Genomic DNA, 55,560 nt, shown 5'->3' with positions numbered 1-55,560 from the left:
GACTTCGCCCTCTTTGATGGTATCGAAACGTTCACTGCCGTCAGCAATCACCAGACGTGGCGCGCCTCTGTAAGCCGCAATATTCTCACCACCGACCGGCAGGGCGTAACGGATGCTGATGGCATTGTAGAGATCGACAACCGGATCAATAGCAGGCAGTGTGCCATCCCGCAGCACCCGTTTACGCAATGCTTCAGCAGAACAGGGCGTTCGCTTCGCTTTGGCACCAAACGCCCTGAATACCTCGGCCCAGGCCGCAAGGTGCGCATCTGCCCAGACAACATCATCCTGTATGACCTGCTGGCATGCGCTTTTCAGTGCGTCGCTGGCGACTTCTGGTCGCGTAATGTATGTGGCTTCCACCGCAATGCTCATGGCACGAAAGCCGGGGGCTAGTGTGAAAATGGCCGGATCGATTGACGGATGAACGGATAACATCGGATACTCTCTCAGTGACTAATTTATTTCATAGTAATGACCGATGACCAAAAAAGTCAATATATCGACCGATGCAGGTGCTGATGTCGCCACTGTCAGTCAGGCAGTTTCAGACCGCATAAAAAGCTGGCGCAAAAGCCAGAAACTCTCGCTGGATGAGTTATCCCGCCGGGCAGGCGTCAGTAAAGGGATGCTGGTTGAAATCGAAAAGGGCGCTGCCAATCCCAGCATCGCCATTCTCTGCAAGATAGCTGCCGCACTGCGCGTCTCGGTAGCGGATATCGTTAGCATCTCCCATTCACCTGACGCCTGGCTGATTGAAAACAGCGAAATGCCCGTACTGTGGCAGGGTGAGCAGGGTGGGAGTGCGCAGCTGCTGGCCGGCACCCGTGGGCCGGATATGATCGAGCTATGGCGCTGGCAGATGTTTGCAGGCGAGGCGTTCAGTTCCACCGGCCACTCGTCGGGTACGCTGGAACTGCTGCACGTCGAGCAGGGCACACTGGCATTAACCGTGGGTGAGCAGACTCTGGTGATTCAGCAGGGCTGTGCAGCGGTGGCCCGTACCGATATGCCCCATGCCTATGCCAGTGCCGATGACCAGCCCGTTATCTTCACCATGACGGTGGCGGAACTGCAGCGCTGACGGCGTTTTTATTCGGCTGTTGCCTCGCCGGGAAAGGCAAGTAGCAGCGTTTTCAGTAACCCTTCCAGTTCGGCGCGCTCTGATGCGGCCAGCGGTGCCAGCACCGCCTCCTGAATGGCGGTATGTGCACGAAGTGCCTGCTCAATCTGCTGCTGACCGTGCGGCGTCAGCCCAACCAGCATGCTGCGCTTATCATCTGGCGCAGCAACACGTTCAATCAGGTGCTGCTGCTCCAGCCGGTTCAGGCGATTTGTCATTGCGCCGGAGGTCACCAGCAGCGACTGGTAGAGCTGCGTGGGTGACAGCCGATAAGGAGATCCCGCCCGTCGCAGAGTCGCCAGCACATCAAATTCACCCTCCTGAAAACCAAACGGCGCCAGTGCCTCACTGCGTGCTTTTGCAAGATGTTTCATCAGCCGCAGCATCCTGCCGAAGATACGCATGGAAGCGGTGTCCAGGTCGGGCATCGCGTTGTCCCACTGGCTGACAACGAAATCAATATGGTCATGCATAAATCACCTGCAAATGTCGGGGTTATGTTGTCGGGTTGTGCTCAGCCTCTTAACAGTGGACGAAATTTATCTTAACGTTAAGATAAATAGTGACAGCACGGTGCTGTCATCGTCAATTTCTGGCTGAGCCTGCATGATGAAAATTTTCCCCACTCTGTTTGCCGCGATCGTTTTTCTGGTCGGACTCAATCTGCGGCCAATGCTGGCTATTATCGGCCCGCTGTTTCCGGTGTTGCAACAGCAAACCGGGTTGTCGGCGACGGTGTTCAGTCTGCTGACCGCACTGCCGGTGGCGATGATGGGGCTGGCGGCACTCTTCGGGCCGTGGCTGATCGCCCGCTTCGGGCCGGTAACCGGCATTGCCATCGGGTTGCTCTGTCTGACGGTGGCCTGCCTGTGGCGCGGCCTTAACCTGACCTCCGCTCAGCTGATGCTTACCGCGCTGGCCGGTGGCGCAGGCATTGGCGTAATCCAGGCAATGATGCCCGCGCTGATCCGGCAACGTTTTGCTGACGCAGCGGCGACGCTGATGGCGCTGTTCAGCACCGGGATTATGGCGGGCGCAGCGCTGACGGCAGCCAGTGCCGAACCGCTGTTTTCAATGCTGGGTCTGCAACCCGCGCTGGCGCTCTCCGGCGGGTTAACGCTGATAGCGCTGTTAATCTGGCTGAGTGCAGTCAGGCGATCGCCGCAGGTGAGCCTGGCGTCTGAGGCAATGACGCTGCCAGCGCCGCGAACATTGCTGCTGACGCTCTTTTTCGGCATTGGCACCGGGGCTTACACGCTGGTTCTGGCGTGGCTGCCGCCATTTTATATTCAGCTGGGCTGGAGTGCGCGCCACAGTGGCTATCTTCTCGCCGCGTTGACGTTAACCGAAGTGGTGGCAGGCTTCATCGTCACAGCAACCTTACATCGCTTTCCCGATCGCCGTCCGCTGCTGCTCGGCGTGCTGGTCCTGTTACTGGCAGGGCTGCTAAGCCTTGTGTTTTACCCGAATACGATGCCGCTGCTCTCTGCGCTGTTGCTGGGTACGGGCATCGGCGCACTGTTTCCGCTGTCGTTGATTGTTACGCTGGATCATGCGCGCAGCGCCCGGGAAGCGGCGGTTCTGCTGTCCAGGGTGCAGGGTGGCGGATACCTGATTGCGGCGCTGATGCCGCTGGTCGCGGGCTGGGTGCGTGACAGCAGTGCGACTCTTAATCAGGCCTGGCTGATCATGAGCGCTGGCGTCGTGTTGCTGATGGCGATGGCCTGCCGCTTCAGAGCGCAAAACAGGGCAGCCTGAACAAAGCCGTTGCCGTTCAATGGCGATCTGGCATGCTGGAATAAACCCCCTCGAACCGGAGTGCAGTGTGAAAGTTATTAGTCTGTTAGGCGGCATGTCTTGGGAATCTACCGCGCTCTATTACCGCATTCTCAATCAGCAGGTTAAACAGCAACTGGGTGGCCTGCACTCAGCGGAGCTGGTGCTCTGGAGCGTCGACTTCCAGCGCATAGAGCAGCTTCAGGCTGTGGGCGAATGGCAGCAGGCGGGCGAGATCCTGGCTGATGCGGCACGCAATCTGGAACGGGCTGGCGCGCAGTTCATCGTGCTCTGTACCAACACCATGCATAAAGTGGCGGCGCAAATCAGCGCTGCAACAGGCATACCGCTGCTGCATATTGCCGATGCCACCGGACGGCGCATTCAGCAGGCCGGGATACGTAAGGTCGGATTACTGGCGACGCGCTTCACTATGGAGCAGGATTTTTATCGCGGGCGTCTTCAGCAGCAGTTCGGTCTTGAAGTGATGACGCCCGATGAAGCGGATCGTCTGTTTGTGCATGAGGTGATCTACCACGAGCTTTGTCTGGGCGAAATCAATCCCGCGTCGCGTCGTCGCTACAGGGAGATTATGCAGTCACTGGTGGCGCAGGGGGCTGAGGCCATTATTCTGGGCTGCACCGAAATTACCCTGCTGGTTGATGCCTCCGATGCCAGCGTGCCGCTGTTTGATACCACGCTGATCCACGCGCAAGAGGCCGTTATCCAGGCGCTGACTTAACATTCATCCTCAACAGGGGAATCGCATGAAAATAGATAATCTGCCGTTTGGCCTGACGCAGTGGGATCAGGTTGCAGAGACGATTCATCCCGGCGAACAAGGGCAGGCGACCTGGCGAACCATGAAATTTAACGACATCCGGGTTCGCATGGTCGACTACTCGCCAGGCTATGTCGCCGACCACTGGTGCACCAAGGGTCATATTCTGCTCTGCATGGCGGGCGAGTTGCACACTGAACTGGCAGATGGCCGCCGTTTCGTGCTGACTCCGGGCGTGAGCTATCAGGTTGCGGATGAGGCTGAACCGCATCGTTCTTTTACAACGACAGGTGCGCAACTCTTTATCGTCGACTGAATTTGTTATCTGCTTTAGCAGGGCTCGCCCGGTGGTGGATCATCGCGTCGTTGACACTTTTAAAAGTAAACTGAATCTGCTTTATAAAAATCAGCAAAATTAATGGCTTATTTCATCAGAGTTATCTGGTTCTGACAGGAATAATTCCCATCAGGTTGTATGCTTGAAGCCTTATAAGAACGTTTTGCATTCACCTGATGTGGGGAAGCCTGTGCTGATAAAAAAGAAGAAAGTTCGTTCACATACCGAAGACCGACTGCTGGCGCTGGTGCTGGCGACCACCGCTGGCATCCTTAATGCCATGGCGCTGGGCGCGTTCGGATTTTTCCCGTCGCATATGACCGGTAACACCTCGCAGATATCTCAGGAAGTCACCACCAGCGATCTTCACACTATGCTGTTTTTGATGGCGCTGATTGTTGCCTTTGTACTGGGCTGTACCGTAGCCCGGCTGGCGGTAGTGGTGGGGATCAGGCATAAGTTACGCACTATTTTCTGTCTGATTATTCTGGCAGAAGGCGCGGCGCTAACGGCGGCATCGATCTTTGAGATCGTGTTCTACCGGCCAAGCTTTAACGGGGAAGTTCTGATAATGCTGGGCTTTTTGATGGGTATTCACAATGCGACCTCGACACAGCTCTCCAATGGCCGCGTCAGATCGACCCACATTACCGGCACGCTGACCGATGCGGGCATAGCGCTGGGGTCGTGGATTTTTGCGCATACGTCTCATGCTGTGCATCTGGAAACCGACGATCGTCGCTTCTTCCAGAAGGTTCTGCATACCCATCTGACCACGGTATTCTCCTTCCTGAGCGGCTGTATCGCCGGGCTGCTGCTGTTTAAAACCTATGGGTTTAACGCGATGGTTGGCCTGGGCGTGTTTCTGATGCTGGTAGCACTGACGGCCATTGCCGTTACCGTGCAGCGAACCCGCAGAAGCCTTTACTGATATTCCGGCCCGCTGCACATCGCGCAGCGGGCCGGTTGCTTACTGCTGTGTGCGGGTTGGCCGCACGACAATCTCGTTTACATCCACCTCTTCAGGCTGCTCAATCGCATAGCGCACGGCGCGGCCAATGGCATCCGGTTGCAGCGCGATAGCGCGATAATGCTGCATCGCCTCGGCAGCTGTCGGGTCGGTAATGGTTGAGGCCAGCTCGCTCTCGACCACACCGGGATGGACGCAGGTCACACGCAGCTGACTGTTCTCCTGCCGTAAACCGTCAGAAATCGCCCGCACCGCAAACTTGGTGGCACAGTAAACTGCCGCCGTGGGCGACACGGCCAGCGCACCGATTGATGCGATATTGATGATGTGTCCGCGCTGGTGGGCTAGCATGGTCGGCAGAACCCCCGCAATGCCATACAGCACGCCTTTGATGTTTACATCGATCATCTGATCCCACTCTTCGACCCTGAGTGAGGCCATGGGTGACAGGGGCATAATCCCGGCATTGTTGATCATCACATCAACCCGTCCCCACTTCTCCAGCGCAAATGCCACAAACTGCGCCACATCTTCGCGGTGCGTAACGTCCAGCGCTTTGATCGCCACCTCAGCGCCATTAAACCGCAGCTCCTCAGCCAGCGCGGCCAGACGGCTTTCGCGCCGTGCGCCCAGTAATAGAATGGCATCGGTTTTTGCCAGTTCACGTGCGATGCCTGCACCGATACCGCTTGAGGCACCGGTAATTAAAATCACTTTCTGCGTCATTTTGTCTCTCCAGTCAGGTTGTCACTGGCGATCATACGGCGGCTGGATTATAAAGATAATCCACCTGATACTTTACGGACTGGTAACCAAATCTGACCAATGAATGCGGACAAGAATGCTCTCGAAGTTTTTGTGATTGTGGCGCAGACCCGAAATTTCCGTCTGGCAGCGGAACAGCTTGGCGTCACCCGACCGGCGATCAGCCAGAGCCTGCGGCGTCTGGAAGACCGGCTTAACATCTCACTGATGCAGCGCACCACACGCTCAGTTCAGCTGACAGAAGCCGGACAGCGGCTCTATGCGGAGGTGGCTCCGGCGATCAACCAGCTTAACCGCGCCGTCACCGATATTGCCGAGCTGGCGGCCGAGCCGCGTGGTCAGTTGCGGCTGGCGATCTCCTCGATTGCTGAGCGGATGCTGGGAGGCGAACTGCTGGCGAGCTTTATTACCGCCTACCCGCAGGTTGAGCTGGATATCACCGTGACCGATGACGAGTTTGATATTGTCGGGCAGGGCTATGACGCAGGCGTGCGGCTGGGCGAGGTGATCGCGCAGGATATGATTGCGGTGCCGGTCTCTACTGCGCAGCGTCAGGTGGCGGTAGCATCACCCTCTTATCTGGCGCGTGCAGGCACGCCACAGCATCCTGAAGAGCTGGTCACTCATCGCTGCATCGGCTGGCGGAAAGGGCCAGGCCTGGCGCCTTATCGCTGGGAGTTTGCTGAGCAGGGACGGGAGTTTGATGTTGCTGTCAATCCGCAGCTGACAACCAACGACATGGGGGTGATGATCCGCACCGCCTGCGCCGGGGGCGGCATCAGCTTTGGCATGGAAGAGACCTTTCAGCCTTACATCACGCGCGGCGAACTGGTGACGGTGCTGGATGAGTGGTTACCCACCTTTGCCGGGTTTTATCTCTATTTTCCCAGCCGTAAAAATCTGGCCCCTAAACTCAGGGCGTTGATCGATCACGTCAGGCTGTGAGAAAGGCCTCCGGTTAGTTAGCGCGGATAGGGGTGATCGCTGACCAACCTGAGCCGTTCAACCGGAGAGCCATTCAAAGACTCCGCAATCGCAATGTACGTCATGGTGTCATGCGGGGTTACGGGGTGTCAGTGCTTCAGGCTGTCATGTTGTATCGGGTGATGATATTGATTTTAGAGTAGGGCGCAGGCGGTTCGGAGGCGGGCATAAAGCCATGAAACTCCAGCAGTGTTCTGAAAGCGTGTAATGCGTCGAGTTGTAAATTGTGCTCGATCAGCGCATCAATCTTACCCGCCTGCAGCAGGGAACAATTCTCCTGATCGAGATCGTGACCAATACAGGCGTTCACATGCCGCTTTTGTTCGGCAAACGCGCGCAGGATGCCGGGATTACCGCCGCCGACCGTATAGACCGCATCCGTGTCCGGATGGCTCTGCAAAAACTGCGTCACCGACTGATGCATCCGCGCGTCAATACCATAACCACCCGCCACCACACTCACCTGATGCTGAGGCGCAAACTGCTGCATCGCACGCTGAAAACCCTGGATTCTCTCCTGTTCACCCATGAAATCGCGACTGCCGGTCACCGCCACAATATGCGAACGGCTGACCCGCAGCCATTTTGACATCAGAAAAGCCGCCACCTTACCGGCATCAGAGTTATCCATGCCGATATAGCGCAGGCGCGCACTGCCGGGTAAATCGCTCATCATGGTGACCACCGGAACGCGTTGTTTCAGGAGCGATTCAATAGTGGGATTCAGCTCATCGGAACAGGCCGCTTTCAGAATGACACCGTGACTGTGAAGCGCTTTTTTGTTCAGCAGCGCATTAATGGCCTCCGCTGTGAGATTCGCGCCAAAGTGGAAACGCAGCTGAAGTCTGAAAGCAGTAAAGCTGGCGATCTGACTGCTGAGCGCTTCACGTATCAGTGGCTGAAAGCGGTCAGGGGTATGCATGATGACGTCAAAGTAAATCGTTCTGCCTTTGGCGAGCCCGGCTTTTTGCATCAGTTCCAGGTCCGCTATCGCCTGCTGAATCCGATGCTGAGTGCGCGCGTGAACGTTGCCGCGCTGATGCAGGGCACGATCGATAGTGGCAAGGCTAAGCCCCGATTGGGCAGCGATCTGTTTGAGGGTGAATTTAGCCATGCAGGACTCGCGACAGCAGAGGATAACCAGAGTTTTATCATAATACTGGCTAACAGCTTCGCTTCAACTGAAACACGTTGTTCAAAGCATCGCTGGCTGTCAGCGTGAAAATGCGGCACCGGGGACACGAATAACGGATTTTATAAACCCCAAACTCAGGACTCCGTTAAACGATATAAATGATCGGCTCACTTCGGGTATTAGCAAGGTCAGATTCTGGCAGTGATAACACTCTTTTGACTATTTACTGGCAGGCACACGGTGCTGACTTAAATAACGTCAGTTCAAATCCTGGTCTGGGTATTTTATAGCCTGTTTGCCGCTTCGCTTATATTTCCGTTAAGACGGCTTTTTTGTTTTTTGACACCCGATAATGTTAGACTGTATATGCATACACCATCGGGAGGTCGTGTGAAGTACGACAACGATAACGAGATCCGTGCACTGGTTGGCGCGGTCGTCAGTGATTTGATCAAGGCGGGAGAGCCGGTTCACTTTCACGACATTACGGACGCTCTGTTTCGCCTGAGCGAAGAGACGCGTGACAGCAAACTGAAAGCATTGTGTCAGGAAGCAATCAGCTTTTTTACCCGCAAAATGCATTAAGGTTGATGGCGCCGATAGCGGGCGCCATCCAGAACCTTCCCCCTCCAGCCATCACTCCGCAGTGCCGCCTTAACTGAGAATAAGACGCAGTAAACAGAGCTTAAAAATATTCCAGCTGAAGAGTTCTAATTTCAGATCGGTTATATTTCTGTTTTTTAAATTTAGTCAGAATTAGCTTTTTTAGCCTGAAATGACAACGCAGTAATTAACTGCATCGGCCAGAATCTTTATTCAGAATAAATACTTCGTGAGATTTTAATCTAAGGTATTAATGGAAATATCTGCAATATCAGCGCGCTGAGGCAGCGTTTTCTTCTGCTTCAGTTGTTACTTATACAGTTCTGACTATGTTTGATTTGAGTAATGATTATGACCGGAAGAATGTCCTGCGTTGCCGGGCAGACGACGCTCCAGTGCCAGCACAGAATTTACCATCGCTACTGCCAGCTTAATCACTCCATCTCACACGGTTAACACAACGAGATCAGCTGGCTGCGACATTCCGGTGGATGCGGCAGCCAGTTGAGCACCCGTTAATGTCCGCTAAGGCGGCGCACAGACTCTGCACCTGAATCTGATCCTTTATCCTGTGCGGAACGCCAGAAATGATGGCCGTTAGTGTCACGGGCCATCATCGTTCAGGGCTTTACGCTCTGTTTCAGCAACGGCTCAGCATCGGTTGAACGCGTGAGATTCTCCCAGCGATCAATTTCCTGACGCATTGACGCAAGTTTTTGCCGAACCAGACTCAGGGCATCACTGCCTAACAACAGATGCGCGGGTGGGTTCGGGCTTTCCAGCAATGCCAGCATAGCCTGAGCAGCCTTTACGGGATTGCCGGGTTGTTTCCCGCTTTTTTCCTCCCGGGCCTGACGAATGGGCCCGAACAGAGTGTCATAGTCCGGAATAGTGCGGGCGCTGCGTATCATCGAACGTCCCGCCCAGTCGGTGCGGAATGAGCCGGGTGCCACGGCGGTGACGTGTATGCCGAACGGAGCCAGTTCTTTGCCCAGCGTTTCTGAAATTCCCTCTAGCGCAAACTTGCTGCCGCAGTAGTAGCTGATGCCGGGCAAAGTAATGAATCCGCCCATCGAGGTAATATTGATGATATGCCCGCGACGGCGTTCACGCATACCCGGCAGGACCGCTTTGGTCATTGCCACTGCGCCAAAAACATTCACGTCAAACTGGTGGCGCATTTCTGCCAGGGAGGATTCTTCCATAATGCCCTCATGGCCGTAACCTGCGTTATTCACCAGTACATCTATCTGACCGACTGTGGACTCAACCTCCCTGACAACTTCATCAATACGCGCAAAGTCCGTGACATCCAGCAGGCGGCCCACGGCACGCTGTGCATCAAGCGCCTCAAAAGTTTGCAGTGCTTCGCGGTTACGCACGGTACCAATGACCCGATGCCCGGCATGGAGGGCTTCGCGCGCCAGTGCCAGACCAAAGCCACTGCTGACACCAGTAATTAAGATTGTTTTTAAAGATGACATAAAAGAACTCCCATGAACCGTTGAGATTGCATGGTATTCTCACTGCTGATGCATTTTCAGGCCGTATCTTCTCGTTTTCTTGCCTGATCTTATGAGGTGCTGTGATGTCCGGAATGATTGCCCTGATTAAAGCCCTTGCGCCGCATGAAGGGTATAACCTGACGGCCTTGCCTGGTGTGCGAATTCTGCGCGCCGACCGTCCTCTTGCCAGAACACCCGTACTATATGATCCGGGCATTGTGATTGTCTGCCAGGGCAGCAAGCGGGGTTACTTTGGCCAGCAGACCTATTTATATGATGAGCAGCACTACCTGGCGGTCTCGGTTCCTGTGCCGTTTACCATGGAAACCGACGCGTCAGCAGAGCATCCTCTGCTGGCTATTTACCTGCATCTGGATTTTCAGCTCGCGGCTGAACTTATCCTGCAGATCGACCAGCATGATGCTTCACATCCTCCCGCCGCGCCGCAAAGTATGATGTCGAGTCAGATGGACGACACGGTTAAGGGCGCCGTATTGGGTCTGCTTGAAGCCCTGAACAGTCCGCTAGAAACCGCGATACTCGGACATGCACGACTGCGTGAACTCTACTTCCGTGTACTCACGGGCGAACAGGGCAACGCCATGCGTGCCGCGCTGGCTATGCAGGGGCAGTTCAGCAAAATAGGGAAAGTGGTAAAGCATATCCACGCCACCTATGCAGAGCCGTTGACCCTGACGCAACTGGCAGGGGAAGCGGGCATGAGCATCCCGACCTTTCATCTTCACTTTAAAGCCATTATCAGGATGCCGCCGATGCAGTATGTGAAATCGGTACGCCTGCACCAGGCGCGCATGCTGATGGTACGCCAGCAGATGACCGCTTCCGCGGCAGGTTACGCTGTGGGTTATGAAAGCGCGTCGCAGTTTAATCGTGAATTTAAACGTTTGTTTGGTTTGCCCCCGGCAGAGGAGATAAAACGCATGCAGCGTCACTTTTCTGTTCCGCCCGTGCAGCAAACGCCGGTATTTGTATCATCGCATTAGTAAGGAGAGAGTGTGATCTGTTACCAGTAAATAAATAACATTCGCGCGGATTATTACCCAATACAGTAATACGAGCGTCCTGGGGAGGCTGAGAGGGTGATTTTGCTCGGGAAAGCATGGCTACGCCAGGGCTGTTTATGGCCATTGCGGCCGTCAATATGACTTGCAACTACGGTTGGGCGTTGAGTACTCAGCAGGTGGGTTATAGCTCTTCGTCAAAAATTGCCTGAAAGCAGAGTATTCATCTTACTGATCCTGCGTTATCACCGATAACGCAGGAGAGATAATCAGATGTCACTATCGTCAGGAGTACGGCCAACCACAATTTCCAGCGTTCTGCGCAACACATCCAGTCTTATCACGTCGGAAGTGCATTCCAGTTCGGCGATCAGATAAAGAATTATCGCTTTGTTAGTCACACGTCCCTGATCAGCCACGATGTCACGAATTACTGCGCCCAGCAGTTCGGTTTCCGGTGCCAGCAAATCGCCTTCACTACGAAAATAATCAATGATGGATAAATCTGATGAAGAGTGTTGCATGATTTTTCTTTCTCTGAGGAAAATTCGTTATACGCAATGGGTGAAGTCAAAAACGAGTGTAGACGCTGTTTTCGTTTTGCCCAGCCAGCCAAAAAAATTTCGCTTAAAGGCTGCCGCTTCGCTTATTGCCAGCCGTGTCTGACAGGCACGCAATACCCTTTATCAGTGCTTCTTAGACCCATCAGGTGGGCCATCGCTGTTCATACGGTGCGCCGTCTTATCACGTTCAGCACTCTCGCCCTGCGCACGTTTACGCGCGGCGACCATGCCATTTCGAACTTCAGTGATGGCTTTGCGAATCACAGACACTTTTGAGTCGTCATCGGCATTAGCAGCCATGAGTTCAAGCTGTGCGATTAAGGCGTTACTCGACACTGGTTTGTCTGACTTGAGCAATGTCAGTACGGCTTCACCGATCATGACATCTGTCAGTTTCTCATCTTCACTTCTGTACATACTGGCTTCTCTGATTACGAATCAATGGCCATGCTGCGGGTCCGTATACGTCAGCGGGTGCAACTTGTTGCACCAGATACGGCTAAGCAGTACTGGGCTTCGTTCCTGTGGGTAAATCTTCCTGAATGTTGGCTAAGAGCAGGCGACGATAGAAATATCTGAAGCCGTAAGCGGGTATTAATCTTCGCGACGAAAGAGCATCGCGATTAATTCATGCAAATGGCTCTCTTCTTCTGGCGTCGCAGCCAGTTCAAGGCGGCTCAATAATTTGCTGCAAATTGCTTTACGACTGAGGCTATGACCTGCGCGCAGAATTTCGACTACTACCGAGCCCAGTGTTTCCTGTTGCGAAGGTGAGCTGGCCTGATTGAAGTAACGGGCAATATCGCTGATCGTTTCCGGGCCTTGTCCGTTCTGACGCATGGTGATTTCCTCAGATGGTGAAAATGTATAGCATTCCTGATGCGCAAGTTATACATCTTTTTAAAACTTGTACAGGATTTTGGATTTTTGGAATGATTTTTTTTATGCAAAAAGTGCTAAAGCTTTTAAAACAGGGCGTTACGAGAAGGTGGTGACGAGGTGAAAATTGTACCATATTCCTGTACAACAACAAGCCCTCCGGAGTTCCGACCTGATTATTCAGGCCGGCAGAAGGTAAGCAGTTTTGTTAATGCTTGAAGAAAATATCATCAGCAGAGGCGCTGATAGCCGGTTCGATACCCGCATTTCTTGATAGCCAGTTTGCCGGACCGGTAGTGCGTGAACCAATTGTTTTGAATCCCGTCAGCCATTGACGTGCAGTTTGCATCTGCTCAAGGCGATACTCATTCACTTCAGAGGCAGCCATAACCTGTAGCTCTTTAATCAGCAGTTCAACGTTCACTTCCTGACCAGCATTAAACAGGTTCATTGCGGCTTCGCCAATGATGACATTCGCTTTTTCGTCGCTGGAAAAATACAAAATATCCTCCTGGGTGATTGCGGTAAGTAACATTAACTGTAGCAAAAAATTCATCAGGCTTAATTAATTCGTCCTATCAATAAGATTGTTTTAATTGTGAAAATGCTGCATCTGTTGCGTGAGTGTCGTCCGGTAACGCAACCTCATTTTGTGGATGGCAAAGCGTAGTTGAATGCTATTTTTATGCCATTACTACTTTTCTCATTTTGTGAGACTGATTCAGGCAGTAGAAAAACCCGCCTTTCGCGAAGCCATAAGCGGGTTGAATGACACAACTCATCAAAATTATTCTTATTTATATCAGAGAGTAACTGAGCTGATTTACAAAAGCTGACACCTGAACCTGAATGCTGAAGAAACTTCACATCTTCTTGCTGTTCGTAAGGTATAGCCTGTGCTATAAAAAATAGCCTATGCTAATTGTGTACTGTTTTTAATCATCTCTGGAGCTCGCCCAATGGTCCCGATAAAAAAGTTCACCACGCTGTTACTGAGCGCACTGCTCATGAACCTGATGGCGAGCAGCAGCTATGCAGCAGAAAAATTTAAGATAGTGACAACGTTTACGGTGATAGCTGACATGGCTGAGAACGTGGCTGGCGATGCCGCAGAGGTCACCTCTATTACTAAGCCCGGTGCTGAAATACACGAATATCAGCCCACGCCCGGTGACATCCGGCGGGCGCAGGGTGCGCAGTTAATTATGGCGAACGGGCTTAATCTGGAACGCTGGTTTCAGCGCTTTTATCAGCATCTGGACGGCGTCCCGGAAGTGGTGGTCTCTGCTGGTGTAACGCCGATGGGCATTGGCGAAGGGCCCTATAATGGTAAACCGAATCCGCACGCCTGGATGTCACCGGACAATGCGCTGATCTATGTCGATAACATCCGCGATGCGCTGGTGAAATATGACCCGATGAACGCAGAGACCTACCGTCAGAACGCTGCTGCCTATAAGCAAAAAATTACCGCGGCACTGGATCCGCTGCGCCAGCAGATTGCCGCTCTTCCTGAGCTGAAACGCTGGATGGTGACCAGTGAAGGCGCGTTCTCCTATCTGGCGCGTGACCTGGGCATGAAAGAGCTTTACCTGTGGCCGATCAATGCTGACCAGCAGGGTACGCCGCAGCAGGTGAGACGCGTGATTGACCGGGTGAAAAAAAATGCCATTCCGGCGGTGTTCAGTGAAAGCACCGTGTCAGATAAGCCCGCCCGCCAGGTCGCGCGGGAAACTGGTGCCCATTACGGTGGTGTGCTTTACGTCGACTCCCTGAGTAACGCTGAGGGACCGGTGCCAACCTATCTTGATCTGCTCAAAGTCACCACTGAGACACTGGTACAGGGCATTAAAGCGGGAGAGAAAGCGCAATGACAGACACCATTGTGGTTTCAGACGTCACGGTAACCTGGCGCAATGGACATACTGCGCTGCATGATGCCAGCTTCAGCGTGCCGGGCGGATCGATCGCCGCGCTGGTGGGCGTTAATGGCTCCGGCAAGTCAACCCTGTTCAAAGCGCTGATGGGATTTGTGCGGCTCGCCAGCGGCAGTATCTCGGTGCTGGGAATGCCGACCCGCCAGGCGCTGCGCCAGAGTCTGGTCGCCTACGTGCCGCAGTCGGAAGAGGTGGATTGGTCGTTTCCGGTGCTGGTGGAAGATGTGGTGATGATGGGGCGCTACGGGCACATGGGTCTGCTGCGCCGGCCAAAGTCGCATGACCAGCAGATTGTCAGTGAGGCGCTGGCGCGGGTCGATATGCTGGATTATCGCCATCGTCAGATCGGCGAACTCTCTGGCGGGCAGAAGAAAAGGGTGTTTCTGGCGCGTGCGATTGCGCAGCAGGGCAGCGTGATCCTGCTGGACGAGCCGTTTACCGGCGTGGATGTTCAGACAGAGGCCAGCATCATCAGCCTGCTGGGGGAGTTGCGTGATGAAGGCAAGACTATGCTGGTCTCCACCCATAATCTGGGATCGGTCACAGAGTTCTGCGATTACACCGTAATGGTAAAAGGCACCGTTCTGGCCAGCGGCCCGACCCGGACTACGTTTACCGCCGCTAATCTTGAGCGCGCGTTCAGCGGGGTATTGCGTCATGTGATGGTGAAGGGCCTGGACGATCAGATCATCACCGATGATGAACGTCCCTTTATTGCACCTCATGCCGCACGGGAAGAGGGGAGCTAAGCATGGCGCTGTTACTGGAACCTTTTGGTTATCACTACATGCTTAACGCGATGTGGGTCTCCGCGATGGTGGGCGGACTCTGCGCGTTTCTCTCCTGCTATCTGATGCTGAAGGGCTGGTCACTGATAGGTGATGCGCTTTCACACTCTATTGTACCAGGCGTCGCAGGCGCTTACATGCTCGGACTGCCGTTTGCGCTGGGGGCATTTCTTTCCGGCGGGCTGGCAGCAGGCAGCATGCTGTTACTCAATCAGCGCACCCGCTTAAAAGAAGATGCGATCATTGGCCTGATCTTTTCCTCTTTCTTTGGTCTGGGCCTGTTTATGGTGTCGCTCAATCCGACTGCCGTGAACATACAGACCATTGTGCTGGGCAACATACTGGCGATTGCGCCAGCCGATATACTCCAGCTGGCGCTGATTGGCGGGCTGTCGATCATCATTCTGCTGCTTAAGTGGAAAGATCTGATGGTCACCTTCTTTGATGAGAATCATGCGCGCGCCATCGGACTCCGGCCTGAACGGCTGAAAATTCTCTTCTTTACGCTGCTGGCGGTCTCTACCGTGGCGGCGCTGCAAACCGTCGGCGCGTTTCTGGTAATTTGTCTGGTAGTGACGCCCGGCGCAACCGCCTGGCTGCTCACCGATCGCTTTCCGCGTCTGCTAATGATTGCTGTCGCGATCGGCAGCATCACCAGTTTTCTGGGTGCCTGGGCGAGTTACTACCTGGATGGCGCTACGGGCGGCATTATCGTGGTCGCGCAGACGTTGCTGTTCCTGCTGGCGTTTGTTTTTGCACCGAAACATGGCCTGCTGGCTAACCGGCGTCGTGGCCGCCATCACCCTGAAAAGGAGCCTGGCTGATGTGGATCCTTGACCCTTTCCGGTTTGCATTTATGAATGGTGCATTGCTTATCGCGCTGGTCGTGGCAATCCCTTGTGCGCTGCTGTCGGTGTTTCTGGTGCTAAAAGGCTGGGCGCTGATGGGCGATGCCATGAGCCATGCGGTATTCCCTGGCATCGTGCTCGCGTGGATGGCAGGACTGCCGCTGGCGGTGGGCGCGTTTGTCGCGGGTCTGTTCTGTGCCGTCGCCAGTGGTTTCCTGCAGGACAACAGCCGCATTAAGCAGGATACCGTGTTGGGCATTGTCTTCTCCGGCATGTTCGCGGTGGGGCTAATCCTCTATATCGCCGTGAAACCTGAAGTGCACCTGGATCATATCCTGTTTGGGGACATGCTTGGCATCACCGGCGCAGATATCGTTCAGACAGCGATTATCGCGTTGATCATCGTTATGGTGATTGTGGTGAAGTGGCGTGATTTTATGCTGTTCAGCTTCGACCCTCAGCAGGCACAGGTCTCTGGCTTATCCGCCCGTCTGCTGCATTACGGGCTGCTCTGCATGGTCTCGCTGACCATTGTAGCGACGCTGAAAGCGGTGGGGATCATCCTGTCGATCTCCCTGCTAATCGCACCTGGCGCTATTGCGGTGCTGCTCACCCGTCGTTTTTCACATGCGCTGCTGGTGGCGGTTATGGTGTCGGTACTGGTATCGCTGAGCGGTGTTTATCTTTCATTCTTTATCGACAGCGCACCTGCGCCGACAATAGTGGTGTTGTTTGCTGTGGTGTTTGTCGTAGCGATGGTCATTGCGGGACGTAAAACCCGGCAGCGGGAACGGCTGAAACATCGGTATACCGAAAAGAGCGCCTGCGGTGATAAACCCTCCTGATGCAATAATAGGGCGTGGTGAAATTCAGATTTCAGAGTGGAGAGCGTCTAAACCGACATATTCTCATGCCTGAAAGGTGAGGCTTTAAACAGCGAGTGACGCATCATGTCGGTTCTGGTAGTGATATCCGCTCCTGTGAACGGAGCGGATAATTTAATCTCTCAGTAATGATCCGTGGTGCTCTCAGCACAGCTTCAGGATTGTTATGTGAAACAAAAAAATAGCGCACTCCCTTAGAAATTTATGATTCCGGCAATGCATGCAGGCGGATTGAAAAATACGCTTAGAAATAATTTGTAGCGTGAAATGTTTTTTAACACTAATTAGTCTGCTGATAGCTATTGTTTTAATTGCTAATTATCAATGACTTGTGTTTTTACAGGCGTGTTCCTCTCTTTTTGATTCCTTAGTTTCCTCTCCCATCGTCTATATATATTTTCTGTCGCGCCGTTATTAATGGCGCTACCAGAAAAAGTTTTGCATGATTTTTTATTCAACCTCATTTTTTAACACCAGAGCAACATAGCAATCTCAAAAATATAACGGAAAATAATATGAAAATAGCCACGCGTCTTGTCGCAGGGTATAGCCTGCTGATCATCCTTTTTCTTCTCTGCACCGGGACGGCACTTCATGCACTCTGGCAGGCCAGGGATGATATGGAAAACGCTGTAAATAATAAAATCTACCGCTATGAACTGATTCAGAACATGCGAAATGCGGCCAGAGACATGGCGATCGCAGTCAGGAATATTGCATTACTGAATGAACAGAATGACAGACAGCCTGAATGGGACAGAATAGTCGCTCAGAAAGCCATCTACATCCAGAACAGGGACAAGCTGACGGCCAGTATGTCGCAAAACGTCTCAGCGGAAGGCAAAAGTGCGCTGGAAAATCTGACCTCCACGGATGAATCCGCACTGAGTCTGCTCATGACGGCGGGCAGGAAAGCGATGGAGGCACCTCAGTCTGAAACCGTTGATTACCTGCTAAAAACCGTAAGGCCAGGACAGCGAACAATGCTGAATGCCCTCGATCGGCTTTCGACTATTCAGATGGAGGTAAGCAGGAAAACCGTTCTGGATGCAAGGGCAGCAGCTTCGCAAACGGCTACGCTGATGTCGGTGATGGTATTGATTTCTTTCCTCATCGCTATCGCAGCCTGTTATTCCATCATCCGGACGCTCATGCGTCAGCTGGGCGGAGAGCCCGCACAGGCACAGGCGCTGGCCGCGGCGATTGCGTCGGGTAACCTGACATCGCCTGTCCTGTTACGGCATAACGATACTTCCAGCCTGCTTGCTTCGCTGGATGTTATGCAGGCCAACCTGCGCAGCATGGTGGCAAATATCAGAGATACCTCTGCATCCGTTGCACTGGCCGCAGATGAAATCTCGCAGGGTAATACAGAACTCTCCTCCCGAACCGAACAGCAGGCCGCTGCCCTGCAGGAAACGGCGGCAAGCATGGAACAGCTCACCGCTACCGTAAAAAGCAATGCAAGCGGGGCACAGGAGACCGCCAACTCGGCCCGTGAAACTGCGCGCCTTACCCACGCCGGGGAAACGGATGTCAAGCGTATGGCAGAGACGATGCAAGCCATATCAATGAGCGCGACTAAAGTCCGGGACATTACCTCTGTGATTGAAAGTATTGCGTTTCAGACTAACATTCTGGCGCTGAACGCAGCGGTTGAGGCGGCACGAGCAGGAGAAGAAGGACGCGGCTTTGCTGTTGTCGCGGGTGAGGTCAGGACACTGGCGCAGCGCAGTGCCTCTGCGGCCCGCGATATAAAACTGCTTATTGAAGAAGCGGTAACCCAGGTGGAAAGCGGCGTCACGGTCGCCTCGTCAACTGGCGACAGCATTATGAAAATTGTTGGCATGGTGAATGAACTGGCTGTGTCGATGGATACCATTTCCCTTGCCTCATCAGAGCAGATGCAGGGCATATCTCAGGTCAGTGTCGCCGTGACGCAAATGGACAGCGTGACGCAGAATAACGCCGCGCTGGTGGAAGAGTCGTCTTCTGCTTCTCAGTCGCTCTCTGAACAGGCGCACGCGCTGCGGGGCATGGTGGCCGCGTTTCAGGTGTGATGACCTCTGGTGGCGGTGTTCACTTGCTCGAGGTGCCGCCAGTATTCACACCTCCGAAGGTCTGCTTTTCCGGCAGATGAGGATGGGTGACAGGCACCTGTTTGTCACCCAGCGCTCAGACATCATTCGTTTCCACTTTCTGACGACAGAAAAATGAGCATGAATGGGAGCAGGGAGAGAGTAAAGATACCCCTGTTGACTCCTGGTCCCACGTATAGTCAGCCGTGCAAACTTAACGTTCATTAGTCTGAACTGTGCAACCTGGTCTGCAATGACATCTGCTGATTGAGGTACTGACTTGCGTCCGGTCAGATTATGACAGCAGGCTTTGCTCCCTTGCGAGTGTAGCGGCTGCAATTTGTGGAAAAATTAGTGAGGCGGCTGCATCAATCCTGTAAGCGATACTGGCTGGAAAGATCCAGAAATATATCCACTAAAATCAATAATATGTAATCGTTATATTATATAATATATAGCGCTTTACATTCCTTTTTTCCTCAGATAACGCTGACTTTTTCCCGACATGCCCGCCAGATTGCTAAAAAGCTGCTAAACCTTAAGACAGAGATACGCGCGTAAAGATTAGGGTTATCACGATTTTCCCCGATTTCACTCCCGTCAGAACTAAACCTATAAAAATTTCATCTTTTAGCCCCCAACAATGGGAAGCAGACAATGTCGGAAAAAATATCGCTAACAATGCAGGTCAATGGTCAGTCGCAGCAGATGCAGGTCGATCCGCGAGTCACTCTGCTGGATGCGCTGCGTGAGCATCTTAATCTGACCGGCACCAAAAAAGGGTGCGATCAGGGACAATGCGGTGCCTGCACCGTGCTGATAAATGGTCAGCGGGTGCTGAGCTGCCTGACGCTGGCGGCCCAGGCGGATGGCGCTGACGTCACCAGCATTGAAGGGCTGGCCTCCACCGAGGGTGAACTGCATCCGGTACAGCGCTGCTTTATGGAGAATGATGCCTTCCAGTGTGGCTACTGCACGCCGGGACAGATTATGTCCGCCGTCGCCTGCATTAAAGAGGGGCATGCCGGTTCCGACGATGAGATCCGTGAATACATGAGCGGCAATCTCTGCCGTTGCGGGGCTTATCCGCACATCGTCGATGCGATTAAACAGGCCGCTGCTGAGATGGCGAAGGAGTCCGCATGAATGAATTCAGCTGGAAATTTGCACAGTCACCTGAAGAGGCTGCCACTCTGAAACAGCAGTCGGGCAGTCAGTTGCTGGCGGGCGGCACGACGCAGCTCGATCTGATGAAGTGTGGTGTCTTCACGCCACCACAATTAATTGGCATCAGCGGCTTAACGGCGCTGAAAAACCTGCAGTTTGATGACGATAAGATCACCGCTGGTGCACTGGTCACCATGAGCCAGCTGGCCGATCATCCCGCCTGCCAGCAGAGCGCGCCAGCCATCTATGGCAGCCTGTGGCAGGCTGCCTCGCCTCAGATTCGTAATATGGCGTCGCTGGGCGGGAATTTACGTCAGCGCACCCGTTGTAACTACTACCGTGACCCGGCAACGTTCCCGGCCTGCAACAAACGCAATCCTGGTTCCGGCTGTGCCGCCCTGGATGGCGTCAACAGCAATCACGCGATTCTGGGTGCCAGCGACAGCTGCATTGCCGTCTATCCCGGCGATCTGGCGGTTGCGCTGGTGGCGTTTGACGCCATCGTCGTTCTGAAAAATCAGCAGGGTGAAACCCGTCGCATCGCAATTGATGACTTCTTCCTGCTGCCGGGTGATACGCCTGATTGTGAGCACGATCTGCGAGATGACGAGATCATTGTGGCTATTGAAGTGCCGCAAACTGAGTCACTCCGGCACTCACACTACCTCAAAGTCCGCGACCGCAGCTCCTATGAGTTTGCAGCAGCCAGCGCGGCCGCAGGCTTCACGCTGGAAAACGGCGTGATGCGTGACGTGCATATCGCCCTGGGCGGCGTCGCCACTAAACCCTGGCGCGTCCGATCGGTCGAGCAGGCGCTGGAAGGCCAGCCGTTTAAGGAAGAGACGGTGTTTCAGGCGGCAGAACGGATTACTCAGGAGACGCAGGCGCTGACCCACAACGCCTATAAAGTAAAACTGGCGCCGCGAGTGATTGCACGCGCGCTGATGGCAGCAGGAGAAACCGCATGAGTGAAGTAAACGACAAAGCGCGTCCCGATATGATCAACGCGAACTCAGCGGCAGACACCCGGATTGAAGGTCTGGGCGCATCCCGCTCGCGTGGCGATGGTAAAGTGAAAGTCACCGGTGAGGCCCGTTATGCGTTAGAACATCAGCCGGAAAATCCACTTTACGGCGTGGTGATCCAGTCTGTGATTGCCAGCGGCCGCATCAGCCGCATGGCGACGGAAAAAGCGCAGCAGGCCGCCGGCGTGCTGGCGGTCTATACCCATCTGAACACGCTGAAGATCAACAAACCCACGGCGATTGCCGATGGCGGCGCGGCGCAGTCAACCTACACCCCGATTCAGGATGATGTGATTATTCACAACGGTCAGAACATCGGTCTGGTGGTGGCTGAGACGTTTGAGCAGGCGACCTATGCCGCCTCGCTGGTGGAGATTGAGTATGAAACGTCTGACGCACTGATTTTTGCCACCGATGAGGGCGTCGAGCCAAAACCGCTCCCGAAGCAGGATATCGATATGGGCGATGCCCAGTCGGCGATGCAGCAGGCCGAGGTGCGCCTGAGCCAGCGTTACACCACACCGCGTGAATACAACATGCCGATGGAGCCGCACGCCTGTGTGGCGGAGTGGCAGGATGGGCGCATTACCGTCTGGGAGCCGAGCCAGTGGGTAGCCGGCGCGCAGGTAGAGATTGCCGAGTGGATGGGCATTGAGGTTGAAGACGTGCGGATCATCTCGCCGTATGTCGGCGGTGGATTTGGCTCTAAGCCGGTGCCTTACACCCATGTTGCGCTGGCGACGGCGGCATCGCGTGCGCTGAAGCGCCCGGTCAAAGTGTCGCTGACACGTCCGCAGACTTTTACCGGTCTTGGCGGGCGTCCGGCGACCTCGCAGCAGCTGGAGCTGGGCGCATCACGCGACGGCAAAATTCAGGCAATTATCCAGCGCAGCTTCAGTGAAACGTCACTCATTGATGTCTTCGCCGAGAACTGCAGCAAAGTCACCGCCCGCATGTATGCGGTAGGCAATGTTTCCGCGCAGCATCAGGTCAGGCCGATTAATACGGTGACGCCAGGGTGGATGCGCGCGCCAGGTGAAAATCCAAGCGCCTTTGGACTGGAAGTGGCGATGGATGAGATGGCTTATGCCCTGAACATCGATCCGCTGGAGCTGCGTCTGCGCAACTGGGCAGATAAAGATTATCAGCTCGACCTGCCGTGGAGTTCTCGCCGTCTGAAAGAAGCCTATCAGAAAGGCGCAGAAGCCTTTGGCTGGGACAAGCGCATCATGACGCCGCGCTCAATGCGCGAAGGGCGTGAACTGATTGGCTGGGGCATGGCCTCGGGCACCTATCCGGTCAACAAACTCCCTGCCGAAGCGAAAATTATCCTGACGCCGCAGGGCAAATTTGTGGTGCAGTGCGGCGGTGCGGATATCGGCACCGGAACCTATACCATTCTGGCGCAGACCGCTGCCGATATTCTGGGCGTCGCCTCCACCACCATTGAGGTGCAGCTGGGTGATACCGCGCTGCCGCGCGCGGGTGTAGCGGGTGGATCGCAGCTGGCAGGCAACGTGACCGCGGCGGTGAACGACACTGCCAAACGGATGCGCGACCAGCTGCTGAAGCTGGCCAGCGAACTGTCACAGTCGCCACTGAAAGGCACGCCTGCGTCTCAGCTCACGCTGAACGGCGACGGGGTGCAGCACAATCAGCGCAGCGATCTCGCCGTTTCCTTTGCTCAGCTGGCGACGCTGGCCCCGGAAGAGAGTCTGACGGTGAAAGGCGGCACCTTCCCGGATGATATGTCAGAAAGCGAACGCGACAAGATGGTGCGTAATCTTAATGACGGTACCCGCCCCGAAAAATTCTCTGCCCACAGCTGGAGTGCGCAGTTTGTTGAGGTCCGGGTCGATGAAGACTTCGGTACCATCCGGGTTAAACGGATGGTGGCCGCGCTCGACAGCGGTCGTCTCTATAACCCGAAACTGGCGCGCAGCCAGTGGATTGGCGGCATGATCATGGGAGTGGGTCAGGCGCTGATGGAGGAGGGCATCATCGATCCGCGTAACGGTCGGGTAATCAACAATAACCTCGCAGATTACTTAGTGCCGGTAAATGGTGACATCCCGAGCATTACTACCATCAACGTAGGCGAGCCCGATTTTGAGGCGACCACCATGGGCGGTAAACCGGTGGGTGAACTGGGTATCGTCGGTGTTGCGGCAGCGATCAGTAATGCAGTCTTCCATGCCACCGGCAAGCGCGTACGCGATCTGCCGATTACGCTCGACAAGCTTATCTGAACCGGTTCCTGACCTGCTGCCAGCAGGCCGGACTTTGGTTATGCAGGCGCGGGCTAAGCCAGCGCCCGTTTTCACGCATAGCGGAGAAAGAGAGTGAAGATAGCGCTGATTGTACTGGCCGCCGGGCTGAGTCAACGTTTTCGCCAGCAGGCGGGCGGGCATAAGCTGCTGGCTGACCTTGAAGGCAAAGCGGTATTGCAGCGCACGCTGGACCAGGCCGCTGCCAGTGGACTTGACCTGTTCGTGGCGACCCGTCCCGACGCCCTGGCAATCCAGTCGCTCTGCTCACGGGCGACGATCGTGCTGTGCGACAGCGGCGGGCTGGGCGAGTCCATCGCAGCGGGCGTTAACGCCAGCCATGACTACGACGGCTGGCTGATTGCGCTGGGCGATATGCCGTTTGTGACGCCTGAAAGTTACCGCGCCGTCAGTGCCGCGCTGGCAGATTCGCCGATCGTCAGGCCAGTCATCGAGGGCAAACCGGGCCATCCGGTGGGCTTTCAGAATCACTATTTTTCAGTGCTGAGCACGTTACAGGGCGATGCCGGACCCCAGACAATCGTGAAGTCACAGGCTGTCCGGCTGCCGCTTCACGATCGCGGCTGCCTCTGTGATATCGATTTTCCTGCCGATCTGCAGCTGATAAAGGAATTTTCATGATAACGCTGGATCAACGCGTGATTAATGCGGCACTGAGCAGTTGCCAGGCGGGCCAGCAGGTCTGGCTCTGTACGGTGCTGCACACCTATGGCTCTTCGCCGCGCGCACCCGGGACCCTCATGACGGTTAACGAAGCCGGCGCGTATTGCGGATCGCTGTCAGGCGGTTGCATCGAAGAGGACTTTCTGGCGCAGCTGGCGGCGGGGGCGTACCGCGCCAGCAGTCAGCGGGTACGCTACGGCGAGGGCGGGATGCGTCCGGACGTCAGCCTGCCGTGTGGCGGCAGTCTGGAAATCGTCATCGAGTTTCTGCCGCCTGATGACGTCACGCTGGCGCTGCTGACGGCGATGCAGCGCGCGCTGAGCGGGCAACAGCCGCTGGTAAAAATGATACGGCCGGGCGAGCGCGCGCAGTGGGAGGCGATTGCCGCCGACAGGAGACTGCCCGCACTGGATGCCAGCGAGCAGCAGATGTTACTGCCGGTTGGCGCGATACCGGAACTGCTGATCGCAGGCTACTCCAGCGTGGCACATGAGTGCATCCGGCTGGGACAGATGCTGGGCTTTCACGTGCGGGTCTGTGAGCACCGACCGGAAATGCGGACGGAGCTGGAGAGCCATTTCAGCGACGCGGACAACGTGACGCTCGTATCACAGCATCCGGCGCGCTGGCTGGAACTGAATGGCGCGCACGCCGCGGTGGCGATTGTGGCACTGACTCACGATCCGCGCATTGATGACCTGACGATGATGGAAGCGATTGCAACCCCCGCGTTCTACATCGGCATCATGGGTTCGGCGAAAAACAGCGAGAAACGACGGGCGCGTCTGCAACAGATCGCGGGGATGGATCGGGCCGAACTGGACCGCATCCATGCGCCCATCGGCTTGCCCATCGGCAGCAAAACCCCGGCGGAGATTGCGCTGTCGGTCATGGCCGATATCGTCCGCGTGAAGAATAGTGAGCCTTCAGCCGCCTGATCCCGCCGTCTTCTCAGGTGCCAGCCGATAAAGATAGCTGCCCGAATAAGGGATGGGCAGGAAATCACGAAACAGCTGCTGTAACGTTTGTTCGGGATCGACGTCGCGGAATAGCTGCGGGTAGAGCGTGGTAGCAAAGAACTCGGTCGCTACGACGTGCCACGGGCTGAGATAAAAATTGTGCCAGAGGGCTCCGGTATGACCCTGCCGTAGCGCAGTTAGCTGTTTCAGTGCGTTCTGCTGACCGGTCAGTGCCAGCAGGCTCTGCCGGGTCTGCAACGCGGTAACGGCGGGGCCGAGCTTCAGCGCGCCCGCCTCATCGGTGCTGCCGCTGCCGGTGGCAAAGTAGTACTCCGGCTGGGCAGCAATCACGCGCTCCTCACTCAGCCGCCCAAACACGCCTTTAATCTGCTGGCTTGCGATGTTATTACCACCGGCAAATGTCAGCAGCTCACCCAGATTGCCATTCACCGAGGTGACGCAGCATTCGCTGCGCCGTCCAAGATGCAGTTGCAGCAGAACGGACGGTTTAGGGCCTTGATAACTCGCCAGCCGATCGGCAATGCGCTGCATGTGGCTGCGGTAGAAGTGATTAAACTCAGCCGCGCGCTGCGGCTGATTCAGCACCTCACCCAGCAAAGTGATGCTGCGCTCAGTGTTTTTCAGCAGATTAACCCGCAGATCGATCTTCACCACCGGAATATGCGCCGCAGCGAGCATCTTCTCCAGCACGGCGCCGTTTTCACTGTCACGCGCCAGCTGCGGCAGGATCACCACATCGGGCTTAAGCGCGATCACCTGTTCTGGATTCATATCGTTAACGCCATCCAGCCCCACTACCGGAATTGTCTCCATCCGGGGAAACTGGCGGGCAAAAACCTGCCAGGTCTGAGGATCGTACTTTTTCAGATCCTGCGGCCAGCCGGCAATATGCTGCAGCGGATTACCGGGCGTCAGCAGTGCGACGCTGTAGAGCATCCGGCTTTCACCTAGCACAATGCGCTGCGGATGGTCGGGAATCGTGACCTGGCGACCGGTGATATCGGTCAGCGTACGGGCATGTGCACCCGCGCTGACCAGCATCACAGCGATCGTCAGCAGCACCGAACGTAGCGAGTTAAAATTCCACACGGGCCTGTACCATCAGATTACGGGTTTCGCCTTCACGGACGCGCAGGTTGCCGCCGCTTGAACTGTAGTAGTGCTGGTTAAACAAATTATTGATATTCAGACGCAGCTGGGTTTTTTCACCAAACAGGCGGTTGTTCCACGCCACGAAGCTGTCTGCCACGACATAGTCGGGCAGGGTGAAACTGTTATCAGGATCGCCCGCACGGGTGCCGACGTAGCGCGCGCCACCGCCGAGCCTGAACGCGCCGGGCAGGCTGGTGATCTGCATCTCATGACTCAGATAGAGCGCACCGGCATGACGCGGTGCATTCTGCAGGCGATTACCGTTGTTTTCCGGATTCACCCGATCGCTGACGATCTCTGCCTGATCATAGCTGTAGTTGGCACTCAAATCCCAGCCGGGCGCGATTTCGCCGTTGAGCTCAAATTCAGCGCCGGTCGAGCGTGCTTTATCGATGGCCCGCGTGCTGCCATTGATGTTCAGCGACATCGCCTTTTCATCAATCCGGTAAAGCGCCACTGTTGCCAGCAGTTTCGGCGAAAGCTGCCATTTGCTGCCGACTTCCCAGCTCGTGCCCTGTTCAGGCTTGCCGACATTACCGTCATCATCCACATCGGTAGATGGCGTAAACGATTTGCTGACGCTGGTGTAGAAAGAGAGGTCAGGCGTGAGTTTGTAGATCACCCCCGCCTGTGGCAGAAACTTATTGCCCTCATCGTTCAGGATTTCTGACTGGGGATTAACGCCGCGGGAAGCGCGCTGTTCATAATGCTGATAACGGCCGCCCAGCACCAGAATCCAGTCCTGTGTGAGTGAAATACTGTCTTTGGCGTAAAGCGAACGACTATGAATACGGTTCAGGTTATTCGCGCCGGTGGTATTTTCCGTGCTGTCATCTGTAACCGGTGACAGGATGTCATAGTCGGGATTGAAATAACTGAACTGGCGATTGACCTTGCCCAGATATTGATGGGCGCGATAAGTCTGGTTCATCTCATAGTCGGTGCCCACCACCAGCGCATGTTGCATGCCCAGAATTTCCGGGTTGCCCAGCAGATCCCAGCTCACATATTTGGTTTTGTGGTTAAACCCGCGGTTGGCATCGGCGCGACGAGTAACCACGCCCGTGCTGGCATTCACCGCTGTTACGCGCACCTCATTGTTGTCATAGCGCCGCTGATTCCAGCCCAGGGTGAACCGGGTGCGCCACTCATCATTAAACTGCCAGTCATAGTGGGCATTCAGCGTTTTGTTATGGCCCCATGCGTGATTGGCTTTGTCATCCAGACGATCTTTATAGCCGATATTGATCGGCTTGCCGTCGATAAAGGCGGTGCCGCGATCGTAGGGAATATCATAACGGTAGTCGGCATAGCTGATCAGAAAGCTGGCCTGCTCGCCAAACCATTGCAGAGAGGGTGCCAGCAGCGTGTGCTCTTCGCTGCCAAAGTTGCGCCAGTAATCCTGATTCTGCTTTTCGGCGATGAGCCGGAAGGCAAAGCCATTGCCCAGCGGGCCGGTGACATCCAGCGTACCCGCACCGCCACCTTCACTGGCGTAACGCCCGGTAACGCTGGAGTGCCAGCTGTATTGTGGCTTTTTGCTGACCACATTGATAATGCCGCCCGGATTCTGAATGCCATACAGCAGCGAGGAGGAGCCTTTCAGCACCTCAACCCGTTCGGTCGTGGCATCAAAATTGAGTCCCTGACTACTGCGGATGCCATCGCGATAAACCGACCCATCGGCATTACTGCCAAAACCGCGTCGTACAAAGCCATCTTCGGTGCCGCCCAGCGTATTGGCCTCGGTGACGCCGCTGACAAAGCGCATTGCATCCGCCAGGGAGCTGGCCTGGAAATCTTCCAGCTGCTGCTGCGTCACCACGCTGACCGATTGTGCTTCATCGAGCCGCGCGGTTGGCATTTTACTGGCAACGCTGGTTTCGCTGGCGCTGTAATTTCCCTCTGAGCTGGCATCGGCGGTCACGGTCATATCTGATGCGCTGTCGGTTGCTGCACTGACATGCGGCAACAGCATGCTGCCACAGATCGCCACGACCAGAGCGGGGTGCCGGGCCGGATATCGCGAGTCTCTGTTTTTCATTCTTCTTTTCGTATCTGTTTCTGAAGCTAATAAGGCCCGATGGCTGACGACTACGCCGGGCTTCCCTGAAGGTGTTCTGCAAGATGCAGCGGTTTAAACAGAGGCGATCAGCATCAGGGCTCGGCGATCATTACGGCACCCGGACGACAATGCTTCTCATCTGTAATTGAGAATCATTCAAACATCCGGTAATGTAGTAGTAAACATAATTTGTACATAAATCACTACAATTATGGCTAAATGTACCTTCACCGATAATCAGATGCGTGTGTGATTCAGGTAAATGAATAAATTGAATTTATTTCCATGCCAAATACCGTTTGAGGCATAAATCCCCATCTTTTGCAGGTGAAAAAGAAAACGGATTCAGCCATTCACTACATTTTTTCAACGTTTAACCCAGCAGCAGGAACAGCATGAAACAGAGCCGGCCAGTCAAAAACAGGGTGGATGTGGTGGCAGAGCGTCTGCGCGCCCGCGAAAAGCAGCTCTCGCCTCGTCTGCTGGCGGTGGCGCGCTATATCGATCAACAGCGTGAAACGGTGCTTGAAAGTACGGCGATGGAGATCGCCGTAGCGAATGCGACCTCTGACGCCACCGTGATCCGTGCCATTCAGGCGCTGGGATTTAGCGGACTGCGCGATCTCAAACAGACGCTCAGGGCCTGGTTTGGTCCCTCACTGACCTCGGAAGATAAGATGATCACCACGGTCAGTGAGGTGACCAGTGATGTGAACAGCGCCATCGACTTCGTACTTGCGGGTCACCGGCACGCCTGTGAGGTGCTGGCGCAGCCGCAGAACCGGGTGGCATTAGCAGATGCCGTGGCGTTGCTGAGTGAAGCGCGGGAAGTGGCTATTTTTGGCATTAACGCCTCGGGTATTCTGGCGGATTACAGCGTGCGACTGCTGAACCGCATCGGCCTGCCCGCCTTTTCGCTTAATCGCGCTGGCATTGCGCTGGCAGAACAGATGCTGGCGCTGCAGCGTGGCGACGTGCTGATAATGATGGCGCAGCAGTCGGCGCACCGGGAGGGAACTACCGTGGTGCGTGAAGCGAAACGGCTGGATATCCCGATTATCCTGCTGACTAACGCCACCGACTCGTTTTTCGCGCGTGAGGCAGATGTGGTGATTAATGTGCCCCGTGGGGGTGAGAAGGGGCGCATTCCGCTGCACGGCACGATTATGGTCTGTCTTGAGATGCTAATCCTGTCGGTGGCGTCGACGCTGCCGCAGCGCACCGTTAAGACGATGAAACGGCTACAGGATCTCTATCGCGGGCTGAAACCCGCCAGCAAAAAGTAATCTGCAGGATTGAGCCGTGACGGGAGTTTCCCGGTAAAAACCGGCTCAGCTTTACGTCAAATTTTCCCGCTTTGCGAGCGCGATCGCGTCTTTTCATCAGCCCGTTTACCAGGGCGACTACGCTTACAGCGTGCTGTGCCTCCGGGTACGGCTTTACTTTTTCTCCCTTTACTTTGTTTTGTGCGGAGCTGCTGATGAAACCCCTTCACGCGCAATACCTTTTCTGCTGTGCCACCCTGAGCCTTCTGTCGCCGCTGCCTGCAATGGCATGGAGTGACCTTACCATCTTTGGTGACAGTCTGAGCGATGGCGGAAACGTAGGACGTTTTACCTATGATGGTGCGACCCATCCGCTCTATGACGAGATCCTGGCGCAGTCGCTGGGTGACACTCTGCGCCCCTCATCCCAGGGCGGTAACAACTATGCCGAGGGCGGTGCCGTCGCAGTGCCCGCGATCAATCCGTTATTTAATACCCAGGATCAGCTTGATCGTTACCTGGCGGCGCGCGACGGACGCGCCGATCCGGACGGACTCTATATTCACTGGATTGGCGGCAATGACTTAGCGGCGGCAGCCCTTGCGCCGCTCGCTGCGCAGCAGATCGTGGATAACAGTGCCAGTGCCGCAGCCTCACAGGTTAGCCGGTTGCTGGATGCCGGGGCCGGCACGGTGATTGTGCCGACGGTGCCAAATGTCGGGGCCACGCCCGCGCTGCTTCAGGCGATTCTGCAGGTGCTGGGTCCGGCCGCGGAGCCTGCCACGGCGGCGCTGTTTCAGTCGCTGAGCGCCACCACCACGCCAGATCGTGCCGCCAGAGAACAGGCGATTGAAACCGCGCTTAACGAGGCCGCTGGTCAGGTCTCTTCGATTCCGCTGATCCGCGATGCCCTTGCTCAACAGCTGATTGCCGCCTGGCAGTTGCTGAGTCAGGAGGCGGCGGCGCTCACCGATCGTTACAACCAGGCGGAGGAACAGGGCCTGGTGGCGGCACGCGGTAACATCGCGCGGGTGGATATTAATGGCCTGTTTAATGAGGTGATTGATAACCCGCGCCTGTATGGACTCAGCAACACGGCGGGCATGGCCTGTCCGCCCGGCGTCTCATCCATGGACTGCACCTCCTCGACGCCAGGATTTTCGCAGTCACAGCAATATCTGTTCGCCGACCGGCTGCATCCCAGCCCGGCAGTGCATGCGCTGATCGCCGATTATATTCAGTCAGTACTGAATGCGCCGCTGCAGGTGGCCGCGCTGAGTCAGGCACCGTCGATGCTGGTGGGTGATGCGCAGAATACGCTGGATGGCCATCTGCAACAGCAGCGTCAGCAGCCCGCCAGCGCCGGAGAGTTTACGGTTTTCGGTGGCTATGCCGGACAGCAGCGAGATTTCCGCGGCGACAGCCTGCTGGATGGCGATGCCACCAGCGCCACCGGCACCGTGGGTGTGGGCTATCAGCTGACCGATCACTGGCAGGCCGGCGCCATGCTCTCCACCACCTCGCAACGACAGGATCCCTCGTCGCGCTTTGATTACCGTTTACGCGGCAATCTGGTGGCGCTGTGGAGCCAGTTAAATTATCTGGATCGGGGATGGATTAATGCAGATGCCCATTACGCCGATCTTAACTTTGATGATATTGAGCGTAAGGTCAGACTGGGACCGGCGACCCGCACGGAGAAGAGCAGTAGCGACGGCAAGGTGCTGGGTATGCGGGTGCAGACCGGCTGGGATTTACCGCTGGGCCGCTATGTCTCCACCGGCCCGATGGCCAGCTATGCGCTCGACTACATCCAGGTTGATGGCTACCGAGAAGAAGGGAACAGCAGTACCTCGATGCGCTTTGGCGACCAGACGCTGCATTCGCAAATCGGCTCGGTGGGCTGGCGTATCGACAGCAAAGATTTAGTGGTCAATCCCTGGGCGCAGGTCAGTTACAACCATCAGTTCGGCGACAGCGACTCTGCTGTTACCGCCGGACTGAAATCGACCCGCACCGCCTTTATCCGCAGCAGCGGGTCACGGGATGATAGCTGGATCAATATGGCTCTGGGCGCAAGCGTGCCCATTGGCACATCGGTGAACGCGTTTGCCGGCGTTTCAGCGGTGACAGGTAACAGCGACTATCACCAGGCGACATGGAACGTCGGTCTTAACGCCCGTTTTTAAATGTTAAGCGGTATCAAAAGGCCGTGCAGAGATCGTCTGCCGCTGTCAGAAACGGTGCGGCAGACGACACTGCGTGTTATTCATTACGCCGCGGCGGCAGAGCGTTAAACTCGCTCTGACGTGCGGCTTTCACGCTTCGGTCAGTGCCGCCTGCGCCTCCAGCTCACGAACGCGCGGTATCACTTCGCGGCCAAAGAATTCCACCTCTTCGTGAAAGTGCAGAAACGCCAGCAGCAGCAGATCGACTCCGGCCTGCTTAAGTTCGATGATCCGTTCAGCAATCTGCTGGGGGGTGCCAATCAGATTGGTTTTGAAGCCGTCGTTATACTGCACCAGATCTTCAAACGACGATTTCGCCCAGTTGCCTTCACCTTCGGGTGAAGCACTGCCTGCATTTTTGACCTCATGCTGGAAGCCTTTCACCGCATCCGGGTTGGCTTTGCTGATGATCTCCTGAAGCACCGCCTGCGCCTGCTGTTCACTCTCCCGCGCAATCACAAATCCATTCAGTCCGATTCTGACCTGATGCTGATTGCGTGTCGCTTTTTCACGGATATCCGCGATCTGCAGACGGACGCCGTCCGGCGTATTCCCATTAGTGAAATACCAGTCTGACACCCGGGAAGCCATGTCGCGCGCCGCACGTGAGCTGCCGCCCTGGAAAATTTCCGGTAATGGAGACAACGGCTTGGGTTTCATGGCGTAATCGCGAAAGCGATAAAAATCACCCGCAAAAGTAAAATTCTCTTCGCGCCAGATGCCTTGCAGGCAGAGAATAAACTCTTCGGAACGCAGATAGCGCTCTTCATGATCGAGCCAGGGTTCACCAATCGCTTTGAATTCACCCCGGAACCAGCCGCTGACGATGTTAACGGCGATACGTGGCCCATAGAGATGGCTGATGGTGGCGATCTGCTTTGCCGCTAATACCGGATTCCACGGGCCAGGCAGCAGCGCGGCGATCACTTTTAATTTCGAGGTGTGACTGAGCAGATCCTGTGAGAAGGTGACGGATTCATGCTGATTGTCTGCGCCATACCCGGCAGTAAACCGGATCTGCGTCAGCGCATAATCAAAACCCGCCTGTTCGGCAATCTGCGCCAGTTTACGGTTGTAGGCAGCATCCCAGCGGGTTCGCTGCTCTATCTGACTGATCACCAATCCGCCTGAGACATTCGGAACCCAGTAAGCGAACTGTAAAGGCTGTGAAGCGGACATTGTCTCTCCTTATATAGCTGAATTAATGGGGCGATCATTTTTTCCAAACTTTCCGATATAACGGAAAGATAAGCAGTAACCGTGCCATAAAATAAGAGACTGTTTTTAAAGCAGTAACCAGTTTGAGGCGAGCCAGGTGTGTTGCAAATGCGGCACGTCTGAGACAACCGGGTTGCCAATGCAGCAGCGATGCCTGAACGGATCGGTGAACGGTGAATGCCTGCCATCACGCTATTGACGACACCAGGGCCAGAATGTCAGTTCTGCGGGACGTGCTGTGATAACGTAGCGAAGCGCGACGCGATTACAGCCGGAGGGGAGCATGATAGTCAGACAGGCATCGCCTGAAGAGGCGCATACTTTATGGAACATCCGAAATCAGGCCATTCGTCATGGCTGCGAGCAGGTCTATCCACCCGATGTGATTGCCGCCTGGACGCCGGACCGCATGCCTGTCGGCTTTCCCGCGATGATCCGTGTTAATCCTTTTTTCGTGATTGATGGCCCGGCCGGTGTGCCGGTCGCTACCGGATCGCTGGATCTCGCCGCCGCCAGTGTCGAAGCCATTTTTACGCTGCCCGATTTCACCGGACAGGGAATGGCTGGCCTGATCATTGATACTATTAAAGCGGAGGCGCGGCAGCGTGGCTACCGTCAGTTGACCCTTGCATCGACGCCGAACGCCGTGAGCTTCTATGAGCAGCATGGCTTCCGCGCGCTGGGAGAAAGTCTCTATCCGTCAAAGCTGGCGGGCTGCGCGTTGCGCTGTATTGAGATGGCGATTGGGCTATGAATGCCCGCTGCCGCAAGGCTGGCGAAATGGGGCGAAAGTTTACCGTGCAAAGACTTCGCAAGCCCCCTCCGGTAAGGTATAGTCCGCGTTTTTTGGAGGAATCATGCTGACTGGCTCATCAACACGTCTTAATAAATACATCAGCGAGAGCGGTATCTGCTCCCGTCGTGACGCCGATCGTTACATCGAGCAGGGCAACGTTTTCATTAACGGCAAACGCGCCTCTGTGGGCGCGCAGGTATTTGCAGGTGATGTGGTGAAGGTGAATGGTCAGCTGATTGAACCGCGCGATGAAGACGACCTGGTGCTGATTGCCCTGAATAAGCCGGTGGGGATCATCACCACCATGGAAGAGGGCGAGCGCGATAACATCAGCGACTTCGTCAATCACAGCAAGCGCGTCTTTCCGATTGGCCGCCTTGATAAAGACTCTCAGGGCCTGATTTTCCTGACCAACCACGGCGACCTGGTCAACAAAATCCTGCGCGCCGGTAACAATCATGAAAAAGAGTATGTTGTTACCGTCGACAAGCCTATCACCGATGAATTTATTGCCGGGATGAGCGCAGGCGTGCCGATGCTGGGCACGGTGACCAAAAAGTGCAAAGTGAAAAAGGAAGCGCCATTTGTCTTCCGTATTACGCTGGTTCAGGGTCTGAATCGCCAGATCCGTCGCATGTGTAAGCATTTCGGCTTTGAAGTGACGAAGCTTGAGCGCACCCGCATCATGAACGTCAATCTTAAGGGTTTGCCGCTGGGCGAATGGCGCGACCTCACCGACGACGAACTCGTTGAGCTGTTTAAACTGCTCGAGAACTCCTCTTCAGAAGATAAACCCGCGAAGAAAGCCAAAGCTCCGGCTAAAGCAGTTGCCGCTAAGAAACCGCAGAAAAGTGCCGCGAAACCGGCTGAGAAAGCGGATGCGGCTGGCGCCTCGCGCAAGCGCTTTGTCCAGCCTGGACGGAAGAAGAAAGGGCGCTAAACCCAGCCCGATGCAGAGAGCGATATTCTCGCTCTCTGCGCTTTCACGGACGCATCACGGAATAACGCGTGCCGCCCGAAAGCGGGCAAACAGATCGCAGAACATCTCATCCGTCGCGCGATAACCCTGAAAGCCTGCCCGCCGCAGTTTGCTGCCGTCGCCAAACATGTCGTAATTCCAGCCGAAAATAAAATCAGCGAAAGCACCGTCACTGAGTGCCAGAATATCTGCTTCAATTAAGGCATGCTCCTCGGCGATTTGCCGCCACAGCGCACGATAATCCTGAAACATCTGCCGGAATGACAGCGAAACCGGCGGGGCAATCTCCAGTTCAAACCACGCTGCAATCACCGGCCACAGCTCACTCCAGCGCCAGAGGTCACCATTGTTAATATTGAACGCCTGATTACGCGCGTTAGCGCTGCGCGAAGTCCAGAGGGTGGCATCGGCCAGCAGTTCAGCATCGGTAAAATCGACCATGCTGTGCCAGGTTTCCGGCGAACCCGGGAAGCGCAGAGGGAGCCGCGCCGCGCGACAGATCGATGCATAGAGCGCCAGACTCAGCGCCAGATTCATGCTGTTGCCATGCCGATCACTGCCAACGACGCCAGGGCGCGGCGCACTCCAGTGCCAGGCTTTACCCTGCTGGTGTGCGCTCAGCCAGTTCAGCTGTGCGGCGTTGAACTCGGCCCCCGGCACGCCAGGATCGCTTTCCCGCGCCGGGGTTTTGAATCGGCCCAGATGTGCGCCATACACCTTGTATCCCTGCATCAGACTGACATGCTCAAGCGGGGCGACATCCTCCATGACCTGAACCAGATTCTGCAACATGGTGAGATTGGGTCCGACCATCGCCGTCCAGTCAGCAGCATTGAGCCAGGCGCTGTAGAAGATATGCGTAACGTCGGTGAGTGATGCCAGCCGTTGCTGGCTCTGCAGCCGATCGCGCAGATCGACCGCAACAGCCTCTGTGCCGCCTGTAGCAGAACCTGAGCGATGGGTCAGCGCGATTACCTGCCACTGGTCTGCGACCAGCGCCTGAGTCAGTTGCTGACCCACAATTCCACTGGCACCCGCTACCAGCGCAACTTTTTTGCCCTGTGTTGTTTTCATGATCGCTATCCGGTTAAGAAAGAAGCCGCATTCTCACCTGCGTTAAATTCTGATTAAATCCCCGGAACCGGATATCACTTATCAGGAAAATCAATAAATGCAGAACAAACTGACTGCGATTCAGACCTTCATCCGGGTCGCGGAAGCGGGATCGTTTTCGGCGGCGGCCCGGCAAAACGGCATGAAGCAGTCCGCGGTGAGCCAGCAGATTGCCGCGCTGGAGGAGGTGCTGGGCGTGGTACTGCTGCACCGCACCACGCGAAAAATGGCGCTGACGGCGCAGGGGCTCCATTATCTGCAGCAGGTCAGGCAAGTGCTTGGTGCGATGGAGGAACTGGAGCAGCAATTACGGCCCGGCTCGCAGCCGCTTCACGGCAGACTGCATGTTCAGTTGCCGACCGGCATCGGGCAGCGGCTGATGCCGCATCTGATCGCCTTCCAGCAGGCGCATCCCGCGCTGCGTCTGAATATTGCGCTGGAGGATCGCCTGTCTGACCTCGTTGCGGAGGGCGTTGATGTGGCGATCCGTCTCAGCGAGTCGCCACCCGCCATGCTGGCTGCCCGTTCACTCGCCACGGTTGAAACCGTGCTGGTGGCTTCCCCTGAGTGGATAGCGCGAAACGGCACACTGCAGACACCCGATGACCTTATGCGCCATCCACATATACGTTTTAGCGGTATAGCGACTGATGCGCCGCTGCAGCTGGTCTCTGAGAGCATGAGGATTTCTGTTCCGGTGGAAAGTGTGTTTCGGTCTAATAACAGCGATGCCTTGATGCAGGCTCTTGAAGCAGGCCTCGGCATTGGCGGCTTACAGACGCTGCCTGGCGCAGACGCGCTGGCCTCCGGCCGACTGGTGCGGGTGTTACCTGACTGGCGACTGCCCGATCGTTATCTCTATGCCGTGTTCCCGGATGCCCGTTTTATTCCTGATAAGGTCCGTAAGCTGGTCGGGCGGTTGAGTGAGGTGGTGGAGCAGGGAACCAGGAGAAATATCAGTTGATGAGCGCCGACACAAGGGTGCCAGAGGTGGCATCAGGATTATCTTTTACTGGACGGACGAACAAGGCCAATTCATCCTGTTTACCATCTAAGATAAAGACCAACGCGACGATCTTACGAAGCAGCAGCGTGATGCCCAGGCGACCGCGCTGAATGTGATCAAAAAAGGGTTGAGACATGACTGAATGCGATATTTTCAGTGAACTGATGACGGGTATGCAGGAGCTTAAGGATCATCAGGAGGGCAAAATCACACTTAAACGGCATAAGGTTACTAAGCGTGCTCCTGTCACTATTGCGCCACAGGAGTTGCGCGACGTACGCGAAAAACTCAACCTCTCTCAGGCCGTTTTCGCCCATTATCTCCACACTGGCGAGACGACCTGGCAGAACTGGGAGCAGGGCAGAGCCAGACCTAACGCCAAGGCTGTATTATTAATTCGCATGGTGCAGCAGAACCCTGAAACGTTAAAGACGCTCGCGCCGGTCTGATATGCCCGTCCGGATGGCGGGCAGCACATTCTTTTACGGCTGCGCCCGACATCCGTTACCCCGGCAGGTTAACATAGCCCTCTTTTTCGCCTAATCAGACAGTGCATTTCCCGCCTCAATCGAGATTTTAAAAGGGCTCACATTCAGAACAACGACACTTTTCACCCTGATAAGGGCGTGGCAGGATAAGCGCAATCTATCAAGGAGTGTGCCTGATGTTACTGAAAGGTATGAACGATCCGCTGCTGAAAGCGTATCAGCATCCTAAATCACGGATGATGATCAGCCGTTTCAGGGGGCTGGCGGGCGACAGAAGACTCAGTGACTGGCAGGCGTTCTGTATTCTGGTGACCGGCTTTACCAATTACTGGTATGTGCAGGCTGGTCACTACACCATTAATGTCACGCTGACCAAAACCCGTCAGTTCGACTTCCTGCAGGACTTCCTTCATTTCACGGTCACCCTGGATGGATTGATCGGCGATGAACATTTTCGCAGCCCGGACTTTGTACTACCGCATTACGATGTGCCCTATGAATTCTGTCGCTGGCGCAACAAGCGCGGCTATGACGCCTTAACCACCTATGTCAGTAAACAGGGAGTGAAATCCCATAAGGGAATGTTTGTCGCCTCGGAAGGCGTGTCTCCGGAAGAGCAGGTGATGAAATGGGAAGGGGTGGTCAACGTCTACGACAAAACCTTTTTCAGTATGGCTAACTTTAATACCACTCAGGAATTCCTGATTAAAGACATCCGTAAATCCATTCAGGATGGATTAATGAAGCACCTGAGTTTTTACCGCGACCTGTTTCACTATATCTTTCCCACACCGGCAGAGGCTCGGTTGCAGGCGCGTGACGACAGGCGCTATCTGGCGAAAAGATAGCGCCCGGTCATTTTGCTCTCAGTCACTGGCATCCGCACAGAATGATCGCTGAACCCAGCTCACCGTGCCGTTAGCGGACCTCTCTGCAGGTTTACCACTTCATCTCGCCGGTATTCACTTTCGCGCTGAGTTCCAGTGAAGCTGGTTCAGCCAGTTTTGGCCAGGCGGTGTTCATGGCAGCAATCACCGCTGCTGAGGTTTTGTGTTCTGACAGCGCCGCTTCAAAACTCTTCAGATAATTCAGGGTGAAATCCACAGCCTCTGAACCGGCTGGACGCGCACCCAGATAGTGGCCCGGAATAACGTTTTTCGCGTTGAGCGTCTGCATCTCTGTGAGAATATGGCGCCAGTCACTGCGGCTCTTAACGGTCTGAGTGTCAGCCGTCCAGACGTGGATGCCTGAGGAAAGGGCTGTACCGCCCAGAATGGTGCTCACTGAGGGGATCCAGATGTATGCAGCATATTGATCAGGATGACGCAGTTCCAGCGCCTCGCCATCCACGCTGAAGCGGGTCTGATGCGTAACTTCTGGCACAAAGACCTTATCCGGTGCGCCCTGTTTCATCTGAGGGCCCCAGTATTTCAGCTTGGCGTCATGTGTCTGCTGGATATGCTTCACTACGGCAGGTGCGGCAACGACCTTGACGTCCGGCCAGGCTTTAACAATCGGCTCCAGACCGAAGTAGAAATCGGGATCGCCAGAAGTGATCACAATCTCTTTCAGCTTTTTACCGCTCTTTTTAATCATCTCCACCAGTTTCTCACCATCCTGGGTGCTGAACTGGGCATCAAACAGAATCGCTTCGGTTGGCCCGGAGACCAGGGTTGAGGAGACGGCAAAAATCCCCTTCTCCTGCGGATTATAGGTTTCCAGTTGCAGCGTGGCCGCGCTGGCTGAAGTTGAAGCCAGAACGAGCATCACAGGTATCAGAATCGTTTTCATGAATATTCCTCAGAGATAAATGCCCGACTCAGGCAGGTGTATCGGGCGATGTTCAGAATCAGTGTCGCTATTCTACCCATCTGGCTATCTGTTAGAATTCCCGCAATCAGAGATGCTGAGTTTCATAATCCGAACAGGTGAGCGGGATGGACAGAGTGACGGCAGCTGCCGTTTTTAACCGGATATGTGAGCTGGGCAGCCTGAGTGCTGCTTCGCGGGCGCTGGGGATCTCACGGCCGATGGTCAGCCGTTATCTGGAAGAGATGGAAAAGTGGGCGGGAACGCGTCTGCTGCATCGCTCGTCGCGCCGGCTGACCCTGACGCCTGCCGGTGAGGCGATTCTGCAAAAGACCCGCCAGCTGGCCCTGCTGTCAGATGCGATCCAGCAGGAAACCACCCAGGGTGTTCCGGCCGGAACGTTACGCATCGCCTGTGCCCATTTTACGGCGCTTAATCTTGTCGGCCCGGTCGTCCCCGATTTTCTTGCCCGTTATCCGGCACTGCGCATCGAACTGGATATTAACAATCAGCCGGTAAGCCTGATCAGCGAGCGCATCGATCTCGCCATCCGTATCACCGATGCGCCAGAGCCGAGGGCAATCGCACGCCGTCTCGGTGAATGTCACTCGGTACTCTGCGCCTCACCCGGCTATCTGCAGAAGCGAGGCATCCCGCAAACGCCTGGCGATCTGGCGCAGCACAACTGCCTCTACTACAGTCGTTTTGCCGGACAGAGCTGGCATTTCACGGCGGCTGATGGCGGCAAAATCGCTGTCGCCGTTAAAGGAAATTTCAGTGCGGGCATCTCGTCACTGCTATGTGACGCAGCGATTGCAGATTGCGGGATAGCGATGGTGCCCGAACTGGAGGCACGCCATGCGCTTAAAGCGGGAAAACTGGTGGAATTATTGCCTGGCTATGAGCCGCAGCGCATTGGCATCTGGGGGCTTTACCTGTCGCGCGAGCATCAGTCTGCCGCGCTGCGTCTGATGCTGGATGAGCTGCAGAACAGTATGCGAGCCGGGGATGAGCCGCGATCGTAACTGACAAAAATGGACGCTTTATGGATGAGAATCAAAACCTGTACTGGAATAGCATGGTGCCAGAACTTACCGTCACTGACTTTGCCGCGTCGCTGCGATTTTACACGGTGGTGCTGGGCTTTGAGGTAAGGATCCAGCGTCAGCAGCCTGACTTTGCTTACCTCTGCTATGGCCAGGCGCAATTGATGATTGAGCAGTTCCATCCGCAGGGCTGGAATACCGCCGATCTGCGCTGGCCGCTGGGGCGGGGCATTAATTTCCAGATTGAGGTCGACGACATCGAACCGGTGCTGGCGCGCTTACAGCAGCACGCCGTTCCGCTCTATCGGGCGTTACGGGATAACCATTATGACACGGGCGAGACGACCGCCTGCCAGCGGGAATGCCTTGTTCAGGATCCGGATGGTTATCTGCTTCGATTCAGTCAGTATCTGAAATAAACTGAATAGTTGTCTGAAAAAATTAATAATCCCGGGGCTGGCGTTAATAAATTAACTAAACAGTCCTTTTTTATTTTATCTGGTCGAAAAAAATTCTTTAAAAATAATAAGTATGAGGTCTTTTAAAAAGGCCGCCAGCCCTTCTGCTTTAATGGTTTCCGTAATACTTGATGAGTCGCCAGGATGAATCTCACACGAAAAGAAAGAGAAACTTGTGATGCCGCTGGCTTACCGGTTTCGTGATTTTTTTATCGATGTGATCAGAACACTGAAAAAATTAAGTGAAAAGCACGCATTACACTACACTCATTTTAACTGGCAGGATTGGGATAATTCTTAACAGCACCTTCTTAATGGATTTCATTGGGCCAGACGGCTGAATATTTACATTCATTCTCTCATTAAGTACTTAATCTTTGAGTCTGTGAGCCGATAACAGGAGACACATACTCTGGAGGACGAAAAATGAAATCACTTTTAATTACCTGCTTTACCACGCTGCTGATTACCCTGGCCGGTCCAGCGAGCGCAGATTCAAATTCAGGCACGATCTCCTTCAGTGGAGCCATCACCAATGGTTCATGCAATATGAATATCGGTCAGAATCCTGTCGTTTTTGACTGCTTTGATCCCGCCCGTGGCAAGTCTGTTGTTACTACTGCTGACATGATGAACCCCCAGTCATTGAACGGCTTGCCCATGGTAGTAAAGATGCACTGGTTTAATCCTGAGAAAAGCAAAGGGATTATTGAAGTCAGCTATCTGTAATTCTCACCGCTGATTCTACTGTTGACCTGATAACGCCAGCGCAATCTTTGGTTAGTAACGACTATGCTGAAAGTAAATTATAAAACCCATATCTTAAAGGGGGTTGTTAACTCCTGTATCGGTCAGCGGACAGATAAACAGAAAGCCCACCTTTATTACTGAGGGTGGGCTTTTTGAGTTTATGGAATGTATCAGAGAATCACGAAGGGTCAGAAGAGCGCTGAGTAAAGTACTTCGTGCTCTGACGCTTCTCCTTTTTACGACGCAGAACCAGACTGGTGGTAATAATCAGCAGCGTTAAACCGCCGGTTGCCAGTAATTCAGCCTGATGTTTCGCATCAAACAACATGATGATCAGTACGGTCGTAATAAACAGAATCGTCACCCACGTCAGGCCAGGGAATAACCACATCCGGTAATTCAGGACTTCACCCGCCTTTTCACGCTTCTTACGCAGCACCAGATGCGATACGGCAATCACCAGATAGACCAGCAGCGCAATCGCCCCCGAGGTCGCCAGTAAAAATTCAAACACCACGCTTGGCGCAAGATAGTTGGCGATCACCGCCAGAAACGCAGCCGCTGTAGAAAGCAGCACTGCAACCCACGGTGTGCCGCTGCGATTAGTGCGTGAAGCCGAAGCAGGCGCATCTTTACGGCGTGACAGGGAGTAGAGCATGCGCGATGAGGTATAGAGTGCAGAGTTAAGACAGCTGCACACCGCCATCAGCACCACCAGGTCGACAATCAGCCGGGCATGCGGGATGTTCATTGCCGTTAATACCGTCTGCCATGAACCCTGTTCAACCAGGCCAGACGTGTTCCACGGCACCAGCGCGACCACAAAGAAAATCGACAGCAGATAGAACAGCGCAATGCGCCAGATGACCGAGTTAGTGGCCTGAGTAATCTGCTTGCCAGGATTCTTCGACTCGGCAGCGGCAATCGTGACGATTTCTGTGCCCATAAACGAGAACATCGTGGTCAGGATGGCCGCTACAACCGCACCCATCCCGTTCGGCATAAACCCGTGCGTGTCATAAAGATGCGACAGGCCACTGGTGTTGCTGTCAGGCAGCAGACCCAATACTGCCGCCCCCGCCACACCCAGGAACAGGATGATAGCCACGACCTTGATCAGCGCAAACCAGAACTCAAATTCACCATAATTTTTAACGCTGAGCAGGTTGGTAATGGTCAGCAGTAACGTGATGGCAAAAGTATATTGCCAGATGGCGACCTCAGGGAACCAGGCGTGCAGAATAGTGCCTGCTGCATTGGCTTCCAGTGGGATCACCAGCACCCAGAACCACCAGTAGAGCCAGCCGATGGTAAAACCGGCCCAGCGGCCCAGCGCTTTATCCGCATAGGTTGAGAATGAGCCAGAATCGGGTGAAGCGACGGCCATCTCGGCCAGCATCCGCATAATTAGCACTACCAGCGCACCGGCAGCGGCATAAGAGATCAGCACCGCAGGACCGGCTTCAGAAATCGCGTGGCCGGAGCCGACAAACAGCCCTGCGCCAATCACACCCGCAATTGAGAGCATGCGCACGTGGCGCGGTTTCAGGTTTTGAGCCAGCGAATCTTCATTATTCGCACTCTGAGTCATCGTCATGTAAACGTCTCCAGGCGGCGTCCGGCCTGTGTGGCCGGACGAACGGGGATAAACATGGGTTAACGCGCCAGCGAAATCAGGCTGGGACGACGGGGTTTCCGGCAGATGCGACACAGTGATCGATCACCGTGGAGAGAATGGTCAGCGCCTGGCTGAACTGGGCATCAGGAATAGTGAGCGGGTAGAGGAAGCGGATAACGTTGCCTTTGGCGCCGCAGGTCAGCAGCAGCAGGCCCTGTTCCATCGCCATCTTCTGAACCGCCTGCGCGGTGCTGGCCTGATAGAACTCCATCGCCACCATCGAACCCAGCGCACGCACGTCGGCAATGTCCGGATGCTTGCGCTGATGCTCCTGCAGTTCTGCCTCAAGCCGGGCACCGAGATCAACCGCGCGCTGGCAGAGTTGTTCCTCTTCAATCACATCCAGCACCGCATGAGCCGAGGCAATAGCCAGCGGGTTGCCCGCGTAGGTTCCGCCCAGACCACCCGGTGCCGGGGCGTCCATGACCTCTGCACGACCGGCGATGGCGGAGAGTGGCATGCCACCTGCCAGGCTTTTCGCCATGGTGATGATATCGGCCTTCACCGGATAGTGCTCCATGGCGAACAGCTTACCGGTCCGGGCAAATCCGCTCTGGACCTCATCCGCAATCAACAGAATGCCGTGGCGGTCAGCCAGCTCACGTAGCTGCACCATAAATTCTGCGGGTGCAGCATGGAATCCGCCTTCACCCTGTACCGGCTCCAGCACGATTGCGGTAACATCATGCGGTGCAATGTCCTGAGTGAAAATCTCTTCAAGGCTGGTCAGAGCGGCTTCAACGCTGATGCCCTGAACCGCGCTGGGGTAGCGGGCATGGAAAACTGACGGCGGCATCGGGCCGAAATCCCGCTTGTAAGGTGCCACTTTGCCGGTCATTGCCATCGTCATAAAGGTGCGGCCATGGAACGCGTTACCAAAGGTGATGATGCCGTGACGGCGGGTATAGGCACGCGCCACTTTGACCGCATTTTCCACTGCTTCCGCGCCGGTCGTGAAGAAGGCCGTTTTGGCCGGACCGGCGATGGGCACCCGCTGATTAATGCGCTCAGCCAGGGCGATGTAGCTTTCGTAGGGGGTGATCTGGAAGGCAGTATGGGTAAACTTTGTTAACTGATCGGCAATGGCCTGTTCGATACGTGGATGACGGTGGCCGGTGTTCAGCACCGCGATGCCGCCAGCGAAGTCGATCCAGCTGTTTCCGGCCTGATCCCATAAGGTGGCGTTTTCTGCCCGGGCAACGTACCAGTCGCACAGCGTACCGATGCCTTTAGGGAGAGCCTGTGCTTTGCGCTGCTGCATCAGGTTATTATTTTCGCTCATTTCATCCACCTCGTTAATATGCGTGTTTACAATTCCCGACAAACACGTTTATTTATGCCTGAGGCGTGGTGAGTTGCCAGAGCCAATTATCAGAGGAAAGGTGGAGCCAATTGCGACTCTTGTACGCAGATCATCTATTAGCACGGTTACAGTTTTTAAGAACCGGCTCATTACACCAGCGGCTGCTGAATTGTATGCAAGCCGCAATCGCTGAAGAGGTGTTTCCGCGCGGAAGCCGTTTGCCGCCGACCCGCGATCTGGCGCGCGAACTCGGCGTGTCGCGAAACACGGTAATGCATGTCTATGAAAGTCTGATGGCACAGGGGTATGTTACCGCACGCACCGGCAGCGGCACCTGGATTGCCGAAACGTTGCCGGAGAATTCTCTGCAAAGTGATGCGATTGCCGATCTGCAGGCGGTGAAGGCGCAACGACCGGCGACGCTGTCGAAGCGGGGTGCCAGTTTGCTGGGCCATGCCACCGCCTCGCCCTGGCAGTGGGGCGCATTTGTGCCCGGCGCGCCCGATGTCACCGAATTTCCTCACAAGCTGTTCAGCCAGATTCAGGCGCGGCTGAACCGTGAACCTGACGTACATCGCCTGGTCTACAGCAGCGGCGGCGGCTGTCCCGACCTTCGCCATGCGCTGGTGGACTATCTGCGGGTAGCTCGCTCAGTCAGAGCCGATGCTGACCAGATCCTGATTACCGAAGGGGTCCATCAGGCGGTTGATCTGGTGACGCGGGTGTTATGTGATCCCGGCGATCGGGTCTGGATGGAGGAGCCGGGCTACTGGGGAACACGTAATCTGCTGCGCATGAATGGTCTGAAGATTCGCGCGATGCCGGTGGATGAGCAGGGCCTGGTACCGGACAGCGGCCCGGCTCCTAAAATGGTGTTTGTAACGCCTTCTCATCAGTATCCGCTGGGAGTGCACCTGAGCCTGGCGCGTCGTCAGGCCTTGATCGCCCTGGCTCGCCGTCATCAGAGCTGGATTGTTGAAGATGACTACGACAGCGAGTTTCGCTTCTCCGGTCAGCCTCATCCCTCACTACAGGGGCTGGAAGCCGATGCACCGGTCATCTACATGGGAACATTCAGTAAAACACTCTATCCCGCCCTGCGTATTGGCTACATGGTGGTGCCGAAACCGCTGGCACAGCCGTTGCGCATTGCGGCGGCGGAACTCTATCGCGGTGGACATCTGCTGATTCAGCGGGCGCTGGCGGAGTTCATCCGGCTGGGTCATTACATGGAGCATATCCGCCGGATGCGCCTGCTTTATCGTCAGCGGCGACAGTTCCTCTGCAAGCTGATTGAACGCTATCTGGGGCCGGCCTTTTTGCCGGCATTCAACCATGAAGCGGGACTGCATCTGGTGATGCCGCTGCCTGCGGGTGTGGATGACGTGGCGATAGCCGCTGAAGCACTTAAGCGCGGAGTTAAAGTGCGGCCGCTTTCGCAATACTATATGCATCCGCAGGAGGCGCGTGGATTGCTGCTGGGATATGCCTGCGTCAATGAGCGGCAATGTCAGGACGCCTTTGGCACACTCAAAGCCTGTCTTATGTCCGCGGGGATGGTATTTAGTCCGCCGCGTTAGCGGTTCATGGGGTTTTAAAAGGCAGCAGTTTCAGGGCTGGAGCTGAGTTAACGCATTGACATTTCATCAGCGTCACCGAGAATACAGCTCTTTGCGTTCCGACCAGAAAATACTGGAGTTTATCATCGCCCTTAATCCCTTTTCTGCACAGGCCAGAGCGGCTATTAAGCGAGGCGCTGCGCTGGCTGCGGCGTTATTGCTGGTCAGTTGCGCATCCGAACCACCGAAATCGCTGGTGACCCCTTTTCCGCCGGTAACGAAACAGCCAGTACCTGTGCCCGGCAAACCTGCCCAGCCTCAGGCTAATCAACCGATGCGGGGCGTCTGGTTAGCCACGGTGTCACGTCTTGACTGGCCACCTGTCGCGTCGGTGAATGGCACCAGTCCGGCGCAGCGTATCCGCCTGCAGCAGCAATCTCTGACCGACAAGCTGGATAAGCTGAAAAGTCTGGGGATTAACACGGTGTTTTTCCAGGTGAAACCGGATGCCACGGCGTTCTGGCCCTCAAAAATCCTGCCCTGGTCCGATATGCTGACCGGCAAAATCGGTGAAGATCCAGGATATGATCCGCTGCAGTTTATGCTGGATGAGGCGCATAAGCGTGGCATCAAAGTTCACGCCTGGTTTAATCCCTATCGGGTATCGGTGAATACCAAACCCTCTACCGTCAGCGAACTGAACCGCACGCTGTCACTGCATCCGGCCAGCGTTTTTGTGCTGCACCGCGACTGGATCCGCACCGCAGGGGATCGCTATGTGCTCGATCCGGGCATTCCTGAGGCGCGTGACTGGATCACCAGCATTGTGGCCGAGGTGGTGGCGCGTTATCCCATCGACGGTGTGCAGTTTGATGACTACTTCTATGCAGAATCGGCAGGTTCACTGCTCAACGATAATCAGACCTTCAGTCGCTACGGACAGGGTTTTGCCGGTAAAGCGGACTGGCGACGTCACAATACTCAGCAGCTGATTGAGCAGGTGTCCCGGACTATCAAACAGCTGAAGCCAGAGGTTGTATTTGGTGTCAGTCCGGCGGGCGTCTGGCGCAATCTGTCGCACGATCCCGCTGGTTCCGATACCCGCGGCGCGGCGGCGTACGACGAAGCCTTTGCGGATACCCGTCGCTGGGTGCAACAGGGCCTGCTGGATTATATCGCCCCGCAACTTTACTGGCCTTTTTCCCGTCAGGCTGCCCGTTACGATGTGCTGGCAAACTGGTGGGCAGAGGTAGTGAAACCGACTAAAACCCGGCTCTATATCGGTCTTGCGCTCTATAAAGTGGGCGAGTCATCAAAAATTGAACCTGACTGGACGCTTCAGGGTGGGGTGCCTGAACTGAAAAAGCAGCTCGACCTGAATGAATCTAACCCCAATATTGATGGCACCATTCTGTTCAGAGAGAACTATCTGAATCAGCCGCAGACTCAGCAGGCGGTGAGCTATCTTAAAAGCCGCTGGGGAGGCTGAAATGTCCCGACAGCATGACCAGTGCGGTTAAGTTTTTCCCTGTGACTTACTGCTATTCTTGCGCTTTATATGGGAGGAACCATGAGCGAACTGATCAATATTTTTACAAGTCATAAAAGTGAACGCAGTTTCACTGAGCAACCTGTCGATGAAGCGGTACTGGATCGGATTATCAGTACCGCTTATCGCGCACCGACATCAGTAAACTCACAGCAGGTTTCTGTGGTGATCACGCGTGATGCCGGACGTCGGGCAGAGATCGCCGCCATTGCAGGCGGTCAGCCGTGGATTGCCAAAGCACCGGTCTTCATCACCTTCGTGCTGGACATGCATAAATCAGCGGTGGGAATGGCCGCTGTCGATCAGCAGCAGATCGCGCATCAGAGCATTGAGAGCATCGTGTCGGGCTCTACCGATATCGGTATTGCACTGGGCTCGGTCATGGCTGCTGCGCGTGCAGAAGGTCTGGGCATTGTGCCGATTGGCGGAATCCGTCGCGATCCACAGGCGATGATTTCACTGCTGGAACTGCCGCCAATGACCTTCCCGGTTGCGGGTGTGGTCATCGGTCACGTTGATGAACCCGCTCATCAGAAACCGCGTCTGCCACTGGCAACCTTCCGCCATGATGAGACCTATCAGACGCAGGGGCTGGAGCAGCAGATTGCGGCCTACAACGATGAAATGGTTCAGCACTGGAAAAACATTGGTCGTCACGACGGTGAGAGCTGGAGCGAAAGCGTCAGCGGTTACTATAAAAACATCTACTTCCCGGCTGTACTGCCCGCCCTGCTGAAACAGGGTTTCGGCACGGATAAATAACCTATCCTGCGCGAAGTGAAAAGTAACAGGCCATCCGTACAGCGTGACGGGTGGCCTTTTTCATTTTGTTACTATAACGAAATGTGACTTTCTTCTTTGTAACACATAATTTCCCTGTTAACCGAAGCGCTACTGCCTTTAACACTTACCTTCCAGGGAAATAACATGTCTCAGCGTTCACTCTATGCGCTCTGTTTAATGAGCTTTTTTCTGGCCGATGTCCGCGACGGTCTGGGACCTTTTCTGGGCATATTTCTGACGGAACGGCACTGGCGTCCTGACGAAATCGGTCTGGTGATGACCTGCGGCGGCATAGCCGGACTCCTTGCCACGCTGCCTGCAGGCATAGCTGCTGATGCGACCCGCCATAAAAAAATGATTGTGCTGCTGGGTTGTCTGGTGATCACCGTTGCTACGCTGTTGCTGTGGTACAGCAATCAGACCTGGACCGCGATGGTCTCGCAAATCGTAGCGGGAATTGCTGCGGCGTTTATCGGCCCGACCGTGGCGGGTATCACTCTGGGGCTGACCGGACAGCGCGGCTTCAACCATCAGATGGGACGCAATGAGGCCTTCAATCATGGCGGTAACACTATTGCGGCGTTGCTGGCGGGTTTTTCTGCCTGGTACTGGGGCATGGGTGCCGTCTTTATTCTGATGACGGTAATGGCGATTTTTGCAGCCTTCGCCACCCTGGCGATTCGCGGTGATGAGATAGATAACGAGGTGGCGCGAGGCTATGAACAGAATGAAGAGCGGCAGCCAGCGCTGAGCCTGGCGATGCTGATGCGTAAGCCAGCGCTGATGATTGCAGGCGTAACGCTGTTGCTGTTTCATCTTGCCAATGCCGCGCTGTTACCGATGCTGAGCATGCGCGTCGCCTCAGCAGGCGGACAGGCGGCGGTCAGTCCGGGTCTGTACGCTGCGGCAACGGTGGTGATTTCCCAGCTGGTGATGATCCCGGTCGCGCTGTGGGTCTCTAAACGGGTGGAAACGCACGGCTATCGTCTGTTTATTATGGTCGCCCTGATGATTTTACCGCTGCGCGCGGTTATTGCGGCAGGCTTTGCGGAGCCGCTCTTTGTTATTCCGGTTCAGGTTCTGGATGGTATTGCGGCAGGGATCCTGGGCGTGGCGGTGCCGGGTTACATTGTGACTCTGATGCGGGGTACCGGCCATGTTAATGCCGGACAGAGCGTCATTATGCTGATGCAGGGCGCAGGTGCTGCGCTGAGTCCGGCCATGACCGGAGCAATCGCCGCACATTATTCTTACAGCACTGCGTTTGCGGTTCTTGGGGCGATAGCCCTGATGGCGCTGATTTTATGGTGGCGTACCGGTAGCTCGCCTGCCACCCGTCTGGCCTGATAAGCACAAAAAAGGCTGCCCATTGGGCAACCTCGTCTGGCAAATCCGTTTGCGACCATCCGTTATTTATACAGTTCTGCGGTCATGTGAACACGGTTATTGGTGTTCGCTTCCGTAATTTTGTACTGCGCGCCGTGTTCCTGCGCCTGAGCAGCGATTTTCGATTCTGCGCCATCCAGTGTAGAGGAGGTGACAGAAATGCTTTCAGCAAAGCTGCCAAATGAGATCAGTGAAAGAGCGGCGAGGGCGGCAATTGAGAGTGCTTTTACATTTTTCATGGTCATATTCCTGAGTTGTTAATGAGGAGGATACTGGCCTCCGATGAAGATAATGATAACTCAGGTTATCATATCAATGTTAACTATTAGTGCGGTAATGGTGATCGTGCTAACTGTTTATTTGAGGGTCGGCCAGCGCGTGGGCTATTTCTGCTACTAAACTCCTGAACCAGCGATGTGCAGGATCGTCGCGATAGCGCGCATGCCAGCCCATTTCAACCGGAAAAGTGCCGAGATCAACCGGCGCGGGAACAATTCTGAGCCGCTGATCTCTGGAAAGATGCTGGCAGATCAGGCGAGGCAGGGTCGCGCAGTAGTCCGTGACCGCAATCATCTCCGGGACGGCCAGAAAATGTGTCACCGACACGGCAACCTGACGGCGCAGGCCGCGCTTTTCAAGTGCCTGATATAAACCCGCGCGCATACGACCAGGCGGCAGGACATTAACGTGTTTGAGCTGCTCATACTGTTCTGCGCTAAGGTTTTCGCCCACCAGCGGATGATCTGCGCGTATCACACACGCCAGACCTTCATTCATCAGGTGCTGCACAACCAGATTATCAGGAGGCTCAACGATACGCCCCAGCACCATATCGGTGTTTCCTGAAATCACACCCGTTTCCGTTACGTCGTTGCCAAACGGCGTGAGGCGAAGCCTGATACCGGGCGCGCAGTCACGAAGACGCGCCACAATGGCAGGCATCATGATGAATTCAACATAGCTGTTAGGGGCGAGGGTAAACAACCGGGTGGCGTGCAGCGGATCAAAGTCCTGCTGACCAAGGATCACGTTATCAATGGATGATAGGGCAGCACCGACTACCTGGGCCAGCTGTTCTGCTTTCGGTGTCGGGCGCATACCGTAGCGCTCGCGGATAAACAGCGGATCGTTGAGCGTTTCGCGCAACCGGTTCAATGCATTAGAAAGAGCCGGCTGGGTAATACCAAGCCGTTCCGCTGCGCGGGTGACGTTGCGCTCTTCCATCATAACCAGCAAAACTGGCAGTAAATTCAGGTCGTATTTCATTTAGCTATAATGCTGTGTGAATAGCTTAAATTGAAGAAATAAATTTCATAAATATTTATATGCCCGCCATGATTAGTGGGTCAACGCAGAACATGGCGGCTAAATCGCGGGTTCTGGCTATCCTTACACCTGAAACTGACTGTTATAGGAAGCAGAAATGAAAATTTTAATGGTTTTGACCTCGCATGATGAGTTGGGCACCACCGGCAAGAAGACAGGTTTCTGGCTTGAAGAGCTTGCCGCACCCTACTATGCATTCCTGGATGCGGGCGCTGAGATTACTCTGGCTTCACCGAAGGGTGGACAGCCGCCACTCGATCCAAAAAGTGATGAATCTGATTCTCAGACTGATGAGACCCGCCGCTTTCATGCTGACTCTGCTGCTCAGGCCGCGCTGGCCTCGACCGTAAGGCTTGATACGGTTAATCAGGAAACGTTTGATGCCGTGTTCTATCCTGGCGGCCATGGGCCGTTATGGGATCTGGCTAACGACAAACACTCCATTTCGCTGATTGAGCAAACCCTGCAGGCTGGCAAGCCGGTGGCGCTGGTTTGTCATGCACCTGGTGTTCTGCGTGATGTGAAAAACGCTGATGGCACACCATTGGTGAAAGGCAAGAAAGTAACCGGGTTTACTAATAGCGAAGAAGAGGGCGTTGGCCTGACTGACGTCGTGCCTTTCCTGGTGGAAGATGTGCTGAAACAGAATGGCGGTCTTTACTCACGCGGTGATGACTGGCAATCCTACACTGTGCAGGACGGCTTACTGATTACCGGACAGAACCCAGGTTCGTCGGCTGAGACTGCGAAAGTCTTACTCTCAAGTCTGGCGAGTTAAAGCGTCTGTAGCTAAGACGTTTCGAAAGGTGCCCCAGGGCGCCTTTTTTTATTGCTGAACTCAAGGCACAGTGCAGATAGTTACCTGATGAATTATTCAGATCAAATAGATTAGGACTAAATTTAAATAGATGCCAATAATTACAGCGCTGGATTTCTCTTATTAACGCTCAGAAGAGTAAGTCTACTGAAAATATAAACATGTCTTTAAAAACAGTGTTGACATCGTTTATCAGAACCGTAAAGTAAGAGACATCAGCGGCGTGAAGTTGCCCTGATACACCAAAAAATCCCTGGTGTTAGCGTTAATGGTGTCGACAATTTTTTAAATATAAGTTGCCGATGGTTCTGTTAAACGAAGTTGTTATTAATCGCAGATAAGTTAATGACGACGCTGTTAGATGGAGTCTAAGTAAATCTTCGAGAAGTCAGTAGTATCGCGTCGCGATGATGTAAGGCCTCGTAGTTCTGAACGTTACTTTACGACAGGATACGATTGCGGTTTAAACGTCGTAATGAAAGTAAGGCAACGCATCAAAGAGTATATATCGCGATGGGGGTGTACAGATTTATACGGGCCTGACCTGTCTTTGTCTCCTGAAAGACTATCAGGTGGTTGAAACCGCTAATAATAATGACATTTGTTTATTGTGATCATTGTTATCCGCAGGATCTGTTCATAAATAGCAGTATCGAAGCAGTACCTATCAATTAAGTTAGTTAATGTTTAATGTTAAATCTGTAGTACCTTAAAAGCCCTGACTATTTAAGTCAGGGCTTTTATCATTTCAGCGTGTCTCTCAGATTTTGCGGGGGTGTCATTACTGAGTGTCATTTTCGAATTCTTTCTCATTAGTCACTCTTTGTCGCATTCATGCATGCTTTAATACTCTTCAATTTGCACATCCTCTTCATCGCTTCGCATTAAGGTTCCATGCTCTGCTAAGAGTATTCACATGGTGTGGCTTTAGCGTTGTCATCAGGAGTGACTGCTGGCATTTACCCTGCGCAAGACCTTGAGAACTTAGCACTGACAACGCTGGCGCAGCTGCCGCCATTGTGGCGACAGGAATATGGCTTTGTTCTCGCCACCAGAGCTGAACCTGGCGAAACAGAGACGTTAAAAGCGCAGTGGCAGCAGTACCTTTTGGGAAACGCGCTACCCACTGAATCATTATCCGGCTGGCATCAGGGGATGGACGGATTGCAGGCACTGACACACCGCCTGAATACGCCTGGTGAGCGCAATGGCAGGTATCTCACCGGTTCGGAGCTGAAGTCGATGGTGTTCACGATAACGCAGAACTTCAGCCGCTCAGTTCCCCTCGAAGAGCAGCTTTATCAGCTGGGGCAGTCAGAAAATGCCGAATCAGGTAGAGCAGCACAGCTGGCGCAGGTCGATATGCAGTTTACTCAGCTGCTGAACCGCTATGCGCTGATTAAAAATCAGATCGAGTGATGGCGTACAGCGATAAGCACTGGGAAGATCAAATGTCTGCCGGGTCGCTTATGGCAAAATCGATAATCTGCGCCATAGTCAATATTCATCGATTAATTGCGCTTTAGCTTTTATTAAATCCATCGGCGCATAGGTTACGCGCTATTTAACAGAGGTTAAAATGTCTACAGAATCTCCGGAAGATATCTCCAGCGACCTGTCCCAGTTCGTTGGCACACATTTTGTCTATACCTATGATAATGGCTGGAAATATGAGTGGTACGCCCGCAATGAAACGACCTGTGACTACCGTATTCATCAGGGGCTGGTGGGCGGTCGTTGGGTGACCAACCAGAAAATGCACGCAGTGCAGTTTGCGCCCGGCATTTACAAAGTTGACTGGCATGAACCCACCGGCACCTGCGTCAGCCTGCTGTTTGATCTGAATCGCACCCTGCTTCACGGGACAATTTTCTTCCCGCAGTGGATTGCCGGAGAAGGTCAGCATCCGGAAAAAACCATCTGCTACCAGAATGATTTCATTGAAGATATGCACCGCTTCCGCGACGAAGGCCCGGCCTATCCTTATGTGATCATTCCTGAGTTTGCGAAAGTGACTTACATGAAAAACGAAGGGCCGGATAACGATGAAGTCATTAATCAGGCACCGGGGCAGATGCCTGCTGACTATTTTGATGGTAAGTAACTGATAGTACGACCCGCCGCTATGGGCGGGTCGCTTCTGCCTGGCGTGCCAGCGTGCGGGCCAGTATGGATGAGTAGAGTGGTTTTCCCCCCAGAAACTGCGCCAGCAGCGTAGCCCCAAGACAGGTAATAATCATCGGCAATATCAGCTGATAGTTATCGGTCATCTCCAGCACCAGCACGATCCCGGTGAGCGGTGCCCTTACCGAAGCGGCAAACAGTGCGCCCATTCCCGCAATCGCAAAGGTTCCCGCGTCCAGATGATACAACGGGAACAGATCCGTCATCGCTACCCCAAAAGCTGTCCCGAGCAACGTTCCCAGTGCCAGCATCGGCGCAAAAATACCGCCCGGCGCACCTGAGCCAAAACAGAGCAGGGTAGTAACCAGCCTGACCATGAAGATGAGCAGCAGCAGGGTCAACGGGAACACACCATGAACCGCCTGCGGAATCAGTTCTGAGCCGCCGCCTGCGCCAGGTGCGAACAGCAGCGCCAGAATACCGCAGCCGCCGCCGAGCAATGCACCCGCCAGCACCACGCGAGCCGTTTTGCCGGCATAAAAGCGGGCAAAGAGATCCTGCGTTATGAATATCAGGCGGTTGAACAGTACGCCGACCATGCCAATGATCATACCCAGCACCAGATACATCCACAGCGTCTGCACTGGCGCATCAGCCAGTTTGCCAACGGAGATCACCGCCTGTTCGCCGTTGAAACAGCGAAATACGATGCTCGCCATAATCACACCGGTAAACACCGCTTTAATAGAAATCAGGTTATAGCGAAACTGCGGACGCATCTCCTCGATGATGAACAGTATGCCCGCCAGCGGCGCGTTAAACGCGGCGGCCAGGCCCGCAGCCGCGCCTGTTGCCAGCAGCGTATGACGCGCTTCGTTGCTGCGCATCCCCAGAACATCAATCACCATGCGGCCAATGTTGCCGCCCAGCTGCACCGTCGGGCCTTCACGGCCCAGCACCATTCCTGCACCCAGCGTGCCCATGCCGCCAAAAAATTTCACCGGAATCACCCGCCACCAGCGCACAGGTCTCAGCTCTTCCAGCGCCCCTTCAATTTCGGGAATGCCGGAACCACCTGCTTCGGGCGCAAAGCGTCTGACGAGAAAATAGCCGACCATCGCCAGCAAGGCCGAAATGGCAAAAGCGGCGGCGTAAAGCATCCAGCCCTGAAACTGCGCGGGGATAAGCGTATCGGCGCGCCACTGCTGTATTGCTTCAACAGCCCGGGCAAACGCTACGCCCGCCAGACCGACCAGCGTACCGACCAGCGCGGCGCAAAACAGCATCGCCAGCGGCGTTTTGTCACGATAGAGCAGGGCGCGAAACATCCGGCTGCGCGCCGCGAGGGAACGGGGAACATAAACCGGCTGCGGTGATTCTTCATTCATTGAGAGGCATTCTTGTTCAACCAGACCAGCGTGCCAGTTTACTGAGTGATAAGGTGAAAACAAACGTCAGGATCAATTTCAGCCGGGAAAAGAGTTAGTCGGTCTGCGGTGGACAAACCACTTGCGCCATGCGTTCGCGGTAGGCTGGGTTGTCCTGATTTTTCAGCGCCTGA

General features: G+C 54.9%; 56 protein-coding genes (2 of these 56 cut by a window edge). 35 read left to right on the top strand and 21 right to left on the bottom strand.

Going from position 1 to position 55,560, the window contains the following annotated elements:
• Positions 1-438, bottom strand: the 5' portion of a protein-coding gene (locus FA92_RS19860; protein ID WP_033784856.1) for a B3/4 domain-containing protein. Its footprint begins 258 nt before the window's first position; the window shows 438 of its 696 coding nt (coding positions 1-438); its start codon is at positions 436-438; its stop codon lies beyond the left edge, outside the window.
• Positions 439-481: 43 nt separating this feature from the next.
• Here FA92_RS19860 and FA92_RS19855 point away from each other — a divergent pair, with 43 nt between their 5' ends.
• Entirely contained in the window at positions 482-1,084 is a 603-nt protein-coding gene (locus FA92_RS19855) for a helix-turn-helix transcriptional regulator (RefSeq protein WP_033784855.1), read from the top strand.
• An 8-nt stretch (positions 1,085-1,092) separates the two neighbouring features.
• Here the strand turns inward: FA92_RS19855 and FA92_RS19850 are convergent, their stop codons facing one another.
• Positions 1,093-1,596, bottom strand: a complete 504-nt coding sequence (locus FA92_RS19850; protein ID WP_033784854.1) for a MarR family transcriptional regulator — start codon at positions 1,594-1,596, stop codon at positions 1,093-1,095.
• 136 nt (positions 1,597-1,732) lie between these two features.
• On the opposite strand from FA92_RS19850, the gene FA92_RS19845 reads away from it, so the two are divergent.
• From FA92_RS19845 to FA92_RS19830, 4 genes are all read left to right on the top strand, one after another.
• Positions 1,733-2,881 (top strand): MFS transporter, encoded by a 1,149-nt coding sequence (locus FA92_RS19845; RefSeq protein WP_033785157.1) that lies wholly within the window; start codon positions 1,733-1,735, stop codon positions 2,879-2,881.
• A gap of 67 nt (positions 2,882-2,948) precedes the next feature.
• Positions 2,949-3,641 (top strand): aspartate/glutamate racemase family protein, encoded by a 693-nt coding sequence (locus FA92_RS19840; protein WP_033784853.1) that lies wholly within the window; start codon positions 2,949-2,951, stop codon positions 3,639-3,641.
• 25 nt (positions 3,642-3,666) lie between these two features.
• Positions 3,667-3,996 carry a DHCW motif cupin fold protein gene (locus FA92_RS19835; RefSeq protein WP_013196468.1) on the top strand — a complete coding sequence of 110 codons (330 nt, stop codon included), beginning with the start codon at positions 3,667-3,669 and terminating at the stop codon, positions 3,994-3,996.
• A gap of 211 nt (positions 3,997-4,207) precedes the next feature.
• A complete protein-coding gene (locus FA92_RS19830; protein ID WP_013196467.1) occupies positions 4,208-4,948 on the top strand; it encodes a YoaK family protein in 741 nt (246 codons plus the stop codon).
• Positions 4,949-4,987: 39 nt separating this feature from the next.
• On the opposite strand, the gene FA92_RS19825 is transcribed toward FA92_RS19830, so the two are convergent.
• Positions 4,988-5,713, bottom strand: a complete 726-nt coding sequence (locus FA92_RS19825; RefSeq protein ID WP_033784852.1) for an SDR family oxidoreductase — start codon at positions 5,711-5,713, stop codon at positions 4,988-4,990.
• A 99-nt stretch (positions 5,714-5,812) separates the two neighbouring features.
• Between FA92_RS19825 and FA92_RS19820 the strand changes: the two genes are divergently transcribed.
• Positions 5,813-6,697 carry a LysR family transcriptional regulator gene (locus tag FA92_RS19820; RefSeq protein ID WP_033784851.1) on the top strand — a complete coding sequence of 295 codons (885 nt, stop codon included), beginning with the start codon at positions 5,813-5,815 and terminating at the stop codon, positions 6,695-6,697.
• Between the two features lie 136 nt (positions 6,698-6,833).
• On the opposite strand, the gene FA92_RS19815 is transcribed toward FA92_RS19820, so the two are convergent.
• Positions 6,834-7,850 carry a substrate-binding domain-containing protein gene (locus tag FA92_RS19815; RefSeq protein WP_033784850.1) on the bottom strand — a complete coding sequence of 339 codons (1,017 nt, stop codon included), beginning with the start codon at positions 7,848-7,850 and terminating at the stop codon, positions 6,834-6,836.
• A gap of 411 nt (positions 7,851-8,261) precedes the next feature.
• Between FA92_RS19815 and FA92_RS19810 the strand changes: the two genes are divergently transcribed.
• Positions 8,262-8,456 carry a hypothetical protein gene (locus FA92_RS19810; RefSeq protein ID WP_033784849.1) on the top strand — a complete coding sequence of 65 codons (195 nt, stop codon included), beginning with the start codon at positions 8,262-8,264 and terminating at the stop codon, positions 8,454-8,456.
• 638 nt (positions 8,457-9,094) lie between these two features.
• Here the strand turns inward: FA92_RS19810 and FA92_RS19805 are convergent.
• Positions 9,095-9,958: an oxidoreductase gene (locus tag FA92_RS19805; protein ID WP_033784848.1), complete on the bottom strand. Its 864-nt coding sequence runs from the start codon at positions 9,956-9,958 to the stop codon at positions 9,095-9,097.
• A 104-nt stretch (positions 9,959-10,062) separates the two neighbouring features.
• On the opposite strand from FA92_RS19805, the gene FA92_RS19800 reads away from it, so the two are divergent.
• Positions 10,063-10,983, top strand: a complete 921-nt coding sequence (locus FA92_RS19800; RefSeq protein ID WP_033784847.1) for an AraC family transcriptional regulator — start codon at positions 10,063-10,065, stop codon at positions 10,981-10,983.
• 287 nt (positions 10,984-11,270) lie between these two features.
• On the opposite strand, the gene FA92_RS19795 is transcribed toward FA92_RS19800, so the two are convergent.
• The 4 genes from FA92_RS19795 to FA92_RS19780 form a co-directional block, all read right to left on the bottom strand.
• Complete coding sequence (locus FA92_RS19795; RefSeq protein ID WP_013196459.1) at positions 11,271-11,525, bottom strand: biofilm/acid-resistance regulator YmgB/AriR; 255 nt, start codon at positions 11,523-11,525, stop codon at positions 11,271-11,273.
• Between the two features lie 162 nt (positions 11,526-11,687).
• A complete protein-coding gene (locus FA92_RS19790; protein ID WP_013196458.1) occupies positions 11,688-11,981 on the bottom strand; it encodes a hypothetical protein in 294 nt (97 codons plus the stop codon).
• A 177-nt stretch (positions 11,982-12,158) separates the two neighbouring features.
• The gene (gene ycgZ, locus FA92_RS19785; RefSeq protein ID WP_033735314.1) at positions 12,159-12,404 is read right to left on the bottom strand and encodes a regulatory protein YcgZ; all 246 of its coding nucleotides are present in this window, start codon (positions 12,402-12,404) and stop codon (positions 12,159-12,161) included.
• A gap of 247 nt (positions 12,405-12,651) precedes the next feature.
• The gene (locus tag FA92_RS19780; RefSeq protein WP_033784845.1) at positions 12,652-12,945 is read right to left on the bottom strand and encodes a hypothetical protein; all 294 of its coding nucleotides are present in this window, start codon (positions 12,943-12,945) and stop codon (positions 12,652-12,654) included.
• A gap of 505 nt (positions 12,946-13,450) precedes the next feature.
• Here FA92_RS19780 and FA92_RS19775 point away from each other — a divergent pair.
• From FA92_RS19775 to FA92_RS19730, 10 genes are all read left to right on the top strand, one after another.
• Positions 13,451-14,317: a metal ABC transporter substrate-binding protein gene (locus FA92_RS19775; RefSeq protein WP_275451419.1), complete on the top strand. Its 867-nt coding sequence runs from the start codon at positions 13,451-13,453 to the stop codon at positions 14,315-14,317.
• Positions 14,314-15,129 carry a manganese/iron ABC transporter ATP-binding protein gene (locus FA92_RS19770; RefSeq protein ID WP_033784843.1) on the top strand — a complete coding sequence of 272 codons (816 nt, stop codon included), beginning with the start codon at positions 14,314-14,316 and terminating at the stop codon, positions 15,127-15,129. Before FA92_RS19775 ends, FA92_RS19770 begins: the two co-directional genes overlap by 4 nt.
• Before the next feature lie 2 nt (positions 15,130-15,131).
• On the top strand, positions 15,132-15,992 hold the full coding sequence (gene sitC, locus FA92_RS19765; protein ID WP_033784842.1) for an iron/manganese ABC transporter permease subunit SitC: 861 nt from the start codon (positions 15,132-15,134) through the stop codon (positions 15,990-15,992).
• Entirely contained in the window at positions 15,992-16,861 is an 870-nt protein-coding gene (locus FA92_RS19760) for a metal ABC transporter permease (protein ID WP_033784841.1), read from the top strand. Before sitC ends, FA92_RS19760 begins: the two co-directional genes overlap by 1 nt.
• A 554-nt stretch (positions 16,862-17,415) precedes the next feature.
• Positions 17,416-18,960 (top strand): methyl-accepting chemotaxis protein, encoded by a 1,545-nt coding sequence (locus tag FA92_RS19755; RefSeq protein WP_033784840.1) that lies wholly within the window; start codon positions 17,416-17,418, stop codon positions 18,958-18,960.
• 699 nt (positions 18,961-19,659) lie between these two features.
• Positions 19,660-20,124: a (2Fe-2S)-binding protein gene (locus FA92_RS19750; RefSeq protein WP_072009008.1), complete on the top strand. Its 465-nt coding sequence runs from the start codon at positions 19,660-19,662 to the stop codon at positions 20,122-20,124.
• The gene (locus FA92_RS19745; protein WP_033784839.1) at positions 20,121-21,113 is read left to right on the top strand and encodes a xanthine dehydrogenase family protein subunit M; all 993 of its coding nucleotides are present in this window, start codon (positions 20,121-20,123) and stop codon (positions 21,111-21,113) included. Before FA92_RS19750 ends, FA92_RS19745 begins: the two co-directional genes overlap by 4 nt.
• Positions 21,110-23,419: a xanthine dehydrogenase family protein molybdopterin-binding subunit gene (locus tag FA92_RS19740; protein ID WP_033784838.1), complete on the top strand. Its 2,310-nt coding sequence runs from the start codon at positions 21,110-21,112 to the stop codon at positions 23,417-23,419. The genes FA92_RS19745 and FA92_RS19740 overlap by 4 nt, the downstream gene beginning before the upstream one ends.
• Positions 23,420-23,512: 93 nt before the next feature.
• Positions 23,513-24,079, top strand: a complete 567-nt coding sequence (locus tag FA92_RS19735) for a nucleotidyltransferase family protein (RefSeq protein ID WP_033784836.1) — start codon at positions 23,513-23,515, stop codon at positions 24,077-24,079.
• On the top strand, positions 24,076-25,059 hold the full coding sequence (locus FA92_RS19730; protein WP_013196443.1) for an XdhC family protein: 984 nt from the start codon (positions 24,076-24,078) through the stop codon (positions 25,057-25,059). Before FA92_RS19735 ends, FA92_RS19730 begins: the two co-directional genes overlap by 4 nt.
• On the opposite strand, the gene FA92_RS19725 is transcribed toward FA92_RS19730, so the two are convergent.
• Both FA92_RS19725 and FA92_RS19720 read right to left on the bottom strand, forming a co-directional pair.
• Positions 25,048-26,142, bottom strand: coding sequence for an ABC transporter substrate-binding protein (locus FA92_RS19725; protein WP_156105739.1), 1,095 nt, complete (start codon positions 26,140-26,142; stop codon positions 25,048-25,050). The two genes, FA92_RS19730 and FA92_RS19725, sit on opposite strands and share 12 nt — an antisense overlap.
• 34 nt (positions 26,143-26,176) lie before the next feature.
• Complete coding sequence (locus FA92_RS19720; protein WP_033784833.1) at positions 26,177-28,297, bottom strand: TonB-dependent siderophore receptor; 2,121 nt, start codon at positions 28,295-28,297, stop codon at positions 26,177-26,179.
• Between the two features lie 416 nt (positions 28,298-28,713).
• On the opposite strand from FA92_RS19720, the gene FA92_RS19715 reads away from it, so the two are divergent.
• Both FA92_RS19715 and FA92_RS19710 read left to right on the top strand, forming a co-directional pair.
• On the top strand, positions 28,714-29,604 hold the full coding sequence (locus FA92_RS19715; protein ID WP_033784832.1) for a MurR/RpiR family transcriptional regulator: 891 nt from the start codon (positions 28,714-28,716) through the stop codon (positions 29,602-29,604).
• Positions 29,605-29,798: 194 nt separating this feature from the next.
• The gene (locus FA92_RS19710) at positions 29,799-31,772 is read left to right on the top strand and encodes an autotransporter domain-containing esterase (RefSeq protein WP_033784831.1); all 1,974 of its coding nucleotides are present in this window, start codon (positions 29,799-29,801) and stop codon (positions 31,770-31,772) included.
• A gap of 129 nt (positions 31,773-31,901) precedes the next feature.
• On the opposite strand, the gene sfnG is transcribed toward FA92_RS19710, so the two are convergent.
• Complete coding sequence (gene sfnG / locus FA92_RS19705; protein ID WP_033784830.1) at positions 31,902-32,990, bottom strand: dimethylsulfone monooxygenase SfnG; 1,089 nt, start codon at positions 32,988-32,990, stop codon at positions 31,902-31,904.
• Between the two features lie 322 nt (positions 32,991-33,312).
• Between sfnG and FA92_RS19700 the strand changes: the two genes are divergently transcribed.
• Together FA92_RS19700 and rluF are read left to right on the top strand one after the other, a co-directional pair.
• Positions 33,313-33,783, top strand: coding sequence for a GNAT family N-acetyltransferase (locus tag FA92_RS19700; protein WP_033784829.1), 471 nt, complete (start codon positions 33,313-33,315; stop codon positions 33,781-33,783).
• 103 nt (positions 33,784-33,886) lie between these two features.
• Entirely contained in the window at positions 33,887-34,765 is an 879-nt protein-coding gene (rluF, locus tag FA92_RS19695) for a 23S rRNA pseudouridine(2604) synthase RluF (protein ID WP_013196435.1), read from the top strand.
• Positions 34,766-34,819: 54 nt separating this feature from the next.
• On the opposite strand, the gene FA92_RS19690 is transcribed toward rluF, so the two are convergent.
• Positions 34,820-35,878, bottom strand: a complete 1,059-nt coding sequence (locus FA92_RS19690; protein ID WP_013196434.1) for an SDR family oxidoreductase — start codon at positions 35,876-35,878, stop codon at positions 34,820-34,822.
• A gap of 97 nt (positions 35,879-35,975) precedes the next feature.
• On the opposite strand from FA92_RS19690, the gene FA92_RS19685 reads away from it, so the two are divergent.
• Positions 35,976-36,881, top strand: coding sequence for a LysR family transcriptional regulator (locus tag FA92_RS19685; RefSeq protein WP_013196433.1), 906 nt, complete (start codon positions 35,976-35,978; stop codon positions 36,879-36,881).
• Here FA92_RS19685 and FA92_RS23370 read toward each other — a convergent pair.
• Positions 36,874-37,059: a hypothetical protein gene (locus FA92_RS23370; protein WP_033784828.1), complete on the bottom strand. Its 186-nt coding sequence runs from the start codon at positions 37,057-37,059 to the stop codon at positions 36,874-36,876. The genes FA92_RS19685 and FA92_RS23370 overlap by 8 nt on opposite strands.
• Between FA92_RS23370 and FA92_RS19675 the strand changes: the two genes are divergently transcribed.
• The gene (locus FA92_RS19675; protein WP_033784827.1) at positions 37,058-37,372 is read left to right on the top strand and encodes a type II toxin-antitoxin system MqsA family antitoxin; all 315 of its coding nucleotides are present in this window, start codon (positions 37,058-37,060) and stop codon (positions 37,370-37,372) included. The genes FA92_RS23370 and FA92_RS19675 overlap by 2 nt on opposite strands.
• 215 nt (positions 37,373-37,587) lie before the next feature.
• Entirely contained in the window at positions 37,588-38,259 is a 672-nt protein-coding gene (locus FA92_RS19670; RefSeq protein WP_013196431.1) for a hypothetical protein, read from the top strand.
• A gap of 91 nt (positions 38,260-38,350) precedes the next feature.
• On the opposite strand, the gene FA92_RS19665 is transcribed toward FA92_RS19670, so the two are convergent.
• Positions 38,351-39,202, bottom strand: coding sequence for a Vmh family MBL fold metallo-hydrolase (locus FA92_RS19665; protein ID WP_033784826.1), 852 nt, complete (start codon positions 39,200-39,202; stop codon positions 38,351-38,353).
• Between the two features lie 146 nt (positions 39,203-39,348).
• Here FA92_RS19665 and FA92_RS19660 point away from each other — a divergent pair, with 146 nt between their 5' ends.
• The 3 genes from FA92_RS19660 to FA92_RS19650 all read left to right on the top strand — a co-directional run bounded on the left by FA92_RS19660 (position 39,349) and on the right by FA92_RS19650 (position 41,453).
• Complete coding sequence (locus tag FA92_RS19660; protein ID WP_033784825.1) at positions 39,349-40,245, top strand: LysR family transcriptional regulator; 897 nt, start codon at positions 39,349-39,351, stop codon at positions 40,243-40,245.
• 20 nt (positions 40,246-40,265) lie between these two features.
• Entirely contained in the window at positions 40,266-40,685 is a 420-nt protein-coding gene (locus FA92_RS19655; RefSeq protein ID WP_033784824.1) for a VOC family protein, read from the top strand.
• A gap of 465 nt (positions 40,686-41,150) precedes the next feature.
• The gene (locus FA92_RS19650) at positions 41,151-41,453 is read left to right on the top strand and encodes a type 1 fimbrial protein (RefSeq protein ID WP_013196427.1); all 303 of its coding nucleotides are present in this window, start codon (positions 41,151-41,153) and stop codon (positions 41,451-41,453) included.
• 199 nt (positions 41,454-41,652) lie between these two features.
• On the opposite strand, the gene gabP is transcribed toward FA92_RS19650, so the two are convergent.
• Together gabP and gabT are read right to left on the bottom strand one after the other, a co-directional pair.
• The gene (gene gabP / locus FA92_RS19645) at positions 41,653-43,065 is read right to left on the bottom strand and encodes a GABA permease (protein ID WP_199852958.1); all 1,413 of its coding nucleotides are present in this window, start codon (positions 43,063-43,065) and stop codon (positions 41,653-41,655) included.
• Between the two features lie 82 nt (positions 43,066-43,147).
• Positions 43,148-44,434: a 4-aminobutyrate--2-oxoglutarate transaminase gene (gene gabT, locus FA92_RS19640; RefSeq protein ID WP_033784820.1), complete on the bottom strand. Its 1,287-nt coding sequence runs from the start codon at positions 44,432-44,434 to the stop codon at positions 43,148-43,150.
• 110 nt (positions 44,435-44,544) lie between these two features.
• On the opposite strand from gabT, the gene FA92_RS19635 reads away from it, so the two are divergent.
• The 4 genes from FA92_RS19635 (at position 44,545) to FA92_RS19620 (ending at position 49,693) form a co-directional block, all read left to right on the top strand.
• Positions 44,545-46,035: a PLP-dependent aminotransferase family protein gene (locus FA92_RS19635; RefSeq protein WP_197061519.1), complete on the top strand. Its 1,491-nt coding sequence runs from the start codon at positions 44,545-44,547 to the stop codon at positions 46,033-46,035.
• Positions 46,036-46,126: 91 nt separating this feature from the next.
• Positions 46,127-47,503 carry a glycoside hydrolase family 10 protein gene (locus FA92_RS19630; protein ID WP_156105729.1) on the top strand — a complete coding sequence of 459 codons (1,377 nt, stop codon included), beginning with the start codon at positions 46,127-46,129 and terminating at the stop codon, positions 47,501-47,503.
• Between the two features lie 81 nt (positions 47,504-47,584).
• Entirely contained in the window at positions 47,585-48,325 is a 741-nt protein-coding gene (locus tag FA92_RS19625) for a nitroreductase family protein (RefSeq protein ID WP_013196422.1), read from the top strand.
• A gap of 165 nt (positions 48,326-48,490) precedes the next feature.
• Positions 48,491-49,693: an MFS transporter gene (locus tag FA92_RS19620; protein WP_033784816.1), complete on the top strand. Its 1,203-nt coding sequence runs from the start codon at positions 48,491-48,493 to the stop codon at positions 49,691-49,693.
• 62 nt (positions 49,694-49,755) lie between these two features.
• Here the strand turns inward: FA92_RS19620 and FA92_RS19615 are convergent, their stop codons facing one another.
• Both FA92_RS19615 and FA92_RS19610 read right to left on the bottom strand, forming a co-directional pair.
• Positions 49,756-49,971, bottom strand: a complete 216-nt coding sequence (locus FA92_RS19615) for a YdgH/BhsA/McbA-like domain containing protein (RefSeq protein WP_033784815.1) — start codon at positions 49,969-49,971, stop codon at positions 49,756-49,758.
• Between the two features lie 109 nt (positions 49,972-50,080).
• Positions 50,081-50,998: a LysR substrate-binding domain-containing protein gene (locus FA92_RS19610; RefSeq protein ID WP_033784814.1), complete on the bottom strand. Its 918-nt coding sequence runs from the start codon at positions 50,996-50,998 to the stop codon at positions 50,081-50,083.
• A gap of 157 nt (positions 50,999-51,155) precedes the next feature.
• Here FA92_RS19610 and FA92_RS19605 point away from each other — a divergent pair, with 157 nt between their 5' ends.
• The 3 genes from FA92_RS19605 to FA92_RS19595 all read left to right on the top strand — a co-directional run bounded on the left by FA92_RS19605 (position 51,156) and on the right by FA92_RS19595 (position 53,979).
• A complete protein-coding gene (locus FA92_RS19605; RefSeq protein ID WP_033784813.1) occupies positions 51,156-51,836 on the top strand; it encodes a type 1 glutamine amidotransferase domain-containing protein in 681 nt (226 codons plus the stop codon).
• Positions 51,837-52,820: 984 nt separating this feature from the next.
• Entirely contained in the window at positions 52,821-53,294 is a 474-nt protein-coding gene (locus FA92_RS22850; RefSeq protein ID WP_072009007.1) for a VasL domain-containing protein, read from the top strand.
• Between the two features lie 160 nt (positions 53,295-53,454).
• Positions 53,455-53,979, top strand: a complete 525-nt coding sequence (locus tag FA92_RS19595) for a phenolic acid decarboxylase (protein ID WP_013196415.1) — start codon at positions 53,455-53,457, stop codon at positions 53,977-53,979.
• A gap of 19 nt (positions 53,980-53,998) precedes the next feature.
• On the opposite strand, the gene clcA is transcribed toward FA92_RS19595, so the two are convergent.
• Positions 53,999-55,387, bottom strand: coding sequence for a H(+)/Cl(-) exchange transporter ClcA (gene clcA, locus FA92_RS19590; protein ID WP_033784812.1), 1,389 nt, complete (start codon positions 55,385-55,387; stop codon positions 53,999-54,001).
• A gap of 94 nt (positions 55,388-55,481) precedes the next feature.
• Positions 55,482-55,560 carry the 3' portion of a YicS family protein gene (locus FA92_RS19585; protein ID WP_033784811.1) on the bottom strand. The gene runs 230 nt beyond the window's last position, so the window shows 79 of its 309 coding nt (coding positions 231-309); its start codon lies beyond the right edge, outside the window; it ends in the stop codon at positions 55,482-55,484.

Origin of the sequence: Pantoea sp. 9140 (genome assembly GCF_000745295.1) — a bacterium.
Lineage (GTDB): Bacteria > Pseudomonadota > Gammaproteobacteria > Enterobacterales > Enterobacteriaceae > Pantoea > Pantoea vagans.
Note: the sequence above shows the minus strand (reverse complement) of the source record. Positions and strands in the feature narration are given on the sequence as shown.

What these genes read in the sequence shown, in the direction of transcription:
- FA92_RS19855 (WP_033784855.1), top strand. Translation starts at nt 482, where the DNA reads ATGACCAAAAAAGTCAATATATCGACCGATGCAGGTGCTGATGTCGCC.
- FA92_RS19850 (WP_033784854.1), bottom strand. Translation starts at nt 1,596, where the DNA reads ATGCATGACCATATTGATTTCGTTGTCAGCCAGTGGGACAACGCGATG.
- FA92_RS19845 (WP_033785157.1), top strand. Translation starts at nt 1,733, where the DNA reads ATGAAAATTTTCCCCACTCTGTTTGCCGCGATCGTTTTTCTGGTCGGA.
- FA92_RS19835 (WP_013196468.1), top strand. Translation starts at nt 3,667, where the DNA reads ATGAAAATAGATAATCTGCCGTTTGGCCTGACGCAGTGGGATCAGGTT.
- FA92_RS19825 (WP_033784852.1), bottom strand. Translation starts at nt 5,713, where the DNA reads ATGACGCAGAAAGTGATTTTAATTACCGGTGCCTCAAGCGGTATCGGT.
- FA92_RS19820 (WP_033784851.1), top strand. Translation starts at nt 5,813, where the DNA reads ATGAATGCGGACAAGAATGCTCTCGAAGTTTTTGTGATTGTGGCGCAG.
- FA92_RS19815 (WP_033784850.1), bottom strand. Translation starts at nt 7,850, where the DNA reads ATGGCTAAATTCACCCTCAAACAGATCGCTGCCCAATCGGGGCTTAGC.
- FA92_RS19805 (WP_033784848.1), bottom strand. Translation starts at nt 9,958, where the DNA reads ATGTCATCTTTAAAAACAATCTTAATTACTGGTGTCAGCAGTGGCTTT.
- FA92_RS19800 (WP_033784847.1), top strand. Translation starts at nt 10,063, where the DNA reads ATGTCCGGAATGATTGCCCTGATTAAAGCCCTTGCGCCGCATGAAGGG.
- FA92_RS19795 (WP_013196459.1), bottom strand. Translation starts at nt 11,525, where the DNA reads ATGCAACACTCTTCATCAGATTTATCCATCATTGATTATTTTCGTAGT.
- FA92_RS19790 (WP_013196458.1), bottom strand. Translation starts at nt 11,981, where the DNA reads ATGTACAGAAGTGAAGATGAGAAACTGACAGATGTCATGATCGGTGAA.
- ycgZ (WP_033735314.1), bottom strand. Translation starts at nt 12,404, where the DNA reads ATGCGTCAGAACGGACAAGGCCCGGAAACGATCAGCGATATTGCCCGT.
- FA92_RS19775 (WP_275451419.1), top strand. Translation starts at nt 13,451, where the DNA reads ATGAACCTGATGGCGAGCAGCAGCTATGCAGCAGAAAAATTTAAGATA.
- FA92_RS19770 (WP_033784843.1), top strand. Translation starts at nt 14,314, where the DNA reads ATGACAGACACCATTGTGGTTTCAGACGTCACGGTAACCTGGCGCAAT.
- sitC (WP_033784842.1), top strand. Translation starts at nt 15,132, where the DNA reads ATGGCGCTGTTACTGGAACCTTTTGGTTATCACTACATGCTTAACGCG.
- FA92_RS19760 (WP_033784841.1), top strand. Translation starts at nt 15,992, where the DNA reads ATGTGGATCCTTGACCCTTTCCGGTTTGCATTTATGAATGGTGCATTG.
- FA92_RS19755 (WP_033784840.1), top strand. Translation starts at nt 17,416, where the DNA reads ATGAAAATAGCCACGCGTCTTGTCGCAGGGTATAGCCTGCTGATCATC.
- FA92_RS19750 (WP_072009008.1), top strand. Translation starts at nt 19,660, where the DNA reads ATGCAGGTCAATGGTCAGTCGCAGCAGATGCAGGTCGATCCGCGAGTC.
- FA92_RS19745 (WP_033784839.1), top strand. Translation starts at nt 20,121, where the DNA reads ATGAATGAATTCAGCTGGAAATTTGCACAGTCACCTGAAGAGGCTGCC.
- FA92_RS19740 (WP_033784838.1), top strand. Translation starts at nt 21,110, where the DNA reads ATGAGTGAAGTAAACGACAAAGCGCGTCCCGATATGATCAACGCGAAC.
- FA92_RS19730 (WP_013196443.1), top strand. Translation starts at nt 24,076, where the DNA reads ATGATAACGCTGGATCAACGCGTGATTAATGCGGCACTGAGCAGTTGC.
- FA92_RS19725 (WP_156105739.1), bottom strand. Translation starts at nt 26,142, where the DNA reads ATGCTGGTCAGCGCGGGTGCACATGCCCGTACGCTGACCGATATCACC.
- FA92_RS19720 (WP_033784833.1), bottom strand. Translation starts at nt 28,297, where the DNA reads ATGAAAAACAGAGACTCGCGATATCCGGCCCGGCACCCCGCTCTGGTC.
- FA92_RS19715 (WP_033784832.1), top strand. Translation starts at nt 28,714, where the DNA reads ATGAAACAGAGCCGGCCAGTCAAAAACAGGGTGGATGTGGTGGCAGAG.
- FA92_RS19710 (WP_033784831.1), top strand. Translation starts at nt 29,799, where the DNA reads ATGAAACCCCTTCACGCGCAATACCTTTTCTGCTGTGCCACCCTGAGC.
- sfnG (WP_033784830.1), bottom strand. Translation starts at nt 32,990, where the DNA reads ATGTCCGCTTCACAGCCTTTACAGTTCGCTTACTGGGTTCCGAATGTC.
- FA92_RS19700 (WP_033784829.1), top strand. Translation starts at nt 33,313, where the DNA reads ATGATAGTCAGACAGGCATCGCCTGAAGAGGCGCATACTTTATGGAAC.
- rluF (WP_013196435.1), top strand. Translation starts at nt 33,887, where the DNA reads ATGCTGACTGGCTCATCAACACGTCTTAATAAATACATCAGCGAGAGC.
- FA92_RS19690 (WP_013196434.1), bottom strand. Translation starts at nt 35,878, where the DNA reads ATGAAAACAACACAGGGCAAAAAAGTTGCGCTGGTAGCGGGTGCCAGT.
- FA92_RS19685 (WP_013196433.1), top strand. Translation starts at nt 35,976, where the DNA reads ATGCAGAACAAACTGACTGCGATTCAGACCTTCATCCGGGTCGCGGAA.
- FA92_RS19675 (WP_033784827.1), top strand. Translation starts at nt 37,058, where the DNA reads ATGACTGAATGCGATATTTTCAGTGAACTGATGACGGGTATGCAGGAG.
- FA92_RS23370 (WP_033784828.1), bottom strand. Translation starts at nt 37,059, where the DNA reads ATGTCTCAACCCTTTTTTGATCACATTCAGCGCGGTCGCCTGGGCATC.
- FA92_RS19670 (WP_013196431.1), top strand. Translation starts at nt 37,588, where the DNA reads ATGTTACTGAAAGGTATGAACGATCCGCTGCTGAAAGCGTATCAGCAT.
- FA92_RS19665 (WP_033784826.1), bottom strand. Translation starts at nt 39,202, where the DNA reads ATGAAAACGATTCTGATACCTGTGATGCTCGTTCTGGCTTCAACTTCA.
- FA92_RS19660 (WP_033784825.1), top strand. Translation starts at nt 39,349, where the DNA reads ATGGACAGAGTGACGGCAGCTGCCGTTTTTAACCGGATATGTGAGCTG.
- FA92_RS19655 (WP_033784824.1), top strand. Translation starts at nt 40,266, where the DNA reads ATGGATGAGAATCAAAACCTGTACTGGAATAGCATGGTGCCAGAACTT.
- FA92_RS19650 (WP_013196427.1), top strand. Translation starts at nt 41,151, where the DNA reads ATGAAATCACTTTTAATTACCTGCTTTACCACGCTGCTGATTACCCTG.
- gabP (WP_199852958.1), bottom strand. Translation starts at nt 43,065, where the DNA reads ATGACTCAGAGTGCGAATAATGAAGATTCGCTGGCTCAAAACCTGAAA.
- gabT (WP_033784820.1), bottom strand. Translation starts at nt 44,434, where the DNA reads ATGAGCGAAAATAATAACCTGATGCAGCAGCGCAAAGCACAGGCTCTC.
- FA92_RS19625 (WP_013196422.1), top strand. Translation starts at nt 47,585, where the DNA reads ATGAGCGAACTGATCAATATTTTTACAAGTCATAAAAGTGAACGCAGT.
- FA92_RS19620 (WP_033784816.1), top strand. Translation starts at nt 48,491, where the DNA reads ATGTCTCAGCGTTCACTCTATGCGCTCTGTTTAATGAGCTTTTTTCTG.
- FA92_RS19615 (WP_033784815.1), bottom strand. Translation starts at nt 49,971, where the DNA reads ATGAAAAATGTAAAAGCACTCTCAATTGCCGCCCTCGCCGCTCTTTCA.
- FA92_RS19610 (WP_033784814.1), bottom strand. Translation starts at nt 50,998, where the DNA reads ATGAAATACGACCTGAATTTACTGCCAGTTTTGCTGGTTATGATGGAA.
- FA92_RS19605 (WP_033784813.1), top strand. Translation starts at nt 51,156, where the DNA reads ATGAAAATTTTAATGGTTTTGACCTCGCATGATGAGTTGGGCACCACC.
- FA92_RS19595 (WP_013196415.1), top strand. Translation starts at nt 53,455, where the DNA reads ATGTCTACAGAATCTCCGGAAGATATCTCCAGCGACCTGTCCCAGTTC.
- clcA (WP_033784812.1), bottom strand. Translation starts at nt 55,387, where the DNA reads ATGAATGAAGAATCACCGCAGCCGGTTTATGTTCCCCGTTCCCTCGCG.